Annotated in this window: 46 protein-coding genes (2 of these 46 running past the window's edge); 32 read left to right on the forward strand and 14 right to left on the reverse strand. The window is 44.8% G+C overall.

Annotated elements, in window-relative coordinates; all coding sequences use genetic code 11:
- The 6 genes from AC07NA_RS13140 to AC07NA_RS13165 all read left to right on the forward strand — a co-directional run.
- A protein-coding gene (locus AC07NA_RS13140) for a TonB-dependent receptor plug domain-containing protein (RefSeq protein ID WP_494898014.1) crosses the window boundary here: on the forward strand, window positions 1-221 show its end. 1786 nt of this gene lie to the left of the window's left edge; only the last 221 of its 2007 coding nucleotides appear in the window; its start codon lies beyond the left edge, outside the window; its stop codon occupies window positions 219-221.
- Window positions 222-250: 29 nt separating this feature from the next.
- Entirely contained in the window at window positions 251-1396 is a 1146-nt protein-coding gene (locus AC07NA_RS13145; protein WP_494898015.1) for a cytochrome-c peroxidase, read from the forward strand.
- Between the two features lie 13 nt (window positions 1397-1409).
- On the forward strand, window positions 1410-1910 hold the full coding sequence (locus AC07NA_RS13150; protein ID WP_494898016.1) for a molybdopterin-dependent oxidoreductase: 501 nt from the start codon (window positions 1410-1412) through the stop codon (window positions 1908-1910).
- 180 nt (window positions 1911-2090) lie between these two features.
- Entirely contained in the window at window positions 2091-2867 is a 777-nt protein-coding gene (locus AC07NA_RS13155) for a hypothetical protein (RefSeq protein ID WP_494898017.1), read from the forward strand.
- A 326-nt stretch (window positions 2868-3193) separates the two neighbouring features.
- Window positions 3194-3784 carry an RNA polymerase sigma factor gene (locus AC07NA_RS13160; RefSeq protein WP_494898018.1) on the forward strand — a complete coding sequence of 197 codons (591 nt, stop codon included), beginning with the start codon at window positions 3194-3196 and terminating at the stop codon, window positions 3782-3784.
- Window positions 3781-5355 carry a porin family protein gene (locus tag AC07NA_RS13165; protein WP_494898019.1) on the forward strand — a complete coding sequence of 525 codons (1575 nt, stop codon included), beginning with the start codon at window positions 3781-3783 and terminating at the stop codon, window positions 5353-5355. The genes AC07NA_RS13160 and AC07NA_RS13165 overlap by 4 nt, the downstream gene beginning before the upstream one ends.
- 130 nt (window positions 5356-5485) lie before the next feature.
- Here AC07NA_RS13165 and AC07NA_RS13170 read toward each other — a convergent pair whose 3' ends face one another.
- A complete protein-coding gene (locus AC07NA_RS13170; protein ID WP_494898020.1) occupies window positions 5486-5962 on the reverse strand; it encodes a GyrI-like domain-containing protein in 477 nt (158 codons plus the stop codon).
- Between the two features lie 144 nt (window positions 5963-6106).
- Between AC07NA_RS13170 and AC07NA_RS13175 the strand changes: the two genes are divergently transcribed.
- The 11 genes from AC07NA_RS13175 (at window position 6107) to AC07NA_RS13225 (ending at window position 18815) form a co-directional block, all read left to right on the forward strand.
- Window positions 6107-6640, forward strand: a complete 534-nt coding sequence (locus tag AC07NA_RS13175) for a hypothetical protein (protein ID WP_494898021.1) — start codon at window positions 6107-6109, stop codon at window positions 6638-6640.
- A 318-nt stretch (window positions 6641-6958) separates the two neighbouring features.
- Window positions 6959-7855 carry a TIM barrel protein gene (locus AC07NA_RS13180; protein WP_494898022.1) on the forward strand — a complete coding sequence of 299 codons (897 nt, stop codon included), beginning with the start codon at window positions 6959-6961 and terminating at the stop codon, window positions 7853-7855.
- Window positions 7856-7912: 57 nt separating this feature from the next.
- Window positions 7913-11293: a ThuA domain-containing protein gene (locus AC07NA_RS13185; protein ID WP_494898023.1), complete on the forward strand. Its 3381-nt coding sequence runs from the start codon at window positions 7913-7915 to the stop codon at window positions 11291-11293.
- A 401-nt stretch (window positions 11294-11694) separates the two neighbouring features.
- Window positions 11695-12612, forward strand: a complete 918-nt coding sequence (locus AC07NA_RS13190; protein WP_345211535.1) for an AraC family transcriptional regulator — start codon at window positions 11695-11697, stop codon at window positions 12610-12612.
- 240 nt (window positions 12613-12852) lie between these two features.
- Complete coding sequence (locus AC07NA_RS13195; protein WP_494898024.1) at window positions 12853-13302, forward strand: SRPBCC family protein; 450 nt, start codon at window positions 12853-12855, stop codon at window positions 13300-13302.
- A gap of 50 nt (window positions 13303-13352) precedes the next feature.
- Window positions 13353-13895: an SRPBCC family protein gene (locus AC07NA_RS13200; protein WP_494898025.1), complete on the forward strand. Its 543-nt coding sequence runs from the start codon at window positions 13353-13355 to the stop codon at window positions 13893-13895.
- A gap of 27 nt (window positions 13896-13922) precedes the next feature.
- On the forward strand, window positions 13923-14351 hold the full coding sequence (locus AC07NA_RS13205) for a VOC family protein (RefSeq protein ID WP_494898026.1): 429 nt from the start codon (window positions 13923-13925) through the stop codon (window positions 14349-14351).
- A gap of 64 nt (window positions 14352-14415) precedes the next feature.
- Window positions 14416-14799, forward strand: a complete 384-nt coding sequence (locus AC07NA_RS13210) for a DoxX family protein (protein WP_494898027.1) — start codon at window positions 14416-14418, stop codon at window positions 14797-14799.
- Window positions 14800-15159: 360 nt separating this feature from the next.
- Window positions 15160-15699: an MCP four helix bundle domain-containing protein gene (locus AC07NA_RS13215; RefSeq protein ID WP_494898028.1), complete on the forward strand. Its 540-nt coding sequence runs from the start codon at window positions 15160-15162 to the stop codon at window positions 15697-15699.
- Entirely contained in the window at window positions 15700-16911 is a 1212-nt protein-coding gene (locus AC07NA_RS13220) for a HAMP domain-containing sensor histidine kinase (RefSeq protein WP_494898029.1), read from the forward strand.
- Window positions 16912-17504: 593 nt separating this feature from the next.
- Window positions 17505-18815: an ammonium transporter gene (locus AC07NA_RS13225; protein WP_345211543.1), complete on the forward strand. Its 1311-nt coding sequence runs from the start codon at window positions 17505-17507 to the stop codon at window positions 18813-18815.
- A 227-nt stretch (window positions 18816-19042) separates the two neighbouring features.
- Here the strand turns inward: AC07NA_RS13225 and nagB are convergent, their stop codons facing one another.
- Both nagB and AC07NA_RS13235 read right to left on the reverse strand, forming a co-directional pair.
- Window positions 19043-20962 carry a glucosamine-6-phosphate deaminase gene (gene nagB, locus AC07NA_RS13230; RefSeq protein WP_345211542.1) on the reverse strand — a complete coding sequence of 640 codons (1920 nt, stop codon included), beginning with the start codon at window positions 20960-20962 and terminating at the stop codon, window positions 19043-19045.
- Between the two features lie 199 nt (window positions 20963-21161).
- The gene (locus tag AC07NA_RS13235; RefSeq protein WP_494898030.1) at window positions 21162-22364 is read right to left on the reverse strand and encodes an ROK family protein; all 1203 of its coding nucleotides are present in this window, start codon (window positions 22362-22364) and stop codon (window positions 21162-21164) included.
- 151 nt (window positions 22365-22515) lie between these two features.
- On the opposite strand from AC07NA_RS13235, the gene AC07NA_RS13240 reads away from it, so the two are divergent.
- Complete coding sequence (locus tag AC07NA_RS13240; protein WP_494898031.1) at window positions 22516-25104, forward strand: family 20 glycosylhydrolase; 2589 nt, start codon at window positions 22516-22518, stop codon at window positions 25102-25104.
- Between the two features lie 152 nt (window positions 25105-25256).
- On the opposite strand, the gene AC07NA_RS13245 is transcribed toward AC07NA_RS13240, so the two are convergent.
- Window positions 25257-26591 (reverse strand): sigma-54-dependent transcriptional regulator, encoded by a 1335-nt coding sequence (locus AC07NA_RS13245; protein WP_494898158.1) that lies wholly within the window; start codon window positions 26589-26591, stop codon window positions 25257-25259.
- A gap of 135 nt (window positions 26592-26726) precedes the next feature.
- Here AC07NA_RS13245 and AC07NA_RS13250 point away from each other — a divergent pair, with 135 nt between their 5' ends.
- The 4 genes from AC07NA_RS13250 (at window position 26727) to AC07NA_RS13265 (ending at window position 30521) form a co-directional block, all read left to right on the forward strand.
- A complete protein-coding gene (locus AC07NA_RS13250; protein WP_494898032.1) occupies window positions 26727-27410 on the forward strand; it encodes an HAD family hydrolase in 684 nt (227 codons plus the stop codon).
- A 269-nt stretch (window positions 27411-27679) separates the two neighbouring features.
- Entirely contained in the window at window positions 27680-29242 is a 1563-nt protein-coding gene (locus AC07NA_RS13255; RefSeq protein WP_494898033.1) for an MFS transporter, read from the forward strand.
- 450 nt (window positions 29243-29692) lie between these two features.
- A complete protein-coding gene (locus AC07NA_RS13260; RefSeq protein WP_494898034.1) occupies window positions 29693-30010 on the forward strand; it encodes a hypothetical protein in 318 nt (105 codons plus the stop codon).
- A gap of 73 nt (window positions 30011-30083) precedes the next feature.
- Window positions 30084-30521 (forward strand): tail fiber domain-containing protein, encoded by a 438-nt coding sequence (locus tag AC07NA_RS13265; RefSeq protein WP_494898035.1) that lies wholly within the window; start codon window positions 30084-30086, stop codon window positions 30519-30521.
- Between the two features lie 313 nt (window positions 30522-30834).
- Here the strand turns inward: AC07NA_RS13265 and AC07NA_RS13270 are convergent, their stop codons facing one another.
- The 7 genes from AC07NA_RS13270 to susR form a co-directional block, all read right to left on the reverse strand.
- Window positions 30835-32730, reverse strand: coding sequence for an alpha-amylase family glycosyl hydrolase (locus tag AC07NA_RS13270; protein ID WP_494898036.1), 1896 nt, complete (start codon window positions 32728-32730; stop codon window positions 30835-30837).
- A gap of 12 nt (window positions 32731-32742) precedes the next feature.
- Window positions 32743-35205 carry a glycoside hydrolase family 31 protein gene (locus AC07NA_RS13275; RefSeq protein ID WP_494898037.1) on the reverse strand — a complete coding sequence of 821 codons (2463 nt, stop codon included), beginning with the start codon at window positions 35203-35205 and terminating at the stop codon, window positions 32743-32745.
- Window positions 35206-35270: 65 nt separating this feature from the next.
- The gene (locus AC07NA_RS13280) at window positions 35271-36311 is read right to left on the reverse strand and encodes a SusE domain-containing protein (RefSeq protein ID WP_494898038.1); all 1041 of its coding nucleotides are present in this window, start codon (window positions 36309-36311) and stop codon (window positions 35271-35273) included.
- A gap of 24 nt (window positions 36312-36335) precedes the next feature.
- The gene (locus AC07NA_RS13285; RefSeq protein ID WP_494898039.1) at window positions 36336-37970 is read right to left on the reverse strand and encodes a RagB/SusD family nutrient uptake outer membrane protein; all 1635 of its coding nucleotides are present in this window, start codon (window positions 37968-37970) and stop codon (window positions 36336-36338) included.
- Between the two features lie 20 nt (window positions 37971-37990).
- Entirely contained in the window at window positions 37991-41011 is a 3021-nt protein-coding gene (locus AC07NA_RS13290) for a SusC/RagA family TonB-linked outer membrane protein (protein ID WP_494898040.1), read from the reverse strand.
- 164 nt (window positions 41012-41175) lie between these two features.
- Window positions 41176-43044: a glycoside hydrolase family 13 protein gene (locus tag AC07NA_RS13295; protein ID WP_494898041.1), complete on the reverse strand. Its 1869-nt coding sequence runs from the start codon at window positions 43042-43044 to the stop codon at window positions 41176-41178.
- 328 nt (window positions 43045-43372) lie between these two features.
- Entirely contained in the window at window positions 43373-45010 is a 1638-nt protein-coding gene (susR, locus tag AC07NA_RS13300; protein WP_494898042.1) for a SusR family glycan utilization regulator, read from the reverse strand.
- A gap of 479 nt (window positions 45011-45489) precedes the next feature.
- On the opposite strand from susR, the gene AC07NA_RS13305 reads away from it, so the two are divergent.
- The 6 genes from AC07NA_RS13305 to AC07NA_RS13330 all read left to right on the forward strand — a co-directional run bounded on the left by AC07NA_RS13305 (window position 45490) and on the right by AC07NA_RS13330 (window position 50338).
- Complete coding sequence (locus tag AC07NA_RS13305; RefSeq protein ID WP_494898043.1) at window positions 45490-46206, forward strand: HAD family hydrolase; 717 nt, start codon at window positions 45490-45492, stop codon at window positions 46204-46206.
- Complete coding sequence (locus AC07NA_RS13310) at window positions 46181-47014, forward strand: phosphoribosyltransferase family protein (RefSeq protein ID WP_494898045.1); 834 nt, start codon at window positions 46181-46183, stop codon at window positions 47012-47014. The genes AC07NA_RS13305 and AC07NA_RS13310 overlap by 26 nt, the downstream gene beginning before the upstream one ends.
- A 1-nt stretch (window position 47015) precedes the next feature.
- Window positions 47016-47570, forward strand: coding sequence for a TerD family protein (locus tag AC07NA_RS13315; RefSeq protein WP_494898046.1), 555 nt, complete (start codon window positions 47016-47018; stop codon window positions 47568-47570).
- A 3-nt stretch (window positions 47571-47573) separates the two neighbouring features.
- On the forward strand, window positions 47574-48185 hold the full coding sequence (locus AC07NA_RS13320) for a TerD family protein (RefSeq protein ID WP_345211564.1): 612 nt from the start codon (window positions 47574-47576) through the stop codon (window positions 48183-48185).
- 67 nt (window positions 48186-48252) lie between these two features.
- Window positions 48253-49371, forward strand: coding sequence for a toxic anion resistance protein (locus AC07NA_RS13325; RefSeq protein WP_494898047.1), 1119 nt, complete (start codon window positions 48253-48255; stop codon window positions 49369-49371).
- Window positions 49372-49381: 10 nt separating this feature from the next.
- Window positions 49382-50338, forward strand: coding sequence for a hypothetical protein (locus AC07NA_RS13330; RefSeq protein WP_494898048.1), 957 nt, complete (start codon window positions 49382-49384; stop codon window positions 50336-50338).
- Between the two features lie 369 nt (window positions 50339-50707).
- On the opposite strand, the gene AC07NA_RS13335 is transcribed toward AC07NA_RS13330, so the two are convergent.
- Entirely contained in the window at window positions 50708-50944 is a 237-nt protein-coding gene (locus AC07NA_RS13335) for a hypothetical protein (protein WP_494898049.1), read from the reverse strand.
- A 165-nt stretch (window positions 50945-51109) separates the two neighbouring features.
- On the opposite strand from AC07NA_RS13335, the gene AC07NA_RS13340 reads away from it, so the two are divergent.
- On the forward strand, window positions 51110-51937 hold the full coding sequence (locus AC07NA_RS13340) for a TerC family protein (RefSeq protein WP_494898050.1): 828 nt from the start codon (window positions 51110-51112) through the stop codon (window positions 51935-51937).
- Between the two features lie 10 nt (window positions 51938-51947).
- Window positions 51948-52400, forward strand: a complete 453-nt coding sequence (locus AC07NA_RS13345; RefSeq protein WP_494898051.1) for a phosphatidylglycerophosphatase A family protein — start codon at window positions 51948-51950, stop codon at window positions 52398-52400.
- A gap of 2 nt (window positions 52401-52402) precedes the next feature.
- Here AC07NA_RS13345 and AC07NA_RS13350 read toward each other — a convergent pair whose 3' ends face one another.
- Window positions 52403-54622, reverse strand: coding sequence for an ATP-binding protein (locus tag AC07NA_RS13350; RefSeq protein ID WP_494898052.1), 2220 nt, complete (start codon window positions 54620-54622; stop codon window positions 52403-52405).
- A gap of 205 nt (window positions 54623-54827) precedes the next feature.
- Between AC07NA_RS13350 and AC07NA_RS13355 the strand changes: the two genes are divergently transcribed.
- Complete coding sequence (locus AC07NA_RS13355; RefSeq protein WP_494898053.1) at window positions 54828-55964, forward strand: PQQ-dependent sugar dehydrogenase; 1137 nt, start codon at window positions 54828-54830, stop codon at window positions 55962-55964.
- A 326-nt stretch (window positions 55965-56290) separates the two neighbouring features.
- On the opposite strand, the gene gldB is transcribed toward AC07NA_RS13355, so the two are convergent.
- Window positions 56291-57334: a gliding motility lipoprotein GldB gene (gene gldB / locus AC07NA_RS13360; protein WP_494898054.1), complete on the reverse strand. Its 1044-nt coding sequence runs from the start codon at window positions 57332-57334 to the stop codon at window positions 56291-56293.
- A 30-nt stretch (window positions 57335-57364) separates the two neighbouring features.
- Between gldB and AC07NA_RS13365 the strand changes: the two genes are divergently transcribed.
- Window positions 57365-57671 carry the 5' end (the start) of an NAD+ synthase gene (locus AC07NA_RS13365; RefSeq protein WP_345211573.1) on the forward strand. 1343 nt of this gene lie beyond the right edge of the window, so only the first 307 of its 1650 coding nucleotides appear in the window; the start codon lies at window positions 57365-57367; its stop codon lies off the right edge, out of view.

Below are 57671 nucleotides of genomic sequence, written 5' to 3' on the forward strand. Positions count from 1 at the left end.
TACTGGCATCTGAAGAGTACAATTCAAAAAGATACAGCACCAGCTATGGCACACCGTCGGGCGCGTTTTACCTAACAAATGTAAAGGCGCATGTAACCTTGCTTAAAGGCTTCGCGGTGGAGGGTGGTGTTAATAACCTGTTCGATCGTAATTATACCCTTACCGAAGGCTACCCTGAGCAGGGCAGAAACTACTTTGCCAACATCATCTATAATTATTAAATTTAGTTGACCGGTATTTGAATTTTAAATTGAAAAAGGAACAGCGCAAACCATCCATCAAACTGCACGTGGCATATGTGCGCAAGGCGGGTATTGTGCTGTTCCTTTTTGTGGTAAGCGTTGCCCTTTCGGCCGGGGCTTATTACCGGGAAGAAATACCTATTGGCCCTTACTCGCTTAATTACCCGGCTAACTTTGGTAACCGCATTAATACCCCGGCCAATGAGCCTGTTACCCGGCAGGCTGTGTATCTGGGGCGGATGTTGTTTTACGAAACCCGTTTATCGGCCAATAACAAATTATCGTGCGGCAGCTGCCACGAACAAGCCCGGGCGTTTACCGATGGCAAAGCTTTGAGCGCGGGGGTAGATAATGTATTATCTACCCGTAATTCCATGTCGTTGGTTAACCTGCTTTGGGCACGCAAATTCTTTTGGGATGGCCGGGCTGCAAGTCTGGAAGACCAGGCTATTGTACCCATGACTAACCCACACGAGATGGGGCAGTCGCTAATATTATCGGCACAAAAACTAAGCAAAACCAAAAACTACCCCGGTATTTTTAAAATTGTTTATGGCGATACCGCTATAACCGGCGATCGTATTGTAAAGGCTATAGCACAGTTTGAGCGTACGCTTATTTCGGCCAATTCGCGGTATGATGATTATTTACGGAACGCTTATCAACCCACTCCCTTAGAATTACAGGGCATGGTGCTGTTTAACCAGGCACCCCAACCCGAAAAAGGCATCCGTGGCGCTAATTGTACCCATTGCCACGGGGGCGTTAAAAATTATATGGAGCTTTTTCATAACAATGGGCTCGATAGTATTTATAAAGATGCCGGGATAGAAGACCTTACCGGCTTAGCTGCCGATAGGGGGCGGTTTAAAGTGCCAACCCTACGTAACATCGCGTTAACGGCACCTTATATGCACGACGGTCGCTTTAAAACACTGGAGGAGGTGATAGATCATTATAGTGAGCATATCAAACAATCGGCCTCGCTGAGTGCTTTTTTGCAAGGCGAATCAAACATAACCGGCGGCACATCGTTAAAACTGCTGCCGCAGGAAAAGAAAGCGCTCATAGCGTTTTTGAATATGCTTACCGATACCGCTTTTGTAACCGATCCTCTATTTTCAAACCCACATTTAACAGTTAACAGGAAATAAAAACATTAACCTCATGAAAAAAATAGCATTACTCATTGCCTTCGCTTTTTTAAACCTGGCGCCGCTGCTAAGCATCGCGCAAGCCGAAAAACAGGCCATTGTTAAAGTAAGTGGCGAGGTAACCACCCCTTTAAATATCAGCGCGGCAGAACTCCAAAAATTTACGCAAATTACCGTTACCCGTAAAGACAGGGATGGTAAAGATCACGCCTATTCGGGTGTGGTACTGGCTGATATTTTGCAAAAAGCAGGTGTAACCATGGGGGCCGAACTAAAAGGTGAAAACCTTGCTAAGTATTTATTGGTAGAAGCCAGCGACGGCTACCAGGTGAGCTTCGCTTTGGCCGAACTGGATAAGAGCTTTACCGACCGGCTGATCATACTGGCAGATAAGGTTGACGGAAACCCATTGCCTGCCGCTGATGGCCCTTTCCGCATTATTGTGCAGGACGAAAAGAAACCCGCCCGTTGCGTTAAACAGGTTACTTCATTAAAGATCGCCTTCGCTAAGTAAGCAGTACCGGTAAAGAATTTGCGCAAAGCCTTCGGATCGTTATCCGGAGGCTTTGTTGTTTTAAACGTGTATTTGTTGTACAGCAAGTATTTATCCGATTTTTTAAATTAACAGCAACCCAACGTTTATCATTTTTTATACGATGATGCATTAAAAACACGTCATTTAAATTACAACAAAATGAAAAAGTTAACCTACAACCTCATTGTGGCAATTATTGCCCTACTCATTACACAAAGCTGCAAAAAGTTAGACCAAAGTACTGTCGGGTATGAGCTGGTGGCCAGTAAAACCATAGTCAAAATTCAGGAACCAGATTCTCTGCTGGTGCTGGGTGCTTCTGCCAACGATTCCATTAACTGGGTAGTTGCGCCATCGGGTTTCAGCAGTATTATTAAACGCGGTAATGCGGCTTTGGCAATATTCAGCAAGGCCGGTAATTATACGGTTACGGCAACTGTAAATGGTAGCAGCCCGGTAAGTACAACCATCACCGTTACCGATTCTGTTTATCATCCCGCTGAACCACAGCCAACACATATACCCTTAACCGGCGACCAAATTGTATTACACGCTAATTTTTATGAGCATGCCGAAACCGATTCTGCCTACCTGTACTTTACCGCTGTAACTACCAAGCACTATACCTGCGGCAACAGCATAATCAATTACACCAAATCGCTTGATGCGGCAAACCATTTCGGATTATCATTCATAGACGTAACCAAACCTGCCGATCCTGCCTGCTTACCCGGCGGAGGCGCGATCTCGTCAGATATTATCGATTTCAGGCAGCACACCGCTACACCTTATTTAACCGATGGCACCTATCCGCTTACCGTTACTTTAAATGGTACTACTTATACAGGAAGCATTACAGTTACCGCAACAAGTATTAATTTTAGCTGGCCGTATACCGAAGGGGTAACGATAACGCCTTTGCATATAAACAGGTAGTGGTTTTGAATGATCTGTTCGGTGAAAAGATGTTAATTTAACTCACCCCGACTACGCTGCGCTGGTCGACCCTCTCTACAAAGTAGAGAGGGTTAGAAAATTATGATCCTTCTTTGCGCAGCAGAGAAGGTGGTCGGGCGAAGCGAAGACCGGATGAGTAAAATTATAACGGATGCCTTAACTTAGGAACATCCGTTTGCCGAACGGATAAAGCAGACAAAATGCAATAAATTAAAAAAACTTTAAAAAATGCAGATTGCACCCAACGTTTAGTAGGGTTTGTTCGAAGTGTGTTTAAGAGAAGCTTCGAAAATTTAATTTCTTGAATGGATCTTTCTAAAAAGCAGGTAGGTAAGCTGGTAAAAGGGTGTATAAATAATGAGCGCACGGCACAGGAAGCCCTGTACAAGTTATTTCATGCCGATATGCTGCGCGTTTGCTATAGTTATATACAGGATAAAGACAAAGCGAAGGAAGCTTTCAACGCCGGGTTCCTGAAGGTTTTCCAGTCGATAAAGAACTTTGATGCCGATAAGGGCGAGCTTGGCGGCTGGATCAGGAAGATCATGATCTATACCGCTATCGACCTTTGCCGCAAAGAACTGAAATTTAATACTGCCGACATCAGCGATGAGCAAATTGCCGACGACCGGTTTATTTCGCCGGAAATATTGGAGAAACTGTATTTTGAGGATATCCTGCGTAACATACGCACACTGCCTTACGCCACACAAACGGTTTTTAACCTATCGGTACTGGATGGCTTTAGCCATAAAGAGATTGGCGAGCAGTTAAACATAAGCGAGGGTACATCGCGCTGGCACCTGGCCGAGGCCAAACGGAAATTAAGAACATTGCTGCAACCGGATACCGAAAGCAATGAACAGCTAAAGGAAAGGAGGGCAGCAGGAAAATGAAACAAGCGTTAAAATATCTTGAGCTTTGGCAACAAAAAAGAGCCGGGCTGCCAATAAACGACGACGCTAATGCCGATTGGATGGATATGCAGGCCATGCTCGACGTGCAACTGCCCGGCGGAAGCACGGGTGGTGGCAGCATTACGCAATATATGCAGGCGTTTAGGTATAAGCTGCTATCATATATCGTAGTGGCGGTATCGGTTACTACCGTACTTTACTTCGCGCTCCACAAAAAACAGGCGGAGGATAAAGACGATAAAAAGCATCCGTTAAAAACCATTGTCGCGAAAAAGAATACAGACTCAACTATTAACCATGATGCTGTAATTGATGCCGACGATAATAGCAGCGAAGCAGCAAAGGATAGCTCAATATCAGCGGATAGCAGTTTGAACAAAACGGGAATAGGTAATAACCGGGATTCGGTAAGTAAAGCTCATGTCGATACAGAAAACAAGAAGAATGGATCATCTCCCGGAGATGCAAAAGATGCGCAACATGGAACAGATATAAATGCGGATAAAACTAAACGGGGAGGTTCTGCGGTAGACGATAATACTACGATCAATCCTAATAAAAAACCATCGCAGGGCGCGCCAACTAAACATGGTAAAAACGGGGCCCGGTTTGTTCCGCAGAATGCGCCTGCCATAAACCATAATAATAGAAGTAGTAATAATGACAAGCTGATAGCCGGCGCTGGCGACAGGATACAAAACTATCTTTCGGTATTGCCGCCTGCACAGCAAACCTTTGTGTTTTACAGTAACAGCCCTGCTACACCAAATTTTGCTGCAAGCGGATACAATGTTAATTCCATATCTGTTAAATCGGGGTCTGCTAAGGAACAACCAAATGCAGGAAAAGCTAAGCAGGATAAGAGCAAGCAGGATAGTAAGAAGAAAGATAAAAAGCAGAAGGCATCATCGCCCTTAAATATTGATTACGGTATTTTGATTGGCGTAAATGCCCCGGGTAGTTTTACCCCCAAGAGTGAGAACAGTAATTTTTATGGCAGTTCACCGGTTGATGCCTTTGCAGGCGCTTTTGTAACCTATCATTTAAATAACAGGTTGGGTATTAATTTTGAGCCAAGCGGCCTCAATCCACAAAAAATAAGCGGCACCTATTCTGCAAAAGTTGTCAGCCTGATAGATTCGGGCCAGTTTTTAACCATCAGCGATTCAAGGAAATTATACAACCTAAACCTTCCTTTGCATATAGTATACAAGTTAAACAACTACGTGAGCCTGAAGGCGGGGCCCATAGTTAGTATTCCGCTTAAAACTACGGCAGGTAAAACCCCTTACGTAGCCAGCGGTAATCGCAAAGACTCGCTTTACTACGTACGGATGACGGACACCTTAAAGAACATCACCTTTCAAAAGCGGATAGATTACGGTATTTCGGGCGGGGTAAGCTTTAATGTAAAGCGCTTTACTTTTGATATTAACTACGTTCATTTTTTAAGAGGGCAACAGGTAAGCTCTCCGCTGGGTACTTATACAAGCAAGAACGGCACCCTGCAATTTAAGCTTGGCTTTAAATTGGGAAAGGCTAAAGATTAACAACTCACCCCGACTACGCTACGCTGGTCGACCCTCTCTGCTTCGCAAAGATGGTAAAATAAGAAACCCTTCTTTGCAAAGCAGAGAAGGTGGTCGGGCGAAGCTAAGACCGGATGAGTTAAATAGCCTTCTAATTCCTGGCTTTTATGGGGATCCAAACTTCTTCTTCCGAGTCGGGATGGTTGTTCTTATACTTTTCGCCGAGTATTTCAAAATGCGGACGGTTATCCAAGTCGTAGCCGGAATTAGGCAACCACTCATTGAAGATATAACTGAAGGATGGTGCAAAATCGCTTGCTGCACCACGGTAAATAAACACCGCGTACAGTCCGCCTGGTAAGGTATAGGTTTCCATACCTTCGGGAATGTTTTCAAAATCGGAAACCTCGGTCACGGCCCATTTTTCAAATGTGGTATCGGGGGTAAAAATCACGTTATCTTCGTAGACCTGCATACAGAGCACATCATTACTCAACGTATTAGTGATCTGTCTGCGCCTTGGCATAAAGCCTTGCCAAAGCTGCAGGGTTTTATCGTTATTGAAAGACATGGTCACTTTATGGCCAACCAGCTTTTTAGCGGCGATGGTTTCAATCCGGTTTTGCATAAGTATACGGTTACAGCGGCAAATATAGCAGCGTGCCATTATTTGCGAAATATATATCTGCGGGTTAAACCACTTGCTGTAAAAACAATCAAAACAAACAGATATGCCCGCTTGTGGCATGTGGTAATATTAGCGCATCAACCCATGAAAATACCTGCATTCACCCTATTGCTGTCCTTGTTTGCCATTGCCGCACAGGCGCAAAATAAAGGCATTGTATCGCGCCATAACAAGAACGCTGTAATACAGGCATTGGGCCTTACGGATAGTGTTGCTAATAAAACAAGCATTATCGTATCGCCGCGAGGCAGGCATACGGTAGTAGCAAAAAATGGCAACGTAAGCACGATAGTTAATCCCGATGGCACACACGCGGTCGCGGTAAAGAACGGCAATGTATCTACCGTTGTAAATTCAAACGGAAGCCATTCCACGGTGATAGATAACGGCGCGACTTCCACCATTGTTAACCCCGACGGTACTCATTCGGTACTGATCAACAACGGCACGGTATCAACCCTCGTTAATGCCAACGGCACCCACTCAACCATTATTGATAACGGCGCTACGGCCACCATCGTCAATCCCGACGGCACACATTCTACCGCCATAAAAACCGGCTCAACCTCCATTATCGTTAATCCCGACGGTACGCATACGGTGGTGGTTAATCCATAAAAGGGGGGTAAACAGGTATTCCTGAAAATTAAATTATTGTTGTTTTTACACTTAAGGAGAGCCCGTGTGTAACAAACTGATGACAAGCACGATGGCGCAATGGTATTAATATGTAAATTGTACATATTTTTTTACCAATTGTGCATTTTGTTGATGCTGTTTCATTATAATTACTATGTTTACTAAAAAATAACCGATAGTTTATTGCGGCCTGTTGCGGGTAAGTGTGAGAGATTTAGCGACGTGTTGTGCCCAAAACTTTGCAGGGATATTGAACCAATTAATCAAGAATACCACCTTTTTGTACTTAAATATTTTATGGCAGAGAACAGTAAAAACACGTCACGTCGCAGTATGATCAAAAAAGTTGCCGCCGGTACCGCAGCAGCAGTAATTGGCGAAAGTTTATTTAACCGCGTATCAGCAGCCGAAGCCCTGCTGGATAGCAGCCTTAAAGGCCGTATCAATCATTCCGTATGCCGCTGGTGCTACGGCTCGGTATCATTAGATGACCTGTGCAAGGCAGCTAAAGATATGGGCATGACCTCGATCGATCTGGTTGGTCCGGATGAGTGGCCAACGCTTAAAAAATACGGCCTCATGTCGGCCTTAACCCAGGGTGCCGGTAAAGGCATTGGCGAGGGTTTTAACAACCCGGCTTTTCATGATGAACTGGTAAAAAGCTATACCGAAGTAATACCTAAAGTAGCCGAAGCCGGTTTCAGCCAGATCATCTGTTTCTCGGGTAACCGTAACGGATTGGATGATGAGCAGGGGATAAAAAACTGCGCCATCGGCCTTAAAAGATTAATGCCTATTGCCGAAAAATATAAGGTGACCATGGTGATGGAATTGCTGAACAGCAAGGTTGACCACCACGATTACCAGTGCGACCACACCAAATGGGGCGCCGCTTTATGCGATGCTGTAGGGTCTGACAGGTTTAAACTGCTGTACGACATATACCACATGCAAATTATGGAGGGCGACGTTATCGCTACTATTAATAAATACAACAAATACATATCGCATTACCACACCGGTGGAGTACCGGGCCGTGCCGAAATTGACGAAACGCAGGAACTATATTACCCGGCCATTATGAAAGCCATTATTGCTACAGGTTATAAAGGCCACGTTGCACAGGAGTTTATTCCGCGCCGCCCCGATAAAATAGCCTCGCTTAAACAAGGCGTTCAAATTTGCGACGTATAATTTATTGCATCAAAATATTATTCTATTGAGCAGCCCCGGCTGCATAACCCCCTGATTATGATTAAAGCTAAATACTTTAAAATTTATGCTGCTGTATTGTCGGCCGTTTGTGTGTCGGCGCTGTTTTACGCCTGTAAAACGGTAGCTACCAAAGCCACATCCGCCGCCCCGGCAAAACCGGCACGTGTACTTGTGTTCTCTAAAACCAAAGGCTACTACCATGGCTCAATACCCGCGGGTATGGCTGCCATACAAAAGCTGGGTAAAGAGAATAACTTTATTGTTGATACTACTAAAAACTCAGCCTATTTTGTTGAGGATAGCCTGAAACACTACAGCGCTGTAATATTTTTAAGCACCACCATGAATGTGCTTAACGCCGATGAACAGGTAGCCTTTGAGCGCTACATTGAAGCAGGCGGTGGTTACATGGGCGTACATGCCGCGGCCGATACCGAGTATGATTGGCCATGGTATAACAAACTGGTTGGCGCTTATTTTAAAAACCACCCCGGTAACCCTAACGTACGCAAAGCTACTGTTGATGTTATTGATACTACCTTTATAGCTACCAAAGGGCTACCCGCCCGCTGGGAGCGTACCGACGAATGGTACAACTACAAAAGCATTCAGGAGGATATTAAGGTAGTGGCCAAGCTCGACGAAAACACTTACGAAGGCGGCGAGAACGGCGATAACCACCCAATTGCCTGGTACCATGGGTTTGATGGCGGTCGCGCGTTTTATACCGGTGGCGGCCATACCGACGAGAGCTATGCCGAACCATTGTTTTTAAAACACCTGCTGGGCGGTATCAAATACGCTATAGGCAACAACATTCAGCTTGATTTTTCAAAATCGTATGCGGTTAGAAAACCGGAGGATAATCGTTTCACAAAAAACATCCTGTCGAACGATTTGAATGAGCCCATGGAACTTTCGGTAACGCCGGATGGCCGCGTGTTCTTTATTGAACGTGCCGGTAATTTCTATGTATATACCCCAACTGATGGTAAAACCAAACTGGTTTACACATTCCCGGTTAAAGCGGTTGATAAATACCTGAACGGTTTGCTGGGTATGACTATTGACCCTGATTTTGAAACCAATAACTTTATTTACTTCTTTAATACTGCCGAAGCCGGTGGCAAAACCAAGCAGCATATTTCGCGCTTTACCATTGGTAAAGATAATGTGCTTAACCTGGCATCAGAGAAGGTGATCATCGAGATCCCTATCGACCTGGAGGTAAGTGCCCACACAGGCGGTTCACTGGCCTGGGATAAAAACAAGAACCTGTTCATCTCTACCGGTGATAACACAGTTCCGTTTGAGTCTGATGGTTTTGCACCTATCGATCAGCGCCCTAACCGCTTAACTTTTGATGCCGAGCGTTCTGCCGGTAACACCAATGATTTGCGTGGTAAGATCTTAAGGATCCACCCCGAAGCCGATGGTTCATACACCGTGCCCGAAGGTAACCTGTTCCCGAAAGGAACACCTGATACCCGCCCTGAGATTTATGTGATGGGTTGCCGTAACCCTTACCGTATGTCGGTTGATCCTGAAACCTCTTTTGTATACTGGGGTGAGGTGGGTCCGGATTCGGGTACCGATGGCGCGCAAGGCCCGCGTGGTTACGATGAGTTTAACCAGGCAAAACAAGCCGGTAACTTTGGCTGGCCGTATTTTGTGGGCGATAACAAACCATATAAAGAGTACGATTTTGCAACCAAGGCCATAGGCAAGTATTTTGATGTAAATGGCCCCGAAAATAAATCGCCATACAGCACCGGCGCTAAAAAACTGCCGCCGCCGCAAAAGCCTATGGTGTGGTATCCTTACGGTCGTTCTGCCGAGTTCCCGCAATTAGGGCAGGGTGGTCGTTGCGCTATGGGTGGCCCGGTATATCATTATGATGCGGCGTTGAAATCAGACACCAAATTCCCTGAATATTACGACAAGGCCCTGTTTATGTACGATTGGATGCGTAACTGGGTATTCGCCATCCGTTTTGATGAAAATCATAACTACAAACGTATGGAGCCATTTATGGAAACCAATGGCGATTTCAGAAGACCTATAGATATTGAGGTTGGTCCGGAAGGTTCATTCTACATGCTGGAGTACGGTTCTGTTTATGGTATCGATAACGTTGATGCCCGCCTGGTACGTATAGATTACAACGGCGGTAACCGTGCACCTATTGCTAAAATTGAAACCCAGGATACTATTGGCCTTGCGCCATATAAAGTGGCCTTCAATTCAAAAAGCTTTGATAATGACGACGACGATAAACTAACTTACGAGTGGAACTTTGACGGCACCAAAACATCAAACGAGATAAACCCTACTTATACTTTTGAAAAGAACGGTATTTATAAAACCACCCTTAAAGTAACCGATGCCGGTGGTAAGGTTGCAATTGATACCGTGGAAATTAAAGTGGGTAACACCTTGCCGCAGGTAGCCATCAACACGCCAAATAACCGTACTTTCTTTTTCCCAGCCGCGTCAACCTTTACTTATAAGGTAGATGTAAAGGATAATGAAGATAAAACCATCGACCCTAAAAAGGTGAAGGTTGCGCTTGATTTCATTGCTAAGGTAGAAAGCAACAAAGCCCTCAAAGGTCACCAGGAAATTACGCCTACTTACAGCTACGGTAAAGACCTGATAGCGAAAAGCGATTGTAAGGCTTGTCACCAAATAAACGATAAATCGGTTGGCCCGGCATTTATGCTGGTAGCTAAACGCTACGCAGGCGATAAAGGCGCGGTAGCCCGTTTGGCCAAGAAGATCATTGTAGGTGGTGGCGGTGTTTGGGGCGAGCATGCCATGAGCGCGCACCCGCAACTATCAAATGACGATGCATCTGAAATTGTGAAATACATCCTGTCGCTTAACTCGCAAAAAGCGGTGGTAGCCCTGCCACAGCAAGGTTCGGTAGCTTTAAAAGAGCATACCGCGCAGCAAGATCAGGCCAGGTATATCTTCTCTGCTTCGTATACCGATAAAGGCGGCGCTATCACTCCGCTTACTAAAAAGGAAAACATCATACTGCGCCCTGCGAAAGTACAGGCCGAAGATTTGGATGTGCTTTTCAACATCAAGATACAGGAGAAGATCATCGGCAGTATCCACAACAAATCGTTCGCGGTATTGAAAAATGTTGATCTGAAGGATATCACCAAGTTAACCTATATGTACGCCTCTGCTAACCGCAGCGGAACAATAGAAGTTCACCTTGATTCGCCGAAAGGTGAGGTGGTAAGCACTATCGGCTTTACACCAACCGGTAACTGGGATACTTACAAAACATTGAGCGCGCCGGTAAAAGATCCGGGTGGTATACATAACCTGTTCTTCGTATTTGTTAAACCCGATAAACCAAACAATGACCTGATCAGTATTGATTGGATCAATTTTGAAAAGTAAGCACATCGGCTCACCCCGACATTGCTCCGCTTATCAACCCCTCTCTCCGTAAACGGAAAGAGGGATTTGTTTTTTTACTGTTTCTTTTTCCAACCCTCTTTGCGAAGCAGAGAGGGTGGTCAAGCGAAGCGTAGACCGGGTGAGTTAACTATGCACTAATACCCTCAAAGCCTGTTCGTTGCAAAGCGAACAGGCTTTGTTGTTAATAGGCTATTAAACAGCTTGTTGGGCATACGCTTGATGGACTATTATACTGTGACATTGCAGGATTGTAAACAATATTTGCATTTTATTATCTGATTTTATCCAATACGTTGGCGCCCTTTTTTTTGCAGTTTTTAATACTTATAATCGCATTGTTATAACTGTTGTGCAGACAGGAAACCAATTGTAACCATTAAATGACCAACGTTTTATTTAAAAGAAGAGATGGCTTTGAGGGACAGAAACTGATCAATGTTCCGGAAAAGGTATGGGATGATGTGTTTAAGAAAGATGCTTCTTTTTTTCAGTTGTACATTACCCAGATAGGTTATTTCCCTAAGGCGCGTTTCCATTACCGCGAACGCCGCAAAGGCTGCGAGGATAACATTTTGATTTACTGCGTGCAGGGCAAGGGGCATTATGTTTTGGATGGACAATACCATACTGTGGTAGCCAACCAGTTTATTATACTGCCTGCAACCGATAAGCCTATGCGTTACTGGGCCGATATTGACGACCCATGGACTATTTACTGGGTGCATTTTACCGGCAGCAATATCAACGGCTTCAACATCTTTTTAAATATCGACGAGACACAGGGCCCTGTGCAAATATCGTTCAACGCCAAGGCGATTGATATATGGCACAGCATGTTTCAAAGTTTGGAGGAAGGTTACACGATAGAAAACCTGTGCGATGCCAACTTTTGCCTGTACAGCTTTATCGCTACGTTCCTGTTCCCAACAAGGCATGTTGCCCAGCCTAAGCCCGAAAGTACCGATATAGTAACCGAAACCATCAACCACATGCGCGCCAACCTCGATAAAAGGTTTACCGTAGAGGATATGGCCAAAAAGCACAACTTTTCGCGCTCTTATTTTTCCAACATATTCCGCAAGGCAACAGGTATGCCGCCGGTTGATTACTTTATCCACCTTAAAATGCAGAAGGCCTGCCAGCTGCTGTACGAAGGTGAAACCAAAATTAAAACTATCGCGCTTGATGTAGGATATGATGATCCGTTCTATTTCTCGCGCATCTTCAAAAAATACATGGGCATATCGCCCGAACAATATCGCCTTTCAACCCAATACGGGGTGTTAAAAACAGGCTAAAGGTTCTTCTTTTGTTATAATTCAGTAGTAAATTGCCCTGTGTACGCGGGGCTTTTTGCTTTTAAGGGGATTGTGCAGGCCGGTGAAATACTTGTCGTAATCAACCCCTGTAATTGCCGTATTTGCACCCCACAATATTATAAAACTCCGCTTACATTTGTAATGTAAACCACTAACAAATAAAAGTTATAAACGGGAATGGGTAGCGTAAAGCGCTGCCTATCAAAAAACAATACAGTTATGGAAAGCACAAAAGTTGAAAAAACGATCACCGTTAACGCCACCCCCGAAAAGGTATGGCAGGTTTTGCTGAACGACGAGTATACAAGGCAATGGTTTGCCGAGTTTTCGCCGGGCACGTATGCCATCAGCGACTGGAAATTAGGCAGCGAAGTTATTTACCAGGACGGCAACGGCATGGGTATGGCAGCAAAAATTACCGCTATTGAGCCTTATACTTATTTCGCGGTAGAATTTACCGGCGTAATAAAAGATGGCGTGGCCGATTATGACAGCGACGATGCCAAAAAGTTTACCGACGGCAGCGGCGAAAGGTATCGCATTGTTCCGGTAAGTGACGGCGTTACCCGGTTAGATGTAAGCACCAATAGTCCGGATGAATATCTTGAGATGATGACCCAAATGTGGGATAAAGCGCTGGAGAAATTCAAACATCTGGCCGAAGCCTGATCTCAAACTAAAATAACCATATCCACTCAAACTAAAAACCTCACCCAATCATGAAAATTTTAAAAAAGGTATTGCTGGTTATCGTAATCATTATAGCGGTAGTACTAATTGTGGCTGCGTTTACCAAAAGCGAATACTCAGTTAAGCGCAATATTGTGATCAATAAGCCCAAAACCGAAGTGTTCGACTATATTAAATATGTTAAAAACCAGGAGCAGTACAGCAAATGGGAAAAGATGGACCCGGCTATGAAAAAAACCTATAGCGGTACCGATGGCACTGTGGGCTTTACCTCGGCCTGGGATAGTAAGGTAGACAGCGTAGGGCAGGGAGAGCAAACCATAGCCAAAATAAACGAAGGTGAAAAGCTGGACCTGAAGATCCATTTTATAAAACCCTTTGAAGGCAAGGCCGATGCTTATTTGGCAACGGAAGTAGTAACACCAACCGAAACCAAGGTAACCTGGGGGCTGAAAAGTAAAATGCCTTACCCTATGAATATTTTCCTGCTATGCATGGATATGGATAAGATGATTGGCGACGACCTGCAAACCGGCCTCAATAATTTAAAAACCGTACTCGAAACAAAATAATTTCACCCAATAAAACCACCAACCAAAATGGCAACTATTAATCCGTATTTAAACTTTAACGGTAATACCGAAGAAGTTTTCAATTTTTACAAATCAGTATTCGGCGGCGAATTTGCTATGCTGATGCGCTTTAAGGATACGCAGGATTGCAGCGGCATGGCCGAAGCCGAGCAAAACCTGATTATGCACGTGGCATTGCCAATTGGCCCCTCCACCATATTAATGGCATCTGACGTGCCGCCGTCTATGCCCGCTTCAACTACCGGTACTAACTTCTCTATCTCCATAAGTGTTGATAGCAAAGAAGAAGGCGACCGCATATTTGCCGGCCTTTCAGAGGGCGGCCAGGTTACCCTGCCAATGCAAACCATGTTTTGGGGCGCATACTTCGGTATGCTGATTGATAAATTTGGCATCAACTGGATGGTAAATTACGACGAGAAATACACTCAATAATAAACCGAATAATACAGCAATGCCTGAAAAGGGCATTGCTATATACTTTAACCCCCTCCCGATCATGAAAAAAACTAAAATTATTTACTGGGTTGTTACTGCCATACTGTGCGGGTTTTTCATTTTTAGCTCGTACTCTAATATTGTAAGCGCACCTGAAGCCATAGAAGTATTCAAACATCTTGGTTATCCGGTTTACCTGCTGCCGTTTTTAGGCATTGCCAAAACGCTCGGCTCAATTACCATACTCATACCTGCCATGCCGCCACGTTTAAAAGAATGGGCTTATGCGGGTTTGTTTTTTGATATGACAGGCGCAGCTTACTCCGGCATTTCCGTTGGCGATCCTTTACAGCTTTGGATCACCATGTTGGTGATCGTTTACGCCTTTCTGTTCGGGTCATATTATTTGCACCACAAGTTGCTTAAGGAAAAGGCATTAGCTTAATGTGTTCTATAGTCCTCTTATCATTTCGATCAAAGAAAGAGAGAGGTCTTCCCCTGAATGCTTACAAGCTAAACAGACAAAAAAGATTTCTCTCTAAGTAAACATACAGCACTTCGAAAAATTTAACAGTGAAATGAACAGATAACTGTCATTCCTATCACTGAGCGGATTTTATCCTGAATACGCTTATTCCCCGTTTGCAGGAATGCGCAATTTGCGACAGGCACAGAATACGGGCATTGCAAAACTTCTTCCAGTCCGATAAAAATTTGCAGCTTCGCAAACTGGTTTTGAAGAGGGACGCACCAGCCAGCTATTACGTAAAATAGCCGAAACAGAAACTGATTTAGTAATACTATCATGAAGATAAAAACCAAAATACGCCTCGGCTTCGGATTCCTGTTCGTGGTGGTACTCTTTTTTGGGGGCTTGTCGCTTTTTTATATCAACGAGATCTCCAAAAGCGCCAAAGTAATATTGAAAGATAATTACGAATCGTTACGCTATGCCCGCGATATGCGCGAGGTGCTCGATGAAAACACTTTGCCCCTGCCCGCAACCGCCATAAAACGTTTTGATGCCGATCTTAAAAAAGAACAGCGCAACATTACCGAACGCGGCGAAAAAGAAGAGGTGGATTACCTTGTACAGGCCTATACCCAACTGATACAAAGCGGACAAACAACCGCTAACGGCGCCTTATACGAACGCACCATCCGCCAGCACCTCCGCAAAATTGAGGATATCAACATGCAGGCCATCGTGCGCAAGCATAATAACGCGCAGGCATCGGTTAAAAACGCTATCATGCTGCTGGGGTTGGTAGGTTCTATTACTTTTCTCATCCTGTTTTCGTTCATTATTAACTTCCCGGGTTTTGTGGCTAATCCGTTACGGTAAGTGCTGGATGGCATCCGCGAGATTGGTAAACGCAATTACAAACAACGACTGGAGTTTAAAACCAACGACGAGTTTGCCGAACTTGCCCGCGCCTTTAACCAAATGGCATCGCGCCTTAACGATTGGGAAAACAGCAACCTGGCCAATGTAATGTCGGAAAAGCTGCGGATCGAAACCATCATAGCCCAAATGCAGGATGCAATCATAGGGGTGAACGAAAAGGAAGAGATCCTGTTTATTAACGAGGTGGCCGAAAATATCCTCAACGTAAGGTCGGACCAGGTAACGGGCAAAAACGCCGGTGAACTGATTGGCAAGAACGACCTCTTTAAACACATCCTGAAGAACGAAGCGAAAGAGAAAACCCTGAAGATATACGCCAACGGTAAGGAATCGTACTTTCAGTTAGAGAAAAGGGAGATCATCACCCCTAATTACGATCAGCAAAAAGAAGAAGCCATCCTCACTACCGGTAAATCGGCAGGGATGGTGTATATACTTAAAAACATTACCCAGTTTAAGGAGCTGGACGAGGCCAAAACCAACTTCATCGCCACCGTATCGCATGAATTGAAAACACCTATTTCATCCATAAAAATGAGTTTGAAGCTTTTGGCCGATGAACGTGTGGGCGCTTTAAATGCCGAACAAAAGGGGTTGATACAACACATCAGCGACGACAGCGGCCGCCTGTTGAAGATCACCGGCGAACTGCTCGACCTGTCGCAGGTTGAAACAGGCAACATACAACTCAACTTTGTACCTGCCGACCCGAACGATATTATCAATTATGCCGTTAACGCGGTAAAGTTTCAGGCCGAACAAAAAGAGATCCAGCTGGACGTGATCAGCGGCAACTCGCTGCCCAAGGTAAATGCCGATATTGAAAAAACAGCCTGGGTGCTGATCAACTTCCTGTCGAACGCATTACGCTACAGCCCGGAGAAAACGAGGATTGTGATACAGGCTGTGCAGAGCAACGGCAGTATCGAATTTTCGGTAAAAGATTTTGGTAAGGGGATAGATGAGCAATACAAATTAAGATTGTTCGATCGCTACTTTCGTGTACCTACCGATGGCAAGAACAAATCGGGCTCGGGCCTGGGTTTAGCCATCTCTAAAGATTTTATAGAAGCACAAAGCGGAAATATTGGTGTGGAAAGCGCTATTGGCGAAGGCAGCCGCTTTTATTTCAGGTTGCCGGTAATATAAATCAGCATTTATTTCACCAAAAAGCATAAAAAAAGGGCAGAACTTTCGTTCCGCCCTTTTTATGTTATAAAAATCACAATATTTATTCTTTCAAACAGATCAAATTTACTTTTTTAAACGCATCAATTTGCAATTGTGGAAAAATATAAATGATTATCCACCGATATTTTCATCCCACTTTCATATCTGCCAAAAACGCGAACCCAACTTCGCCCTCAAACTTCTTATTTTTAACAAACAAGTAGCTTTAGCTTGTTCAAATAATTAATTTATATCACTAATAATATAAATTATTCAAATTTTTTAAGCTAAAAATGGATTTTTTATAATTTATTTTACAAAAAGCTTGAATTATTAAAATTTAATTTTGAAATTAGTTAAAAATAACCGCTAAATAATTGCAAAAACATCTTTTTAGCGACGAAAATAAAACCTCATAACATTTATTGTAAAAATTGCCGGCTTTTGGCAATAGCATAACGCTATTGTTGTAAAAAACCGCACGAATTTGTTATGTTCTTTAACTTTTAATGTATTAAACCGATCGATCAATATTAAGCAACGCAATTAACCCTAACTAAAAACTATAAACAATGAAAAAAATCCTACCCTTCTTATTACTTGTCGTAGTAGTGATCCTGGCGCTGGTTTATCCATCGGTAGATGTAACTACTGTAAAAGACAGCCAGATCGACAGCGGCGACACCGCGTGGCTGCTGGTAAGTACCGCCCTTGTACTCATCATGACCCCGGGCCTGGCCTTCTTCTACGGCGGTATGGTGAGCAAAAAGAACGTACTCTCTACCATGATGCAAAGCTTTGTATGTATGGGCGTGATCACCATCCTGTGGGTGATCTTCGGTTTCAGCCTTGCCTTCGGTGATGATATCGGCGGCGGCTTTATCGGTAACCCCGGCACTTTCTTCATGATGAAAGGCATGCTGGGTAATGCTACCTGGTCTTTAGCCCCTACTATCCCATTGGTACTGTTCGCTATGTTCCAGTTAAAGTTCGCGGTAATTACCCCGGCTTTGATCACCGGCGCGTTTGCCGAGCGTATCCGCTTTAACTCTTATGTGATCTTCCTTTGCTTATTCATGATATTCATCTATGCGCCTTTAGCTCACGCTACCTGGCACCCGGATGGTTTCTTCTTTAAATTAGGCGTGCTTGACTTTGCAGGTGGTACCGTGGTGCACATGTCTGCAGGCTGGGCTGCTTTGGCTTCTGCTATTTACTTGAAACAACGTACTGATAAGGCGCATTCACCTGCACGTATCAGCTATGTACTGCTGGGTACAGGCTTACTATGGTTCGGCTGGTTCGGTTTCAACGCGGGTTCTGCTTTGGGCGCCAACGCGCTTGCTGCAACTGCTTTGGGTACTACTACGACCGCTTCTGCCGCTGCTGCCATCGCCTGGATCTTCTTTGATATGCTGCGCGGTAAAAAACCTTCAGTGGTTGGTGCCTGTATAGGTGCGGTGGTTGGTTTGGTGGCTATTACCCCGGCTGCGGGTTTTGTTACTATCCCTCACTCACTCATCATTGGTATAGTTGCCGCTGTGGTAAGTAACCTGGTAGTGATCTGGAGAAGCAAAACGTCTATCGATGATACTTTGGATGTATTCCCTTGCCATGGTGTAGGCGGTATGGTAGGTATGCTGTTAACCGGTGTTTTCGCCCATCAGAATGTGAATGGCGCTAATACTACCGGTAATGGTTTGTTCTACGGTGATACACATTTGTTCCTGATCCACCTGGCTGCTTTGGCAGGCGTATCGGTATTCGCTTTCGTTGGTTCTTTCATCTTGTTAAAAGTAACTGATATGATCAGCAAACTGCGTGTTACCCCGGAAGAGGAACTGGTTGGTTTGGATATCTCTCAACACGACGAAGAATTGTAGTTATTTGTCATTGCGAGGCACGAAGCAATCCCGTCGTAATCAGAGCCGCTCTGTATAGTTCGCGATTGCTTCGTACCTCGCAATGACAAGTTTTTCAGACAAGCTCCTAACAGCAGCTTCTAACAAACTCCACAAGTACTTAACTAACTGACTTTATAAAACAAGAAGCCCCGCGATTAATAACCGCGGGGCTTTCTTGTAATCAAATCAACTCTTTTCCAATATAATTAAAACTTAAATCGGACAAATGCTTCCATCGCTTCGTACTCGGCTAAGCCAAGCAGATCGTACAGGCGGGCTGTATCCCGGTTGCGGTCTTCGGCACGTACCCAAAACTCACGTGCGTCATCCCCCGGAAACACCGGCGTGTCTTTTTGCGACTGGTGTTTAAATATGGCGTTACGCTTGCGGATCACCTCCTGCGGCGATAGCGGCACGGCCATTTCAATTTCGTGCGTAGCAAACTCGTGCCATGCACCGCGGTACATCCATAACCAGCAATCTTTAACCCATTCTTCGGTTTCTTTAAGCCTGTTTAACGCGGCAACAATAATGTTAAAGCAAACAATGTGCGTACCATGCGGATCGGCAAAGTCACCTGCGGCGAATATTTGCTGCGGTTTTACTTTCTGTAACAAATCAATGGTCAGCTGGATATCAGCCTCACCCACCGTATTCTTTTTGGTTTTGCCTGTTTCGTAGAACGGCAAGGCCATAAAGTGGATATGATCATCCTGCAAGCCGGCATAGCGCGCGCCCGATATTGCTTCGGTTTTGCGGATAAAGCCTTTTACATTACGAATCTCCTGGGTATCTATCTGGTTAGGTAATTTACTGTCGATAAACTTGCGCATCTCCTCGTACAAGCCTTGCAGCTTGGCGGTATCTTCACCTATGCTATGATTGAAGTCGATAGCGAACTCAACATAACGCAGCACATCATCATCCCAAACGGCCGTATTACCCGATGTTTGGTAAGCCACGTGCACATCATGCCCCTGGTCAACCAAGCGTATAAAGGTACCACCCATTGAGATCACATCATCATCAGGATGCGGAGAGAACACGATAGAGCGCTTACGTGCCGGGTTAGCGCGCTCGGGACGCTGCGAATCATCGGCATTTGGCTTACCACCCGGCCAGCCGGTAATGGTATGTTGTATCTGGTTAAAAATATCAATGTTTATGTTGTACGCCGGGCCTTGCTCAACAGCAAGCTGCGCCATACCATGCGTATTGTAATCCTCTTCGGTAAGTTTTAAAATTGGTTTGCCCAGTTCTAAAGCCAGCCATATAACCGCTTTCTTTTTCAGCTGATTATCCCACACACAATCTTTAACCAGCCATGGGGTATCAAAACGGGTAAGTTCTGATGCCGCGTCTTCATCTAAAATAAACTCAACATGGTCAGATAGTTGCAGGTAAGTAGCAGGCACCTCGCCTGATATTTCGCCCTCAACAGCCTTTTTAATAATAGGAGCCTTCTTTTGGTTCCAGGCCATCAGTATAATTTCGCGGGCCTTGAAAATGGTACCTATACCCATGGTGATGGCTTTGGTAGGCACATTCTCTTTACCACCAAAATCGCGCGAAGCATCGCTGCGGGTAAGGTCATCCAGGGTAACCAAACGCGTACCCGAGTTTGGCGCCGAACCCGGCTCGTTAAACCCGATGTGACCGGTACGGCCTATCCCTAAAATTTGCAGGTCGAGCCCGCCCAGTTCTTCAATTTGCTTTTCATAATTCAAACAAAACGCGGCCACCGCGTCAACATCAAGCGTACCATCCGGAATATGCACATTGGCCTTATCAATATCGATATGGTCAAAAAGATTTTCGTTCATGAAGGTAACGTAGCTTTGAACCGCATCTGGCTTCATTGGATAGTACTCATCCAGGTTAAAGGTGATCACATTTTTAAAGCTAAGGCCTTCATCGCGGTGCAGGCGCACCAGTTCGGCATAAACTTTAATGGGCGTAACGCCGGTGGCGAGGCCTAAAACAGCGTTCTCGTTTTGTTGCTGTTTGCTTTTGATAAGTGTCGCTATGCGCCGTGCAACCTCAACTGAGGCAATTTGCTGATCGGGATAAACGGTAACCGGCAGTTTTTCGTACCGGGTTTCTTCCAAAAGATTTAAACGTGGCATAATTATTAAATTAATTGACAGATATATACATAGGTATAAAAAATCCCCGAAACAGGCGGACCTTTTAATGTTAACAAATTATTTACTCCTTATATACTATAGCCCAACCATTATCAATCAACACTTTAACCCTACTCTCCGGCCGAACCGCTCTTTATTTTCAGTATCGCTGCTTCAATTATTTTAAAGCAGTATTTCATCAATGCGTTACCGCTTCCTGTATAATTTTCGATTCATCGTTCAAGTTTTCCATGGCCAGTACCGCGGCGCCTATCAGTTCGCCATCAAAGCCTAAATCTGATATAAGCACCTCGGTATTAGCGGCTAAGCGGGGTATACAATATTTTATCAATGCCTGCTGTATAGGAGCCAGCAAAATTTTGCCAACCAGGGCACCCCTGCCACTCAATATTATACATTCGGGGTTCATGATATGGATCAGTATAGATAGCGCTTTACCAATTTTATAACCCGCTTCGGTAAGCAGCTCAATGGCATACTGGTCGCCTTTGTTGGCGGCGGCCATCAGCGCGTCGCCTATCAGTTTTGATTTATCTTTGCTGTTCAGGGTTTGCTGCAATATAGATACACGGCCGTTACGGATCCCCTCTACCGCCTTTTGCGCTACTACCAGCATGGAGGCTTCGGCCTCTAAACAGCCCTGCTTTCCGCAGCTGCACAAAGCGCCATCTTCCGATAATGGGATATGGCTTAGCTCACCCGCGAAACCGTTATGGCCGCGAAACAACTCGCCGCCAATGATCATGCCCAGGCCAATTCCCCAGCCAAGGTTAATCACCATTGCATCCCTTTTTGACCTGGCAATGCCAAAGCGAAGTTCAGACAAGGCAACCAAACTGGAATCGTTATCAAGGTGTACGGTTAACTCGGTAGCTCTTTCGAGGTATTGCACCAGGCTTTCGCCTTCGGTTTGCAGATAGGAGTAGTTAATACCCTCGTTAACGTTGATAAAACCGGGCATACCAATACCTACAGCCAATATTTTTGATTTGGGGATGCCGCTATCGGCAATATAAGAATTGATCAGCTCGGCCAGCTTATCCAGCGCTTCGCTATTATCGGGCAGGTAAAGCTCAACCATGCGGGTTTCGGCAACGTGGTTGTTTTGCATATCAACCATACCAATACGGGTAGAGAGCTGATCCATAGCCACGGTAAGCAGGTACATTTCGTTTGCCTTAAGGCTATACATTACCGGCCTGCGGCCACCGCTCGATGGTGCAAGCCCCTGCTCAACCACCACGCCGTCAGCTATTAACTCATTTACAGCCTTTGAAATAACCGGAACACTTTTTTTAAAATACAAGCTCATTTCGTTACAAGATTGCTCCTTATCGAAATAAAGCTTTTTGATAATGTTGGTTTTTAGCGAGACTTTCAAGTAGTTATAAATTTATCTACATGCTATCTTAGTACCCATGTTAAAACAAACTTAACCAATAAAAAATTAAAAAACCAATACTTCCTTAATTTTTTTAAGAAGTATTGCATACATTTATAATTACTAATTTATCCAAATTATATATGCCCTTATGAAAAAAGCCACCACAATGTTTTTAAAATGTTTTAGCAAAGCGATAATTGTTTTGCTCCTTTTCCAAAATCCATTGTCAGCCCAAACCGTTCCGGCCGACGTAACGGCCAATTCCATGAATTTCACCTGGCAAATTGGTCAAAACCTGTATGAAAAAAAGTCGCAGTCAATTTCTTACCTGACCCTGAAAACAGGACCTGATTTTGCCTTGCCCGCCAAAGGCTGGAAATTTTATTTCAACATGTCGCGCCGTATGAGCGGTACCATAACACCGGGGCTGGCCATCAAAACTGTAAAAGGGCATTTTTATAGCATTGAGCCGCAGCCCGGTTTTAAAGGAGTGGCTAAAAACGATTCGTTAAGGATACAGATCATTACTTTGGATTGGGTGGTAAATATTACCGACGCGCCGGGCGGCTTATTTTTAGCCTGGGATAATGCCCCACAACAAACCTATCCGTTCAGCATTACCTCCATACCATCTACCCAGCCGCAGCAATACATGCGCACCTCGGCCGATAAGGTGGCTTTTACCACACCGGCGGATATTTACAAACAGAACCAGTTTGTAAGGAGCATCCCTGCGGATAGTCTTGTTAAAATATTCCCTGCCCCATACAGCTACAAAACCACTACCGAACAGTTTAAACTCAATAAAGATGTTATTGTAAATGCCGACCCGGCTTTCGGTAAACAGGCAACATTTTTAAAGCTTACGCTTAACAAAGTACTGAAGCAAAACCTGAGCAGAACCATCTCAATTGTTAAAAACAACATCAACCTGGTAAAAAAAGAAGGTTTAGCTGCTGAAGAATACGAGCTTACCGTTAACACGCACAACATCACGATAGCGGCGTCTACCGAGGCCGGGATTTTTTATGGCTTACAATCGTTCAAGATGCTGTTACCGGTAACTCCGCCTACGCAAAATATAAGCCCGATAAGTATACAAGGCGTGGAAGTGAAAGATAAGCCCCGTTTTGAACACCGCGCGGTGATGCTTGATGTGGCGCGTAATTTTCAAACCAAGCAGCAGGTATTGAAACTGATAGACCTGATGGCTTTATACAAAATGAATAAGCTGCGCATGCACGTAACCGATGATGAAGGCTGGCGACTGGAAATACCTGCCCTGCCGGAGCTTACTACTTATGGTGCCCGCCGTGGCTTTACTACTACTGATCAGTTTTTGCCGCCTGCTTATGGTTCGGGCGCTGATGCTAACAATCCTTCGGGCAGCGGGTATTATACCCGTGCTGAATATATTACCATATTGAAATACGCGACCGATAGAAATATCGAAGTAATTACCGAGATAGAAAGTCCCGGTCATGCGCGTGCCGCTGTTAAGGCGATGGACTTTAGATACGACAGGCTGATGAAAGCCGGGCAAAAAGCCGAAGCCGAAAAGTATTTACTGCACGACCGTAACGACCAATCAACCTATAACTCTGTACAGGGCTTTAACGATAACGTGATCGACGCGTCGATGCCATCAGCTTATACTTTTCTTAGTACCGTTACTGATGAAATAGTAAGCATGTACCGCGAAGCCAACGCGCCGCTTAAAACCATCCACATGGGTGGCGATGAAGTGCCCGCGGGCGCATGGGAAAAATCACCTTCGGTATTGGCATTATTGAAAAAAGACCCAACGTTACCAAATGTTGATGCCCTTTGGACTTATTACTATGCCAAAGTGAACGATATTTTAAAACAGCGCAACCTGTACTTAACCGCCTGGGAAGAAGTTGGCACACAAAAGAAACTGCAAAACGGCGCCATGGTAAGCGGCCTTAACGATGCCATGCTGAACAAAGATGTGCACCTTGAGGTATGGAACAATGTTACCGGCTGGGGTGCCGAAGACCTGGCTTACAAGCTGGCCAACAGCGGTTATAAAGTGATCCTGTCGTGTGTTACCAATATGTATTTTGATATGGCCTATCATAAAGATTTTTACGAGCCGGGCTATTACTGGGGTGGTTATATCGATGTGGATCAGCCTTACAGCTTTATCCCCTTAGATTATCTGAAGAACATGTACATCGACCGCCTTGGCTTGCCCGTTAACCAGGCCGCCATGCGCACCAAAGAAAAACCCACCGAAACCGGCAAAGCCAATATTGTGGGCATACAAGGCGCTTTATGGGCCGAAACCATTAAAGGCCCCAAAATGATGGAATACCTGCTGCTGCCCAAAATGATGGGACTGGCAGAACGCGCCTGGGCACAAGACCCGGCATGGGCACTTGAAGCCGATAGCGCCAGAAGCGCCGCCTTGTATAACATCGCGTTCAACACTTTCCTTAACCAATTGGGCAAACGTGAACTGCCCCGTTTAGACAGCTATGCAGGCGGTTTCGGTTACCGCATACCGCAACCCGGTGCTATTATTGTTGATGGCAAAGTGGTAGCCAACAGCAAATACCCTGGCTTTACTATCAGATATACTACCGATGGCAGTGTGCCAACTTCAAACAGCGCTGTTTACAGCGGCCCAATAGCTGCAAGGGGTACTATAACGTTGTGTTTGTTTAATGTTGCTGGCAGAGCGGGGCGGAGTGTTAGTGTGATTAATAACTAAAATCACGCATCTCATTTTTGCGAAAAGAAACGACGAAGTAATCCCTACTTACAGAGTGACGCTGTATAGTTTAGAGATTGCTTCGTGCTTCGTAATTGACAATTGTTCGCAATTGCCGATTATAAAAAAGGGGGCTTGTTCCACTTTCAACATTACCCTTCAATCCCATACTCGTCCAACTTTCTGTATAAGGTAGTTAACCCTATACCCAGCAGTCGTGCTGTTTCGGTTTTGTTGCCTCGGGTATGGTGCAGTACTTTTTGTATGTGGTGTTTCTCTACCGATTGCAGGTCGAAGGCATTGCTGTTTGTTGGTTCTGTATGAAACTCGTAGGGGAGCAGCGATGCGGAGATGATGTTATTATCGGCCATGATCACTACACGCTCTATCACGTTCTTTAGTTCACGGATATTGCCCTTCCAGTTATGTTTTTTAAGCAGATCGATAAAGTGATCGTCGGTTTTAAAGCGGGGTTTGTTCACCTTTTTGGCAAACTCGTTAAGGTAATGCCCGGCCAATAGTTCAATATCCGTTTTGCGTTGCGATAGCGATGGCAGGCTGATAGAAAATACCGACAAGCGGTAAAACAGATCGAGCCGGAACTTGCCCTCGTCGGCCTCCTTTTGCAGGTCGCGATTGGTGGCGGCTATAATGCGTACGTTTACCTTGCTGGTGTGGGTATCGCCCACTTTTATAAAGGTTTGGTTTTCCAGTACACGTAACAGCTTGGCTTGCAGGTCGAGGTTCATTTCGCCAATTTCATCTAAAAATAGCGTACCGCCGCTGGCTTCTTCCAGTAAGCCCTTTTTATCCTTTACCGCGCCGGTGAACGCGCCCGATTTATAACCGAACAGTTCGCTCTCCAACAATTCCGGACTAAAACCGCTGCAATTCAATGCCACAAAAGGGTTCAGCTTACGCGGACTTTCATAATGTATAGCCTGCGCGAAAACCTCTTTCCCGGTACCGGTTTCGCCCAGCAGCAAAACGGTGGTATCGGTTACGGCCACCTTACGGGCAAGGTCAATGGCCTCCTTAATCGCTTTGGATGTGCCCAGTATCGAATCAAAATTGTATTGGCGGTTTATCTTATTCTCCAGTTCATACACCCGGCGTTGCAGCTTGGCCTTGTCGGCAGCCTTGCTTAGCAGCGGGATGATCTTGTCGTTATCATCACCCTTAATAATATAATCAAAGGCACCATTTTTAATGGCCGTAACCCCATCGGGTATATTGCCGAAAGCGGTAAGGTTGATCACCTCGGCATAAGGTTTCTTTTCTTTAATAAGCTTAACCAGCTCAACGCCGCTAATGTCGGGCAGCTTTACATCGCTGATCACTACATCGGCATCTTCTTGTGATAGTATTTTCAATGCCTCTTTGCCGGTGTAGGCCTGCAATACGTTGTATCCCTCAAGCCCTATAATGCGGCTGAGCAGGCCGTTAAGCTTCTTTTCGTCATCAACAATAAGTACGGTAGTTTGCAGTGGCATTTGTGCGCGATAAATAGTGCGGTAAATATAAGGGTATTAAACATGGCTTTGTCAAGCGCCTTTTATAAATAGCTTGTGTATAAAATGTTTAGTATAATTGCAGCCTAAAACAAGCCGTTTAGCAACGTTATGAGTATAAAAGTAATAGCCTTTGATGCCGATGATACCCTTTGGGTGAACGAACCTTATTTCAGGCGTACCGAAGAAGCTTTTTATGAAATAATGAGCGACTACCTTCAGCAGCATTCGCTTGAGCGCGAATTGTTGAAGATAGAGCTGGATAACCTGCCGCTGTACGGTTACGGTGTAAAGGGTTTTATACTAAGCATGATTGAAACGGCCATGCGCGTATCTGACAAAACCATCAGTATTGATGTTATTGAGCGCATTATCGAGCTGGGAAAACTACTGCTTGACGAACCTATTGAGATACTTGATGGCGTGGAAGAAGTGCTTACCTCACTGAAAGGTAAATACCGCCTGGTGGTTGCTACCAAGGGCGACTTGTTAGACCAGGAACGGAAACTCCGCAAATCGGGCCTGGGGCATTACTTTCACCATATCGAGATCATGTCGGAAAAAGATGATGCCAACTACCTGAAGCTGATCAAACACCTCGATATACAACCCGAAGAACTGCTGATGATAGGAAACTCGCTAAAATCAGATGTATTGCCTGTACTGCGAATTGGCGGACATGCTATTCACATACCATACCACATTACCTGGGCACATGAGGTGATTGACCATACTATTGAAAGCGATAAATTTAAAAGCTTTGTGGCCATAACCGAAGTTTTGGCCGATTTGTAATATGCTACCATTCCCTTCTTTTTTCACTGCCAATTTGTAATTGACAATTAATTGTAGTAAATATGCAATCGATTGCATTGTTGGCGCGTATTTGTTTCGCCGGGCAGTTGTTTATACCAATTATACAATAATACAGGCACTTATACAGGTTGTTAAACAGGCGATAGCTGTGTTTGTGCATTACTATAAAGAATACCAGGGCGGGCGTTATAAGTTTGTCTGAATAAACCTGAAAAACCAAAAACTAAATCCAAAAGGAACCTAAAACTATGAAACCAACTACCCAAACAATCCCCGCGGAGCAGGGGCAAAACAAGATGCTGTTTCTGGCCTGCTTTGTAGCTATTGTAACCACCTCGTTCGGCTTTATTTTGCGCGCGCTTACCCTGCCGCAATGGGGCGCGGCTTTTAATTTGAGTAAAACGCAAATAGGCGAAATTGCAGGCGTTGGGCTTTGGCCGTTCGCTATCAGTATTGTGCTGTTCAGCCTGATAATTGATAAAGTTGGCTATAAAAACTCCATGATATTTGCCTTTGTATGCCACATCTCATCGGCGGTGATCACTTGGTTTGCCGATGGTTATACCATGCTGTACGTAGGTACTTTCATTATGGCTTTGGGTAATGGTACGGTTGAAGCCGTTACCAATCCTGCGGTTGCCAGTATGTTCCCGAAAGAGAAAACCAAATGGCTCAATTTTTTACATGCGGGCTGGCCTACCGGTTTAATTTTAGGTGGCGTAATAGCCCTGCTGATGGGCCCCGAAACCAACTGGAAATTAAAGATAATGCTGGTACTTGCCCCAGCCATACTGTATGGCATACTGATGTTCGGGCGTAAATTCCCGCTTAACGAGCGCGTTAAGGCGGGGGTTTCTTACCTGGATATGCTGAAAGAAGTAGGTGTTGGCGGCGCGCTGATCATTGTGGGGTTGATCGTTTTCCAGATAGGCTCTGTTTTCGGTTGGACGAGCACCGTTAACATCATCGTTACTTTAGCCATTGTGGGCTTGTTCGGTTTGTATGTGCGCAGTTTCGGGCAGCCATTATTTGTGCTGATGTTGCTGATCATGCTGCCGCTGGCTATTACCGAACTGGGTACCGATAGTTGGATCTCCGACCTGATGGGTCCAGAGATGGCTAAAATTGGCTTGCAGGGTGGCTGGCTGCTCATTTACACATCTACTATTATGGTGATACTGCGTTTTAGCGCCGGGAGCATCATCCACCGTATTTCTCCTTTAGGTTTGCTGGCTGTATGTTCGGCTGTTGCGGCATTGGGCTTGTTCCTGTTGTCGTCGGCAAGCGGCGTTACCATATTAGTTGCCGCCACGGTGTTTGGTTTGGGCAAAAGCTTCTTTTGGCCTACCATGCTTGGTGTGGTTGCCGAACGTTTTCCTAAAGGCGGGGCGCTTACGCTTAACATTGCCGGTGGTGTGGGCATGATTGGCGCAGGCGTTATAGGCGCGGTAATTTTAGGTTTTGTGCAGGATAAAAGCATTGATACCAGCCTCCGTACTTACGATCAAAAGAACAACACCGCGCTGCACAGTACTTACGCTACCGACCAGCGTACCAGTATGTTCGGCAAATACCAGGCAATTGACGTAACCAAACTGGCACAAGCCGCCCCTACCGACCGTGAAACAGTGACCACCGTACAGGAAACCGCCAAAAAAGGCGCGCTTAAAACGGTAGCGCTATTCCCAATAATTATGCTGGTTAGTTATTTACTGCTGATGCTGTACTTTAAAACAAAGGGAGGCTACAAAGCGGTTGTACTGCATGCCGACGATGACGCAGTTGCCACCCCGGGACCAACACCGGCGTAATATATTCTTGTTTAACTATTGCTGAATATTGCGCTGATCTGCGATCAGTGCTTAATATGGGTGGGCATTTGTAATGCCCTGTGGCGATGCAATCGCCGGCCCAGGTTAAGCGCTCGTTGCAAACGAGCGCAATGGGAATTAGTGTTTAACATTATTTTAAAAATTTGTCATTTCGACGAGGTACGAGGAGAAGTCTTCTTCACGATGCAGGTAACAAACTGGTATAGCGAAGAAGATCTCTCACTGCGTTTCGAGATGGCATTTTTGTTTTGTTAAACTATAGCTTTATACAGCCGCAATTATCTCATTAATAATTACTTTTAATTATTTTATGTTATTCAAAATCGTCATTTGTTAAAAATAAAAGTCAAATATTGTTGCGCTAATCATATTTGTTGATATAAAAATTACTATGTTTGCATAGTAATTTCATTTGTAATGAGGCTTGGTTTGCTAAGATATCTGCTGGTTATGTTGTTCGCTTTTTCGGTAATGGAAAAGCCAATAACAAGCGTTGCCATGATGCTTGCCGCCCATGATACCTGTGTTACCGATTGCCCGGCCGACGATGAAGAAAGCGAGGCAGCCAATCGTAACGAGGCCAAAGAAAGCCCTGCGAAGGAGTTTCTACCGGTTTATAGTTACACCGGCCAGACCCCGGTTTTAATTGATTGCGAACTGCTTAAATACGCAGGCGAAGAGAACCACGATCATTTAGCCTATTTCCCGGCGGTACCAACCCCGCCTCCCGACGTTGTATTTAGTTAATCTGTTTACTTTTTAATTGTGCGCCCGTCATTTAAAATGCCGGATGCCATCTATTTAACTAAAATTACAAGTCATGAAAATCAGCCAAAAAATAAAATATACCGCTTTAGTTCTTTTAACAACCGTTTTTATCGCCGGCACTGCCAAAGCCCAGCAGCTTAGCGATGATGTACTGAAGAAAAATCAGCAGCCCATCAGCAATTCGTTGAGCTATATAACCCAATTGGAACCACTTACTTTTGAGTTCGACCAAAGCCGTTCAAAACAACTCGGGTTGCCCGCAGGTAAGCAATTTGGCTTTAATGCCGATGCCTTTAAAAAGGTATTGCCCGGCATGGTAAGCAACAGCAATAAATGGTATACCGCAGGCAAGGGCAACCAGCGCGCGCTCACCGTAAACCAGGTAGAGCTTGAAAAACTGGTACCCCTATTGGTAAGTGCCATCAAAGAGCAGCAAGCCCAGATAGATCAGCTGCGAAGCGAGCTGCAACAGCTCAACAAAGCGAGATAATACAATAGTTTTTAGTTTAGTTAGTTAACTACGCGGCCATTAGCAATAGTGGTCGCGTTTTTTGTGTTGAATGGGCCGGGCTGTCATTCTGAACGTAGTGAAGAATCTATTATGCGACTTTCTTATCAAGCGTTCATTAGATGCTTCGTTCCTCAGCATGACAGTAGAGGGAACGACAATATACAACTCCCTCAAAATCTCTGTGTAACTCCGCGTAAACCTCCGCGCCCTCTGCGGTAAAATCTCCCAACATTTAATCCCACAAAAAAGCCCCCGGCATTTACCGGAGGCTTTAACCAAAACCAACAATCACCTATTGCAACTTCGCCGAACTCCATATATGGTATTCGCCGGGGTTGAGGGTTACTGTATACGGTGTGGCGGGTACGGTAAGGGTTGCGCCCGTTACGTAATCGTACCATGTGCCTGCTTTCGCGAATTTTATGCTGGCGCTTTGCGCGGTTACATCATAATTTCCTACTATCTCCACATCAATGCCGCTGCCGTTAAGCGTTACATCTTTTACCGCGCCGGTAAGGGTGTAGCTCATGTTAGCAGTAGTAAAAACGGGGTTGTTCAGTTTCATTTTAATGTATTTGGCATAAGCGTTATATAAAGCTTTACGCTCCGGGACGCTGTAGTAATTCCACAAAATAGGTTTATTGCCGGTGCGACCGTTTTGGTCAATGCTGATGTCGTAACCCAGTTCGCCAAACTGCAAAAGCATTTTTGGCCCGGGGGCTGTCATCAAGAAGGCGGTGCTCATTTCGGCACGTTTAAGCGCGGTGGCTAATGGCCTTGCGTTATAGCCGCCGGTGTTACCGTAGGTAATGCTTTTAAATATGATGCGCTCTTCATCGTGGCTTTCCATGTAGCTCACCAGGCCATCGGGCTGGGTAAAGGTATGGTTGCCAAATGCCAGTCGTGACAGGTCAGATGTACCTATCCAGCCCATATCAGCTTCGTTAAAGGCGTAGTTAACATTGTTCCAAAGCATCATGCCATCGGCGGCCAATTCTTTCTCTTCCTCATTGCTGCCCAAATGTTCAAGTATGACATACGCGTTAGGGTCTACCGACTTAATGTAGGCATTGTAGTCCTTCCAGATCGCTACACGACTGGCATCATAAGCCGACCATGCATCCACATTATCCGGATTGTTCTTTTGCGTGAAGCCTTTCGAAAGGTCAAAACGGTAGCCGTCTATCTTATACTCCTTCAGCCAAAAGCCCATCACATTTTTCGAGAAGTATTTGGTAGCCGCGCTTTCGTGGTTAAAATCGTAGCCCACATTAAAAGGGTGCGTGGGGTTAACGTTAAACCACGGACTGCTTGCCGTTGGCTTACTCGAAGATTGATCGAAATACATCCTCACCATTGGCGATGAGCCGAAGGAATGGTTAAGTACCATATCTAAAATAACGGCTATGCCTTTTTGGTGGCAGGCATCGATAAAGGCTTTCAGATCATTCTTGGTGCCATAATATTTATCGGGCGCGAAATAGAACGATGGGTTGTATCCCCATGATTCATTGCCTTCAAACTCATTAACCGGCATCAGTTCAATAGCGTTAATACCCAAACGGGTAAAGTAATCTAACGAGTCGATAACGGTTTGGTAGCTGTGGGTGGCCACAAAATCGCGCACCAATAGTTCGTATATCACGAGGTTGTTTTTTGCCGGGCGGGTGAAGTTGTTCACCTTCCAGGTATATGCAGGCTGATTGGCCTGCATCACACCTACAATACTGTTGGTTTTTCCGGTTGGATAAGCCTTCAGGTTAGGGTATACCGTGCCGGGGATATATTTATCATTATCCGGATCGAGGATTTTTTCGGTATATGGGTCGGCAACACGAAGATCGCCATCAACAAGGTACTGATAAGCATATTCGGTGTTGGCATCCAAGTTATCAACCTGTACCCACCAGCGGTTGCCATCGGTGGTTTTCTTCATCGGTGTAGCGGTGGTACTCCAGTTATTAAAATCACCAATTACCGATACCTTGGCTTTGCCGGGCGCGTACAAGTTAAATATAGCCGATTTACCATCGTTAATGAAAGTAACCCCGTCTTTAGCGCCTGCGGGCAGGTCTACAGAAGTTACCGGTGGATCGGGTGTTTTATTAACATCGCTGCTTGCTTTTTTACAGGCAACAACATTGCCTGCCAGCACCAGTAATAACAATAATTTATATGCGTTTTTCATGTTTTAAGATGCTTAATAGGTTATAGTGAACTGGCCGCTGCCATTAGGCAATACCAATGCCTTTACATTACTGCCCTCAACCGGGTTGGCAGTACCTTCCGGGTCGAACCTGGAGATAGGTGCGATGAACGATACAAAGCTTGCCTTTGCTGCTGCTTGTTTACCATCGGCCTTAACCGCGGCATTGGTTTCAAAACCGTGCAATAGTACCCGCACATATTTGAATTTGGAAGTTACCGAACCTTCGGCTTTACCAAAAGTGACGGTTTTGCTGCTTGCGTTATAGCTGATAGTGCGTTTATAGAATGCGCCGTTTTCGTAATCGTAGCTTTCGCCGTCGTCTTCATAATACACAAAGCTGTTGTTTACATCGCCTTTGTATATGTGTACATCAAGCGTATCGGTTGGTTTTTCGGTAGTGTTTTGTATGAGCGATTGCATCGGGATAATGCTGCTCTCTTTAACATATACCGGTAATTTATGCTTCGCCAGTTTAATAATGGTTTCTTTATTGCCCGTGCTCAACTCATCCGAATACAGATCGTACCATTTGCCTTTTGGCAGATACACCGTACCATACACATCAGTTGAAGCGAATGGCGCTATTAAAAATGCATTGCCAAACTGGTACTCGTTCTGGTAAGTGAATATCTTAGGGTCGTGCGTGTAATTGATAGCCAACGAGCGTACCACCGGCTGCCCGTTTTGTGTAGCCTCGTAAAAGGTAGAATACAAATAAGGCAGCAGTTTATAACGCAGGTTGATGTAGTTACGCGCTATTTCCAGCGCTTCCTCACCAAAAGCCCATGGCTCGGCCGATTTGGTATTTACGCCCGTATGGTTACGGAAGTAAGGGTTAAAGGCGCCGATCTGGATCCAGCGGGTATACAAACCTACACTGGCATTGCCGGTAAAGCCGCCGATATCCATACCACTGAAAGCCACACCGCTTAAGCCAAGGCTGCTTAGCAGGCGTACGCCCAGTAACATGTGGTCATCTTCGGCGCGATTATCGCCTGTCCATATCGCCGAGTAGCGTTGCAAACCTGCATAGCCCGAACGGGTAAGGATAAACGGGCGTTTGTTGTTTAACGCTTTGCGATACCCCTCATAACTTGCCCTGATCATGTTGAGGCCATACACATTACGCGCTTCCAGGTGTGAGGCTTTTCGTCCTTCAAAGTCGAAAATGACGTTATCCGGCATTTTCTGCCCCCATGTGGCAATCTCGTTCATGTCGTTCCAAATGCCGCTTACACCTTCGGCAGCGTACTGCTTCAATTCGGTTTCCCACCAGTTACGGCCTTTAGCGCCAGTAAAATCGGGGAAATGGCACCAGCCCGGCCATACCTCGCCGGTGTAGTTGGTATTGTCCTGGTATTTTATAAAAATATCATCTTTTAAACCACGGTCGTAAACGCCGTATCCGGGCTCGGCCTTTACGCCCGGATCCACGATCAGCGTGGTTTTAAAACCCATCTCCTTCAACCGGCCGGTCATTTTAGCCGGATCAGGAAAACGTTGTTTATCCCAGGTAAATACCTTGTACTTGTCCATGTAATGGATGTCGAGTGTAATACCATCAGCGGGGATCTTTTTTTCGCGCAGGGTTTGCGCTATGCGGTAAACTTCTGTATCGGGATAATAGCTGTAGCGGTTTTGCTGATAGCCTAAACTCCAAAGCGGCGGCAGATGCATACGGCCGGTAAGGGCAGTGTATGAGGTAATGATATCCGCAAGGTGTTTGTGGTAAATAAAGTAATAGTTCATTTCGCCGCCATGCGCGCCGAACGATGAGAAACGGTTATTGCTGGCGCCAAAGTTAAAGTCGCTTTGGTAGGTGTTATCCATAAATATACCATAGCTTACATTGTGGTGTATCCCTATGTAGAATGGTATGGTTGAATAGATAGGGTCCTGTCCGTCGCGGTAGCCAAAGGTATCGCTATTCCAGTTGGTAAAGCCCGCGCCTTTCCTATCCAGCGGACCGGTTTTTTCGCCCAGGCCCACAAAGTGTTCATCGGGCTGCATCTTTTTATAAGTGGTAACGGCATCGTTAACCCAAGAGGTGGCCAGGCCTGTTTCATCCTGGTTAATCACCTCGCCGGCAGGGGTATAAAAAGTAACCGCGAAGGGCTTTTTAGTAATGGTAAGCTTCAGCGAATCGGTAACTATGCTGATCTCGTTATCGTTTTGGGTGATGTTTGCCTTTGTTTGCTGTGGTTTAGCAATAACCGCGTACGAAAAATCTGCTGGCAGCTCATGCTTATCAATCCGCACCCGTATTACCGATGGCGTGTATACCGTAACCTCGGCCCGCGCGTTTTGCGTAGTGATCTTTACCTGCCCGCCATCAACCACCGCGTTGGTAACATTGCCCATGCTTTTTACCGGGCTGCCCTGGCCAAAAGCCGTTGCTGAAAGGGCAAAGCATAGCCACAAGGCACCAAATGCCCTAAATTTTATCCTCATCATGTTATTGCTTATTTAAACAAATACAATAGTAAAACCCCGGCACAAGGCCGGGGCTTACAGGTCAGTTATTGTTTGTTAATTTCGTAATAGTAGTTACCGGCAATGCTTGTGCTCAGCACAATTTCGTAGCTGCCGGCCGCGTCAATGGCAATATCTGTACCGCCCGCGGTTAAGAAAGTAGTAACAGGTGTTTTATCGCCCAGTGTAGTGGCGGCGGTAGCGGCATGGTTAGCGCGGAATTTGAATGTCCCGGCGGCCAGCGTCATAACAGCGCGCCATGTTTTGGTAGCGCTATTGTAAGTAAGGTCTTTATCGGCATTGCCCGACGCGGTTCCGTTAACGCTGAAAGCATCAATTTTTGTTGCCGACCAGGTAAGTCCGTTAATATCGGCCTTTAACATATAAACACCGCCGGTTGCTACTGATAAGTTGCCGCCGCTTGTGCTCAGGGTGTTTGATGTACCACCATAGTTGGTATGGTTCCAATCCGGGGCAATGTTTATTTTAAATTCAGAGGCGCTTGTGCCAAAATCAATATAACCCTCGTAAGTGTTATCGTTTTTAACCGATGCCAGTGTTGGCGCAGGGGCACCCGGATTCCAGCCCTGGTAAGCACCCGGTACGTAAAGCGAAGGGTAGGTAACAAAAGCACGGTATGGTGCAAACTTCAATACAACCACGTTTGAGTATGCAGGCGCTGATGTTGAGTTTAACGATGCTTTAACCCTTACCTCAACTTCGGTAGTTTTGCCTGGTGCAAGACCTGCCTGTATGGCCAGCGCGTTAACGTTACCCACTGTAAAAGTTTTTGACGAGTCGGGCGCTATGGTTTCACTTGCGGCACCGGCAAAGTTGGTACCCTTGGCTGCAAATTGCAGTTCGTAGCTTACCACGGCGCTAAAGCCAAAGTTTGATGATGTCCAGGTGAAGGCGGTCGCGTTTTCATCGGCGGTAGCTTCAGTTAAGGTAAATTCTGTTTTGCTAACAGTTAATTTAGATGCAGTACCGGCGCTGGCCACTACCGGCGTGCCATCCTTTTTGCAAGATGATAATATCAGCAATACCACACAGGTAAATGCCAATGTTTTGTTAAATATCCTTTTCATATATGAGTAATATATTATGATTGATTAATAACCAGGGTTTTGAACTAAGTTAGGGTTAACCGTAATATCGGCAGACGGGATAGGGTAAAGCGCCCTTGTTGCGTTAACAGCACGGCCTGCTTTTGAACCGCCTTTCCAGGTCCATAAATAATTGGCCGATGTAAAGCTTTCGAACCGGATCAAATCTGTACGGCGCTGGCATTCCCAGTATAATTCTCTCGCCCTTTCCTGCAAAATGAAGTTGAGGGTAAGCTGACCAGCTACAATATTACCTGATGTATTGCCATAAGCCCTTTCTCTTAATTTGTTAATATATTCTACGGCTGTACCTGTATTGCTGCCTGCCCTCACCGCGGCTTCGGCATAAATCAAATACATTTCGGCTAAACGGAATACCGGGAAATCGGCATCAGAATGACCGAAATCTTTACCAACGGCATCGTTCTTTTTAAGGTTTCTGAATTTAAGTACGCCCACACCATCGGTAAAGGTGGTTAATGAAGGCACCGTAGGGTTAAATCCGTTGAACCAAAATTGAGCACGTTTGTCAACAGCACTTGTATTATTGGTAAAGTTTTTAGGATAGCTGGCATAATCAGTTTTGCCATCATCAGGAAAAAGGTCGGTAAGATCTTTAGATGTACGGATACCACCCCATTTACCATCAACACCCAAAGTTTGTGCTCCCGGCATAGGGTCGCCTAATGAAGCATGGGTCATGAAGGTCATGCCACCAAAGCCTTTGGTTAATAAACCATCGTAATTAATGGTGAAAATTGCTTCATTGTTATTCTGATCGTTATCGGCAAGTAACAGCTCCCTGTAGTTACTGTTCAAGGCATAGCCAGCCGCAATTACTTTCGACGCATTGGTCATCGCATCGGCGCTTCTATCAGTACCGGTGTAAACTTTCGCGTTTAGGTACATACGTGCCAGCAGCGCCCAGGCAGCAGCTTTATCGGCACGGCCATATTCGTTTTGGCGCGCGTCAACCAGTGTGCCTTGAATTTCTGTAAGTTCTGTTTCAATGTATTTGAACAGATCGGCGCGTTTAATTTGTTTCGGCAATACCGAACCCAAAGCATCAGCTTCGGTAACAAACGGTGGGTTGCCGTAAAGGTCCATTAAACCCCAGTAAGCAAAGGCGCGTAAAAAACGGGCTTCAGAACGATACTGACGGATCCTATCGGCATCGGTACCAGTAATTCCTCTTGAACTCAGTTTATCATCGGTTGATTGTCTCAGGAAATCGTTCACCAACGTTACCTCATACATCAACCTGTAATACTGACCCACAATGGCCGGGTTATCGCTCGACCAGTTCATGTTCTTGAAATCCTGTAAACCGGGGTCGCCCCAGGCAATCATGGCTTCGTCGGTAGGTAACTCTTGCAGGTACCATGCAGTACGCAGGTAACCGGCGTAGTTTCCCTCATCGGGCACACCCTGTAAATCATTATTACCTGCCGGGCCTTCGTTACCTGATAGTGCTAAACTACCATATACTTTTGCCATGGCCTGTGTATAACCCAGTGGGGTGCTGTACACCTGGTCGGCAGTGATATCATTTTTTGGCGACTGGTTAAGGTCTTTGGTACATGATGCCAGCGTACCTGTTAAACCAGCTATTATCAATAGTTTTATTATATTCTTTTTCATTGTTGATCTCTTTAATTGGTTTACAAATCAAGATTTAAACCTAATACAAACGTTCTTGGGCGAGGATAGAAGTTATTATCAACACCGCTGCTCACTTCCGGGTCTAAGCCTTTGTATTTAGTAATAGTAAATACGTTTTGCACATTAGCGCTAACACGCAGGTTGCCTCTTGATTTAAACAGTTTACCAAAGTTGTAACCCAGGTTAACGTTATCCATACGCAGGAACGAAGCGTTTTGAACATAATAATCAGACAGGAAATAGTTGTTGCCGCTACCGCTGAAACCTGTTTCAAGCACATTGGTTGAAGCATTGTTCAGGTAACCGATAGGGTTAAAAATGTTACGTTGTGTACCGGTGCTCGAAAATACGTTGTTGTATACGTAATTACCCAAACTGCCTCTTAACACAGTACCAGCGCTCCAGTTTTTGTAGCTAACAGAGGTACTGAAACCGAAGAATGCTTTAGGGTCGATACCTTTGTAACGGTACAGATCTTTTTCGTTGATGATACCATCGCTGTTGCGGTCTACAAATACGTTATCAAGCGGTTTGCCTTGCGCGTCGTAAACCTGTTGGTATACATAGAACGAGTTTCTTTGGTAACCTTCAGAATTGATCAGGATGGTATTACCTGTACCGCCTGAGATAGTGTAGCTGCGGTTACCCTGAAAAGTAGGATCGGGCGCTATGCTCAGGTTGGTAATTTTATTGGTATTGTAAGTGATGTTGGCCGATACATTCCAGGTAAGGTCTTTTGTTTTTACCGGGATGGCATTTACCGAAAACTCAACCCCTTTGTTTTCCATATTACCAATGTTGGCAACAATCTGGTTAGAGAAGTTGGTACCGGCTGGCTGGTTCACCAGGCTTAGCAGGTCTTTTGTTTTCTTGTAGTAAAACTCAATGGTACCTGTTAATCTTTCATTCAGGAAACCATAATCGATAGCGATGTTGGTGGTAGCGGTTGATTCCCATTTACGGTTATCATAGTAACCACCCGGGCGGTACATGTTATAATAGTTATCGCCCATTTGGTATTGCGCGGTGTTGGTGCTCAGGTTATAGAACGATCTGTAATCGTACAGTCCGATACCTTCCTGCTGACCTGTTACACCATAACCACCTCTGAATTTTAATGACGATACTACATCGGCATCCTTAATAAATGATTCTTCTTTCACGTTCCAGGCCAATGCAGCTGACGGGAATACCGACCACCTGTTCTCCGGCTTAAATCTTGATGAACCATCGGTACGTAAAGTTCCTGTAAGTATGTAGCGACCTTTATAGGTGTAATTTAAACGGCCGTAGTATGATATCAGCACGTTTTGAAATACGTTATCAGGGTATAACCTGGTTTGCACCACTGTACCGTCAGATGTTTGATCGGGGAAACCATAGCTTTGGCTGCCGTTAGGTGCGTCTTCATTCCTGAAGATCTGGTAAGCATAACCCGCAACCACATCAAAGCGGCTTTCTATCGATTTTACGTCTTTGTTATAGCTCAGGTAAAACTCACCTAAACGGTTTTGTTGTTTTTGGCTGTATTGATTGTTAACACCGCTGTGTAAAACATTGCCTGCATCTTTAAAACGCTCAAAGCTTTGCGCGGCGTAATCAGGTACTACGATGGTACCTTCACCTGATGAATAATCGTAACCTAAATTCAGGTTAGCGTGTAATTCAGGTAAAAAGTGGAACGAGTAATCAAACTGCGCGTTACCTATACTTCTCTTTACAGTACTGTTATCAAATTTCTGATTTAGCAAGGCAACAGGGTTACGTGGTGCCAGGTTTTCAAGCTTGCCGCTTGTAGTGGTTTCGTAATAACCGCCGAAAGCATCATTGCCCGACATTACAGGGTAAGTTGGGTTCATGCTAACCGCAGCGCCAATTGCGCCCTGGTTTGCAAAACGGCTTTTGCTGATAGCGCCCTTTATATTAAAGTTAACCTTTAAATGGTTATCAAAAAACTTAGGGTTCAGGTTGATCGATCCTGATGTACGCTCAAGGTTATCCGTTTTCAGGATACCGTCCTGGTTTAAATAACCAACTGAAACACGGTACGGCAAATTTTTGTAAGTGCCCGATACGCTTAAGTTATTATCAGTAGCAATGGCTGTTTGATAAATTTGTTTTTGCCAGTCGGTACTTGCGTCGCCAAGTTTGGCTACCTGTTCGGCAGTGCCGTTAGCGGCAATATAATCGCGGTATTCGCTTGCGGAAAACACATCGATGGTTTTGGCAACCTTAGCGGCAGATATGTTGCTGCTGAAGTTGATCTTCGGCGCGCCGCTTTGTCCTTTTTTAGTAGTGATCAAAATTACACCGTTTGATGCCCTTGAACCGTAAATGGCGGTTGCCGATGCATCCTTAAGTACGGTAAAGGTTTCGATATCGTTAGGGTTGATCAAGCTCAACGGGTTTGGAGAACCTGAAATACCGTTGTTGCTTAAAGATACCCCGTCAACAATGATCAGCGGATCGTTAGTAGCGCTAAGTGAAGCACCACCGCGAATCCTGATCTGGCTGCCCGCGCCCGGCTGCCCGCCGTTTGAGGTAATGGCCACACCGGCTACCTTACCGGCAATTAATTGCTCGGGAGTAGTAACCGATCCTTTTTGAAAATCTTTGCTGCTTACCGTAGCTACCGAACCGGTAACGTCTTTACGGGTAGCGGTACCGTAACCTATAACCACCACCTCGTTAAGTGACTGGGTTTGGGCCGACATTTGAATTTCAACTACCGCGTTTTGGCCCGATGCTACTGTTACTGCTTTTTGCAGGGTAACATAACCGATGTACTTAACGGTAAGCGTATGCGCGCCGGCGGCAACGCCGTTTATTTTAAACGCGCCGTTCACATCGGTAGCGGTGCCCAGGGTAGTGCCGTCAACACTTACGGTTACGCCCGGCAGGGTTTCCCTTTTAGTATCAAGCACGGTACCGCTAATACTGCCTGTTTGCGCGAATGCGAAGCCTGATACAAGCAGCATGGCAAACAAGAGCACATAATTTTTTAAATAATGTTTTCTCATATAATTTAAAATTTGTCGCTTCTGGGGGGAGAAGCCTTTTCTTTAATTGGTATTGGTTAATAAACTTTGGTGTGTGTGTTCGGCCGGGTAACACGTTACGTGGCCTTGCTTCTTATTTAGCTTGGGTAGCGAATAATGAGTAGATATTTATCCATATTAATGAGTTAATTAAGTTCTAATATGTATTGGTTGCGGGCCGGTACTGTTACCGTTTTGGCAATGCTTATTTGCTTGCCGGTAATTACATCCTTGCCGTCGGTGTGCTTGCCGGTAACATCAGTAAAGCGGTCCATATCCAGCGTTTGGTCTTTGCCTGATCCGTTGAGCATTACCAGTACGGTTTTACCATCTTTTATGCGGGCATATACATACACGTTCGAGTTATCGGGCGCGTAGTGTATCAGCTTGCCATCAATAACCGGGGCGCTGGTTTTACGCCATTGCAGCAGTTTTTGCAGGTAATTGAATGCTTCGTTCTGCATATCGGTACGGCCTGCGGCAGTAAAGGCATCTTTCTTATCGCCTTCCCATCCGCCCGGAAAATCCTTGCGGATCTGCCCGTCGCCTTCGTTTTTGGTGCCGGTCATTAAAATTTCGGTACCGTAATAAATTTGCGGGATACCGCGTGTGGTTAGTAAAAAGGCGAAAGCTTGTTTGTAGCGATCAAGATCTTTGTCCTCCACACGATTAAAGCGACCGAGATCATGGTTATCTAAAAATGTCAAGATGTTTTTAGGATCGGCATACAGGTAATCCTGCGCCAGTACTTCGAAGATCTGGTACAGGCCTGACGACTCGCCGCCGTTCTCGTTATTCTCTTTGTTAAAACCTTTGTCGGCAGTAAATGTCAGCGGGAAATCCATCACAGTTTTCAGCTGGGTATTGGTTTTGTTCAATACCGAATTGCGCTGCCACCAGGCTGTTTCGCTACTTTTGCCATACCACGATTCGCCTACTATATTGAAGTTAGGATACTCGGCTTGTACCTCTTTGCACCAGCGTGCCATAAAAGCGTAATCAGGGTAAGGATAAGTATCCTGACGGATGCCGTCTATACGGGCATATTCTATCCACCAGATGCTGTTTTGAATGAGGTAAGTAGCCAAATGCCTGTTGCGTTGGTTCAAATCGGGCATATCAGGCACAAACCAGCCGTTCAGCAATACATCGGCCTCTTTCTTGGCCGCATGCGGATCCATCGCGGTTAGTTTGGCGTGGTTGGTTTGCGCATATTTTGTGGGGTTATTGATCCAGTCGGCAGCCGGTTTGTCGGTCATCCATGGGTGGGCCAAACCGCAATGGTTAAATATCATGTCCATCACCACTTTCATGCCCTTGTTGTGCATCGTTTTGGTAAGGTCGCGGAAGGCCTCGTTGCTGCCGTAGCGTTGATCTATCTTATAAAAATCGGTAATGGCGTAGCCGTGGTACGAGCCATTGGGCATCTTGTTTTCCTGTACAGGATTAAACCATACGGTAGTAACGCCGAGGTCTTTGATGTAATCGAGGTGTTTAGCCACACCTTCCAAATCGCCGCCATGGCGCAGATCGGGGTTGTTGCGGTCAATGTTCACACCATCCCAGTTATCGTTAGCCGCGTTACCATTAGCGAAACGATCAGGGGTTAACAGGTACAATACATCTGAAGTGTTAAAGCCTAAAGCGCCGCTTTTATCGGTACGGGCCTTTAGCTCATAGCTGAAATTTTTAACATCGGCACCCTCTGCGAATTTTATGTTGAATTTGCCCGGCTTAGTATTAGCGGCAATGTTGACGTAAATGAAAAGATAGTTGGGGTTATCGGTACGGGCAACCTCCTTTACGGTAACTCCCGGATAAGCGATGGTCGGTTTTGATTTGCCAATGTTGTAACCATGCACCATTAACTGAAGCTCGTGGTTCTTCATGCCTACCCACCAGTAAGCGGGGGCAACCTCTGTTACAGCGATGGCCTTGGCGTAAAAAACATCAAAGCTCAGCAAAGCCGTAAGTACAAAGAATACGAATTTTTTAGTATAAATATTTTTATACATATAGTTTATAAAAAGAAGGTTTTGAAAAACTTGGCTAATTGGTTTTAACTATTCGTCAAAAATTTTAACGAAACACGGGCTGTAAAAGTTATATGCATTTCATTCATTTAATTGACTAACACAAATCTCGCAAGGCTGCAAGCTATTTGCTATTTGTTTAGTTAAAATTTAAAGAAATATTGCGTTTATAAAAATCAAGTGTTTGATTTTTAGATTAATACAAAATGAGTGCTGCGGAAAAATTTAAAAGAATTAAGGCTTTTTTTAAGCTTAATATTGATTTTTATCTGCTTTAAAGGCTTAAAAAGCAGGTGAATGGGCAGGGTAATTATTGGTTAACGGCGGCTTTGCGCTTGCTTACAATATCAACGGCTTTGATATCCATTATGCGCTGGTCGAATTCTTCGGCAGGGAAGAGGGATTTTGCCTTGAGGCGCATCTTGTAAACGTAAATGGTTTTCTCAGAATATTCGAGGATCTTGGAGATGGTTTCGGTATCGGTAACACCTAAACGGATAAGCGCGAAGATACGCAGATCGGTAGTGAGCACCTCGTCGTTCTTAGGCCATATTTGGTCTTCCTTTTTAAACAGGTTGTTAAAGGATACCACAAAGTTGGGGAATATCTTAATGAAGATATGATCGAAGGTATGGAACAGCGCGTCGCGTTCTTTTTTGATCTGAATGTTATCAACTATCAACTGGATATGGTCGTAACGCTTTTGAGCCAGCTTGGTATCTACCGATCGCTTTAGCTTTTCGAGTTTAAGGATATAGCCCGATATCACGTTAAAGAAATAGCCTATGTACTCTTCCTTAATATGGGTATCCTCAACCAGTTTGTTATTGATAATCTCCAGTTCGGCATTGGTTTCCTCAATGATCTTCTCCTTAGCCTTCAGGTTTTTCAATTGCTTAAACAGCATTACCGATATTACAATAACCAGCAACACCAATACAATCAGCGACACCAGGAAAATAAGGAAACGGGTTTTCTCTTTTTCAATATAGTTCAGCTTTTCGGCAGCCACCATGGGCAGTATCGAACTGATCTGTACGCGGCGCTGGCGGGCACCGTAAAAGTCGGCATCGGCCATAGCCTGCTGTATGTAGTTGTAGGCGTTTTTGATATCGCCGTTTTTGTAATAGATCTCGGCCAGCCAAAATATAGCCAGGGTTTCTTTGGTTGACGATTGTATATCGCTGATAACGGCTTGTATCAGCAACTCAATACCCTTATCGCGCAGCTGCTTATCCTTCAGGTAAATATTGCCTAAAGTTGAACTTACTATAGCGTTTTGGTGGGTGGTGAGCTTGTAATTATTCAGCAGTTTCTGAAAATCGGCCGTGGCCCCTTTGGGATTGTTGTTCTTTATTTTTTTGTAACCGTTGAGGTACAGGTTATTGTACGAGCCGGGGGCACTAATGGCAATGGCCGAATCGATGTATTTATTAGCCTGCGCTATGTAAATAGGTGAGTACTGGTTGTCGTTATCATAATTGGCCAGGTCGAAGTTGGCGCGCATCATCAGGGCGTAGTATTCCAGCTTAATGCTATCATCAAGCAAGGCGGTATTTATGCCTTTCAAACTGTCGAAAGTTTCCTTGAACATTCCCGACGACAGCAGTATAAAACCAACCTTTACCCTGCTGTAATACTCCTTGCTGATATCTTTTAAGCCCAGGCTTAATTTGGAGAGCTTATTGGCATATACGTAGGCCGAATCATATTGATAGGCTTTGTATTCGTCGTACAATTTACTACAAAGGTCAAACTGGTGCGTGAGGCTGCCCGGCGAACGGTGCAATGCCATTTTTAAACTGGCTATGCGGGCCTCTTTTTGCGCGTCGTATTCACTCTTTCGGCTTAATTCGGTGTTGAGTTTGTCCAGCAGTTCGTCGCTTTTTGAAGAAGCCCGAACAGTGCCGAATAATAACAGCAGAAGCAGGAGAGGAATAGATCTCATAGATTGGTTAACGCTGCAAATTAAATAATAAATATCGGCATTTGCCCATGCCTTGCCTTACTCCAACGGTAATTATAACAAAGAAGTTTAACTGTAAGGCATTTTTTACCTGTGGTTAACGTATTGTATACGGTAAATTGATCTGTTCAGGATAACTCACCCCGCCGACGCTTCGCTGGGCGACCCTCTCTCCACTTTGTTGAAAGAGGGTTAAGATTTGATTTACGAGATGTTTTTTCTTTTAGCCCTCTTTGCGCAGCAGAGAGGGAAGTCCAGCGAAGCGTAGACAGGGTGAGTCAAATTACCCCTGTTTAAAATTATTGTAACCAATTTGATATTTTGAAGTCTAAATTTCGGGTAGTGAAAAATATCCTTTACATTAACAAAATTAAATAGTTCTTTAATGCTTTAATTTTCGGGTTTTTGAAGGTGATAAGCATATAGTTTTTACTAAAAAGCGCATTTAATAAAATTGACCCATGCCTGAATATCAACACTATTCCTTCGACCTTTGGCTCACGCTCATTCGCTCTAACCCGGCGTTTAAGCCTGCACGAACGGCTTTCTTTCAGCATAACTTTAATTATAAAAATAAGCCGCTGGAGGAAGTCGCCCGCATTTTCAGGCAGGTCGACCTGATGGTGAACGCCATTAACGAAAAAACCGGAAAGAACATCGATGCCGATGAAATGTACCTGATGGTGATCAGCCTGATGAATGACGGCGACATTGCCATAGGCGACATTGATATGCCCGCGCTCATGACAGAAATGGAACGTATGCTTTTTGCTAATCTGCCATTAGTGTATTCCGCCGAAACCATTGAAGTTTTAGCACACCTTAAAAACAATACCCCGGCAACCATCAACATACTAAGCAATACCGGTTTTATCAGCGGAAAGAGCCTGCGTAAAGTACTTGCGGAGATCGGCCTTGCGCAATATTTCGACTTTCAGTTGTACTCTGACGAAACCCGTATGTCCAAGCCCTCGGCAGCATTCTTCGGGCTGATGCTGGAGCACGTGCAGCAATTGCACGGCGCGGTAAATTACGAAAGTATTATACATATAGGCGATAACCCGGTGGCCGACGTACAGGGGGCAACCGCGGCCGGCATTAAAAGTATGCTGGTAAATTCAAACAATGTATCTATCAAAAACCTTATCAAACATGCCAACAACATACTCACTACATAAAATAAGCAATGCCGATAACTTCGGCTTTAGTCCGGGAGATTACAGCCGTTTTAAATATGGTGATGATGCCGTGGCCTATAACTATGGTACCGCGTTGGCCGATGGCTTTATCGCGCAGCATTTAGTTCGTGGCGATATTAACCAACAAATAGTGGTGATATCAAGCCCTTACTCATTCATCCCTACGGCTACCTTTACCTTAAAGAACCATTTTGTAGCCCGGCTCAACCGCTGGCTGGCCGCGCATGGCCAACCCGTAGTACAGGAAACCAAGGTACACCGCACCATTACCTATAAAGAAGATTACGGCGAACTGAATGCCGAAGAGCGCCTGCGCCTGATAGGTAACGATTCGTTTCATATCGACAAGGCCTTTTTGACTAACAAAACCTTGGTTTTTTTAGATGATATTAAAATAACCGGCAGCCACGAGCGCATGATCATGAAGATGGTGGGCGAATATAATTTGCAAAATGAAATATATATGCTCTACTTTGCCGAGCTGGTGAGTGGCAGCATTCACCCCAAAATTGAAAACTTTTTGAACTATTACAGTGTTGAAACTATTTTTGATTTGGATACCATAATTAAAAGCGGCAGGTTTTGCATTAATACGCGTATAGTAAAGTTTATACTTAACTATAAGCACGATAGCTTTTGCATATTTTTACAAGGCCAAACCGATGAGTTTATTAACAATTTATATGATATGGCCCTGGGTAACGGCTACCATACCATGGAGTGTTACCAGCCAAACCTAAACCATATACGCAACCTATTATTTACATACAACAAAAACTTAGTATAAAATGGCAATTAATTTGCAAAAAGGACAGCGCGAAGCTATTAACGCGCCCAAATTTACAGTAGGCTTAGGTTGGGATACCAACAGTTCATCAACAGGTACCAGCTTTGATTTGGATGCATCCATCTTTATCTTAGGCGAAAACAAAAAATTATTGAGCGACGAGCACTTCGTTTTTTATAACAACCTTAAATCGCCGGATGAGGCGGTGGAACATACGGGCGATAACCTTACCGGCGATGGCGATGGCGATGACGAGCAAATCAAGGTTGATCTGTCGAAAATTGCGGCACAGGCATCAGAGATCTGTATTGTGGTAACCATACACGATGCTGATAACCGCCGCCAAAACTTTGGCCAGGTGCGTAACTCGTTCATCCGTATTTTTGATAGTGTAACCAATGTTGATATTTTGAAATACGAGCTGGAGGAAGATTTTTCTATTGAAACAGCGGTTGAGTTTGGCCGTATTTACAAACGTAATAACGAGTGGAAGTTTGAGGCGGTTGGCGCGGGTATGAAAGGCGGCCTGCAAGATTATTTAAATAAATATAATTAACACATGGCAATCAATCTTGAAAAAGGGCAACGCATCAGCCTCGAAAAAAGCAACGGCAGCAAACTGCAAAATATATGCGTAGGTATTAACTGGGGCGCTATAGAAAAAAAAGGCCTCTTCGGTTTTGGCAGCAGTAAAGAAGCGGTTGACCTTGATGCCAGCTGCGCCATTTACGACGATCAAAAGCAACTGATAGAGGTAGTATACTTCGGCAACCTTAAATCAAAGAACGGCGCTGTAAAACATAGCGGCGATGATTTAACAGGTGATATGGGCGGAGATGACGGACTGGATAATGAAGTTATCTCGGTTGACCTTGGTGGCCTGGGCGCTAACGTTACCTATGTGGCATTTGTACTGAACAGTTTCCGCGGGCAAGATTTCGGCAGCATTCCGTTTGCTTCTATTCGTGTGTATGAAGGCACACCAAAAAGGGTGACCGAAGAGTTTGCTAAATACAACATTAGCGGCGGTGGTTTCGCGGGCCACGTATCAATGGTACTGGGCGTATTTTACAAACGCAACGGCGAGTGGAAATTTAATGCCATTGGCGAACCAACCAAAGACAGAAAGCTACAGGAAACGGTACAAACCGTAACCCAAAAGTATTTATAGTAACTATTTAAGCCTTTATCAATCTAAACCATAAATGATAAAGGCTTAAAATATTAAACACTACAATATGGAACCAAACCTGAACAGCCCTGAGCAAAGCGTACCCGCGCCATCATCGGCTCCTGTTAAATTGATTGATAAAGAAGGTAATGTTGATTTAACGCTGGCAAGCCCGGCCGATATCAGCAAATATTCGCAATTAAGTAAAGATCTTAGTCCGGCTGATGCCAACTCTATATTGAACTACGGCACCGAGGTGCAGGCATCAATGGAGAAGTACAGTAACCAGTTCCTGGCATCGGTACGTACCTATAACTCGGGCGAAGTAGGCACTTTAATTAACGACCTGCTTACCGAACTCAACTATATTGATGTTGATGAGCTTGAAAAAAGCGGTGTAACATCGTTCCTGTCTAAAATACCGTTCCTGAAAAAACTGGTGTTCGATGCCAAAAAGTTGTTTCAAAAGTACGACCTGGTAATTACCAATGTGGATAAGATCACCAATAAGGTAAAGACCGGCCGTTTGAACGCTATTAAGGATAACAGCTCGCTGCAAACCATGTTTGACAGCAATGTGGAGTACATCAAACAGATGGAAGACCTTATTATATCGGGCCAGATCAAGTACAAGGAACTGATGGAAAAGCTGGCAGAAATGGAAGCTAATCCATCAGCCTATAACGATTATGAAATTGCCGATTTGCGCGAGTTCTGCGGTCGTTTGGATAAGCGTTTGGCCGATATGAAGATCGTCCGTTTTATTATGATGCAATCGCTGGCGCAAATACGTGTGGTGCAAAACAACAATACTTCCATTGCCGAAAAAGCGCAGTCGATAGTATCAACCACTATACCGGTTTGGAAAAACCAGCTTACCATAGCTGTAGCACTGCAAAGGCAAAAGGCCAATGTGGAAATGCAGAAGAAAATATCAGACACTACCAACACCATTTTGCAGAAAAACGCGGATATGCTGAAACAAAACAGTATTGATGTAGCGAGGGAAAATGAAAAAACGGTAGTATCTTTGGATACGCTTAAGCGCACAACGCAATCCCTCATTGAAACACTGAACGAGGTGAAGCAGATACACGAACAAGGCACGCAAAACCGCAAAGTGCTGAATACCGAACTGCAAACCCTTGAAACTGAACTGAGGAAGAACGTAACAAACGTTAGCTGATGGATAAAGAATGGATGATAACCCAATAATACGTGAATCAAACAAAATATTAAGTAAACTGCAATTACTCTCTACCTTTTTTGAGGATGAGATAGTTTATAAGATATATTTACGTACACAGGTTATCCACAAACTTTACGAAACCAACCCCGAGCTTGATGTAAATAAGCTGGAACTTTTCCATGTTCAGTTCACGCAGCCTGCTATCGACCTGTTAAGGAAGATCAAAAAGATCAATGAAAATAATGTAAGCCTGCTGTTCAACGAAATTCAGTTGAACAGCGAGCTTATCAAAAGCATTAAGGAGTCGGACTTTACCGAGAACGATTTCAATATCGATAAACAACGGCAGGCACTGCGCATCAACAACTCCTTGCGCAAGCTATACCAGCTACTGTCGGATAATAAACAGGACTATCCCTTCGCCAAAAATATCAACGCCTTTAGCGCGCGTTATTCCGAAGATTTCTTTTACACCATATCGCCCGAGTTACTGGCCGAGCTAACCGATTACGACCCTGCTACCATGTACAGCAACGCCAACGCTACCATACAGCGTAAGCTGATGGGGCGATTGTGCAAGTTTGATTTTCGTACCGAGTTTTATTGCGGCTTAAAAACCGGGAACCTCATCATTGAGGTATATAAGTTTATTGACGATGACGAGCACTTCCTGTTCTATCCATCGCGCAATATGTTTTTGTTTGCAGATGTGAGCAAGCTAAAAGGTATTGATCTTACTACCGACCTCACCCGTAACGAACGCATTATACAGGAACTGCAAGACAAGAATGACCAACTGCAAAGCCGTGCCAACATCACCAAAATAAACATACCGCAGGAGGTGCGTTCCTTACTGGCCGATAACTACAAGAAGATCTCGGATATTAACTTTCTGCAAAATATTGCCAGCTTTGATACCCAGGCCAATATCCTGAAAACGATGCTGAATACGGATATGCTTTAACAGGCTGCGTGTACACAAATCAGCGCTTTTATAATGCTCCGTAGGAGCTACCGATTTGTAGCACCATATTATATATCTTTTTGCCCCGTTAGGTGGCTACACATTCGCAAAGGGTAACCCCTAACGGGCAATGTCATTAAGTTAAGCATTCGGCGATTTCAACTCACCCGGTCTTAGCTTCGCTCGACCACCCTCTCTATGCTACGCATAAAGAGGGGACTCAAATTTTCACCATCTTTGCGTAGCAGAGAGGGTCGACCAGCGTAGCGTAGTCGGGGTGAGTTGACTAAACGCGCGATTGGTTTAAATATGTACTTCCTTAACTTAATGAACTTGCCCTAAAGGGGTAAAACATACATAGTATATGCTTTAACAGGCTGCGTCTTCTGTATATTCTTCAACTGCCGATTTGTCCAGCTGATTATAATACAGGAAATAACCTATCACCGGCAGAAAGGTAACCAAAGCCAACCACCCTAAATGTCTTAACAGCGGCTTGGTATCATGATATTTATAGCTTAACGCGATAAACCGGGCTATTAGGTAGCAATGTACCAGGGGCAGTGCAATAAGCACAATAGATAGCAGCGCGTACAGTAATCCCATAGTTATAGTGCGTGTTATATTAAAACGAATGCCGTACTGTAATTATTGCCGGGTTGATAATCAGCCAAATAAATATAATACCACCCTAATATCGATAATATTTAGCAAATTGTAACACTCAAAACAATCTCCTGTCTAAACAACAAAAAAGAATAATACAAAAAAATGGATCTTTTACACACCCTTTTAGGCGACGATATTAAAGCAGGCTTGCTCATCATTCTTAACCTGATCGTAATTGAAAGTCTTTTATCGGTAGATAACGCCGCGGTGCTGGCCACCATGGTGCTCGATCTGCCTAAAGAACAACGTAACAAAGCTTTGCGCTACGGTATCATCGGCGCGTACGTGTTTCGTGGTATATGCCTGTTTTTGGCCGCGTGGCTGGTTAAAATATGGTGGTTAAAACCACTGGGCGGGTTCTATTTGCTGTATTTGGCCATCAACTATTTTATAGAAAAAGCAGCCAAGAAAAAAGAAGCTGAAAGCGGCGAAGAAGAAGCTGTTAAGAAAGAAGAAAGCTGGATTTATAAATCAACCGTTGGTGTTATCGGTAGTTTTTGGGCTACGGTAGCGCTGGTTGAGGTGATGGACCTTGCCTTCTCTATAGATAACGTATTCGCGGCGGTAGCCTTTACCGACCACGTTTTTTTGATCTATACAGGGGTATTCATCGGTATACTGGCAATGCGTTTTGTGGCGCAGGCTTTTGTTAAGCTGATGGAGAAATTTACATTTTTGGAAACCATCGCTTTCATCGTGATCGGTGTATTGGGTGTTAAGCTGTCATCATCGCTGTTTACCCATTTCTATCCCGAAAGCCCAATATCGCATGCTATTGAAGGCGAAAAGACCGATCTGTTCGTGTCTATCTTCACGGTAGCTATATTCATTATCCCGGTAGTAACCTCGTTGCTGTTCAATTTCCCAAAAAGGCATACCATTGAACCCGAAGTAGCAGAAAGCGCCGAAAAAGTATTGGATAAAAGCTGATATTTGCCGCATGAATAAATTAATAGCCTCGTGGTTCGGCATCGGTTATTTTAAAGGTGGCGGTACTTACGCGAGTATCGTTACCTGTATCATCCTGTATTTTTTATGGCAGGTGCCGGCAGTATTAGCGCCTTTGCCCAATGTAGCAATTGCCCTGGTAATACTATTGGTGGGCATATATGTTGGCAACAAGGTTGAACCCGAATGGGGTAAAGACAGTTACCGCGTGGTAATTGATGAGGTTGCCGGTATGTGGATCACCATGTTGTTCATTCCCATTAATAACTGGAAACTGCTGCTGGCCGGTTTAATCCTTTTCCGCTTTTTTGATATGGTGAAGCCACTGTTTATCCGCAAGTTGGAAAAACTGCCCGGCGGCACCGGCGTAATGATGGACGATGTGCTGGCCGGTATTTACGCCAACATTGTGTTGCAGGTGATTGTGTACTTGAAATTACTGTAGGTTTAATTACTAAACTCCACGTGGAAGGTTGTACCTCTACCCAGTTCGCTATCTACCCAAATTTTGCCTTTGTGCTTTTCAATAATGCGCTTCACAATGGCCAGGCCCACACCCGAGCCTTCAATGTCCTGCACGTTATCCATGCGTTTAAACAGTTCAAATATTTGCGGTAGCTGTTTAATATCTATACCGAGGCCGTTATCGCTGATGCTGTAAATTATGCCGCCTTCAGTTTCCCGGCCTTCAATGCTCACAATTTGCGGATCGGACTGGCCCGAATACTTTACCGCATTGCTCAACAGGTTGGCAAACACCTGCGATATCATCAGCGGGTCGCCTTGTATATCGGGTGTTGCGCCGATGTTTAGCTGCAGCTTTTCGGTATCGTAAACTATACCCAGCTCCTTGGCAATATCGTTTATGATGGGGCCAACTTCAATTTTGGTAAACTCAATGTCTGACCGACCGATACGCGAATAATCGAGCACCTCATTTATCATGTAGTTCATACGGTCGGCACGGTTCACAATACGGTCGAGTACTTTTTGGGCCTCGGGTTTCAGCGTGGTATCGCGGGTTAATAACTGCGAGTAGCTTTTTATGGCCGAAAGCGGGTTTTTAAGATCGTGCGATATGGTGAAGCTAAAGGTATCCAACTCTTCATACGCCTGCTTTAACCGCTCGTTAAGCAAGCGTATGGCGCCGGCCTTTTGGTTAATGGCATACATGATCTCTTCCTTCAGCCTGATAACCGATTTTACCTCTTCATTAAGCCAGGGTGTTGATTTGTTTACCACCGTTTGCGACCATGCCTCGAACGAATGCCTCGGCGATATTTTGAAAGTGCCGTCGTTTTGTAATTCGGCCGGTTTATCGGGGTTGCCCGCCCAGGTAATGGTTTGCAACTGCTCGGGTTTAAACCATATTACGTACTCGCCCAGCTCGCGCGACAGGGTTGTTACCATTACACCGCTTGCAACGTGTTTAAACGCCTCCGCGGCCGGGTAAACAGCCGGAAGGTGATCGGTATAATATACTGGCTCGTTCACGTGCGTTGTAAGCCATGCCGTTAGTTCGCGAATCTGTTCATCAGCAGGTACCTTGCCCTGTTTTATAATATTGTTCTCGTATAGTAAAACCACGCCCTCGGCATTAACTGCCTCCAATATGGTGCTATCCTGCCCGGTAAGCGCGTCTTCAATGCTATTGGTTTTAAACATGTATTTCGATAGCTTATCTACCGTGCCAACGAAACGCTCGTGCAGCTGCTGGTTTTCCTCGTCCTGCCTGAACTCCAATGCCGACGAAAGGATCTGCCCGATCAGTTTGGACGATTCCCTTGTTTTAAAATCAATAAAACGCGGGGTATAGTTATGGCAGGCTATCAAACCCCATAATTCGCCTTTATAAAGCAACGAAATGCTAAAGCTTGAATCCACTCCCATATTTTTAAGGTACTGGATATGGATAGGCGATACAGCCCGTAATTGCGAATGGGTAAGATCGAGCGGTGTTGTGCCGAAATTGGCCGACGTAACAACTTTCGACGGCGTGGTATGCACGTTAGCAATCAGCCTTGTGAGGTTAACCTTATAAAGCTCACGGGCTTGCTTAGGTATGTCAGATGCCGGGTAATGCAGGCCAAGCCATGGTTCCAGGTCGTCATTCTTTGCTTCGGCAACCACTTCGCCATGCCCATCTTCGGCAAAGCGGTATATCATCACCCTATCATACCCAATTACCTGTTTTACCTGCCTTGCCGAATTATTGAGCAAGTGTTGCAGGTTCTTGTCGGCCAGCATCTCTGATATGGAACGGCCTATCATTTTTTGCAGGTCGAGGTTCATGTCCGAGGTAGCCGTTTCAAACTCCAGCACAAAATAATTGTCTGCTTTTGAAATAATGAGGTAAAAAGGCTTACCCTGTATATCAGTTTGAAAAGGATTGGTTTGATCAAAGCTTTTATTACCGCGACCAAAGTTGAGCAGCTGGTTAATAAAGTCGGGTGGTTCGTTTTTGCCTATAAGCGGCTCAATATCCTGTATATGCCTGCCTAACAAGTCGGTTGGGATGCTGGGCAGGAAATTAAAAACATTTTCACTGTAAAAACGGATGAAACAAGCGTCGTCGACAACAATAAAAAATCCGTGTGATTGTATTTGACCCGGTATATGAATGGGTTCCCTGTCACAGTTTGTTAAGTCGATCAGTTGTTCGCTCATGCGTTAGTTATAAGTAGAAATATTAAACAAATATGAAAAAATATCTGAGTTATAAAAGCTTTACAAGGTAAAATGTTTGCCACATTGCTTTTTATACGGCACTTTAAGTGTAACAAGTTAGCTGAAAAAGCGTGTTGGTAGCAAAACTTAATGTATAAATTGTAGTTTTATAGTACCAACTGATAGCTAACTTGTTATAATCATCATGAAAAAATATTGCCTATTATCGGTACTCGTATCCGGTTTTATATTCCTGTCGTGCCAATCGCCCGATGCAGGTGTAAATAATGTGGGCGGCGGCAGTGCCGATACCGCTAAAGTAACCCTTCAAAAAATTTACGGCGACCTGAACAATCCCTGGGGAATGGTATGGCTGCCCGACGGCCGGTTGCTTGTTACCGAGCGCGCCGGTGAAATACTGGTTTTTAAGGACGATAAATTTACCGGCCAAAAACTAAGCGGCGTACCTGCCGTTTTTAACCACGGACAAGGCGGTTTAATGGATATTAAATTACACCCCGACTATAAAAAGAACGGCTGGATCTACATCACCTTTTCAAAACCCGTAGGCGACGGATTAGCATCAACCGCTGTGATCCGTTTTAAACTGAAAGGCAATGAGATTGTTGACAAGGAAGATATTTTTGAAGCTAAACCTGCACTAAAGGCCGATTTTCACTTTGGCAGTCGTGTGGTTTTTGATAAGGATAAATACCTGTTCATCAGCGTAGGCGAAAGGGGCACGCAACCCAAGGTACAGGAACTGGATAACGATCATGGTAAAATCCACCGTGTATTTGACGATGGCAAAATCCCTGAAGATAACCCTTTTGTTAGCCAGGCAGGCGCGCATGGCTCTATTTGGACGTATGGCCACCGTAACCCGCAGGGGATGGTTTATGATGCCGTTAACAACCGTATTTGGGAAGACGAGCATGGCCCAAAGGGCGGCGATGAGCTGAACCTGATTGAAAAGGGCAAAAACTATGGCTGGCCAAAAACATCGTACGGTATTAACTACGATGGTACCATACTAACACCTAACAAGGAGCTGCCGGGCATTGAAAACCCTAAACATTACTGGGTACCATCAATAGCCACCTGCGGTTTAAGCATAGTTACCTCTGATAAATACCCGGGCTGGAAAGGCAATCTGCTGCTGGGCGCATTGGCAGCCATGCACCTTAACCGTATCTCGCTTAACGGAACCGAATTTAAATCAGAAGACAGGATGTTCCAGGGACAAGGCCGTTTCAGATACGCCGCCGAAAGTCCGGATGGATATATTTATGCCGTTACCGAAGGGCCCGGTACTTTGGTGAAATTGATACCGAAGAAGTAAGTATTTGTGAGGTTTGACAACTTTTTAAAAGTTGTCAAACCTCACAAATACTATACGCAGTCGCTACGGCTCCAGCCGAGTGACGACTATTACGCGGCGTCCCGCCGCTGTAATTTAGATATTTTAGGCCTCACCCAACCCTCTCCAAGGGAGAGGGCTTTAGGAGTTTTATTTTTTTGGATGTCATATCCATTGTTGTCAGCAAATTTCTTTGGGCTCAAGCCGACACAAACAAGGACGCATAAAACGCGGCGAGGTTACTACACTACGTTCGCAATGACAATAAACGAAGAGCTCCTTGCAACTTACAACACACAACCTACAACTTATTTAGCCCTATACTTCGATTGATTCAGTACCTTTTGCGCGTTGGTTTCTTTCATTAGCTGCTGCAGCGTAACACCTGGGTTTTTATCCATGTATTGCTTTACAATTTGCCAGCCCGTCCATACGGCAAGTTTTGGGGCCGATTCATTTTTTTCGCCGAGGCCGGGGGTAAAGGGAGCTTCGGTAAGGTATTTCTGTATTTGCAGGTAGTCGGAATTGTAGAGCAGATTTTCTTCCAGGAAGAAAGCCCAAATGTTTTGCTTGAAATCGTTACACCATTGCAGTTGCTGGGTGGTATAACCAATTTTGGTAGAGTCGGGTAGGTCGGGCAGTATCTTATCCATAAAATACATGATCTTGCCGTTGTAAACCATCTTGGCCAACAGTGATTTATCCTTATCATCCTCCGGGAACATGTTTTCGCGGGCTATCCCTTCAATTACCCGCGGGGTAATATTATCGGGCGTAAAACGGCGCGATATATAATGTGGAAAGGTTTGCACCAATGCCGGGTAAAATTTTGAGTTGGTACCCAAAAACAGGTCAAGCCCTATGCCGAAATAATCATCGCCTATAGAAGTTTGCGCCTGGAAGCCCGAGAAATAAGCGTACACCTTCGGCAAGCGACTGTTGGGGTAATAATATTTGATGTGTTTGAACGCGTCAGTCAGTTCGGCTTCCTGCTTGTCAAGGTTGGGGTATATCGAATCAATCTCGTGTTTAAGATCGTTATACGCTTTGCCTGCAAATACAGTACGCAGGGTAGTATAATAAGCGGTATCCTGTATACTGCCGGCCTGTAAAATACGTTCAATAAAATCAGTGTAGAATGCGCCGTAGTTTTTTTGCAGATAAGCGGCCTGTTTTGGCATCGGTTTTACGTGCATCAGGTTAAAATCATGATCGAAACGATCTATCTTAACATCGAGTTTAATGTTACTCACATCAACACGCTTATCATTACTGCACGAGGTAATGAGCAGGCCGATCAAAAAAATTAAATAAATTTGACGTGTTTTGTTAACGATAGCAACTATATTCATCCTACACAAAAGTATAAATAACTCATTATAATGAAAATCGCCTTAGCTCAGCTTAACTATCACATAGGTAATTTTGAAGCCAATACCGGTAAAATAATTGACACCATTGGCAAAGCGAAGCAAAACGGTGCCGATTTGGTGGTATTTGCCGAACTATGTGTGAGCGGTTACCCTGCCCGCGATTTTTTGGAATTTAAAGAATTTATATCGCTTTGCGATGATGCCGCCAATAAAATAGCGGCAGCCAGCAGCGGTATTGCCTGTATCATTGGCCTGCCAACGGTAAATCATAAACCGGAGGGTAAAGATCTTAACAACTCCGCCTATTTTATAAATG

The sequence above is a fragment of the Mucilaginibacter sp. GW821-FHT07G05 genome (assembly GCF_059418565.1).

Bases quoted from the DNA above. Each gene is read 5' to 3' on its own strand.
- AC07NA_RS13150 (WP_494898016.1), top strand. From the start codon at position 1,410: ATGAAAAAAATAGCATTACTCATTGCCTTCGCTTTTTTAAACCTGGCG.
- AC07NA_RS13155 (WP_494898017.1), top strand. From the start codon at position 2,091: ATGAAAAAGTTAACCTACAACCTCATTGTGGCAATTATTGCCCTACTC.
- AC07NA_RS13160 (WP_494898018.1), top strand. From the start codon at position 3,194: ATGGATCTTTCTAAAAAGCAGGTAGGTAAGCTGGTAAAAGGGTGTATA.
- AC07NA_RS13165 (WP_494898019.1), top strand. From the start codon at position 3,781: ATGAAACAAGCGTTAAAATATCTTGAGCTTTGGCAACAAAAAAGAGCC.
- AC07NA_RS13170 (WP_494898020.1), bottom strand. From the start codon at position 5,962: ATGCAAAACCGGATTGAAACCATCGCCGCTAAAAAGCTGGTTGGCCAT.
- AC07NA_RS13175 (WP_494898021.1), top strand. From the start codon at position 6,107: ATGAAAATACCTGCATTCACCCTATTGCTGTCCTTGTTTGCCATTGCC.
- AC07NA_RS13180 (WP_494898022.1), top strand. From the start codon at position 6,959: ATGGCAGAGAACAGTAAAAACACGTCACGTCGCAGTATGATCAAAAAA.
- AC07NA_RS13185 (WP_494898023.1), top strand. From the start codon at position 7,913: ATGATTAAAGCTAAATACTTTAAAATTTATGCTGCTGTATTGTCGGCC.
- AC07NA_RS13190 (WP_345211535.1), top strand. From the start codon at position 11,695: ATGACCAACGTTTTATTTAAAAGAAGAGATGGCTTTGAGGGACAGAAA.
- AC07NA_RS13195 (WP_494898024.1), top strand. From the start codon at position 12,853: ATGGAAAGCACAAAAGTTGAAAAAACGATCACCGTTAACGCCACCCCC.
- AC07NA_RS13200 (WP_494898025.1), top strand. From the start codon at position 13,353: ATGAAAATTTTAAAAAAGGTATTGCTGGTTATCGTAATCATTATAGCG.
- AC07NA_RS13205 (WP_494898026.1), top strand. From the start codon at position 13,923: ATGGCAACTATTAATCCGTATTTAAACTTTAACGGTAATACCGAAGAA.
- AC07NA_RS13210 (WP_494898027.1), top strand. From the start codon at position 14,416: ATGAAAAAAACTAAAATTATTTACTGGGTTGTTACTGCCATACTGTGC.
- AC07NA_RS13215 (WP_494898028.1), top strand. From the start codon at position 15,160: ATGAAGATAAAAACCAAAATACGCCTCGGCTTCGGATTCCTGTTCGTG.
- AC07NA_RS13225 (WP_345211543.1), top strand. From the start codon at position 17,505: ATGAAAAAAATCCTACCCTTCTTATTACTTGTCGTAGTAGTGATCCTG.
- nagB (WP_345211542.1), bottom strand. From the start codon at position 20,962: ATGCCACGTTTAAATCTTTTGGAAGAAACCCGGTACGAAAAACTGCCG.
- AC07NA_RS13240 (WP_494898031.1), top strand. From the start codon at position 22,516: ATGAAAAAAGCCACCACAATGTTTTTAAAATGTTTTAGCAAAGCGATA.
- AC07NA_RS13250 (WP_494898032.1), top strand. From the start codon at position 26,727: ATGAGTATAAAAGTAATAGCCTTTGATGCCGATGATACCCTTTGGGTG.
- AC07NA_RS13255 (WP_494898033.1), top strand. From the start codon at position 27,680: ATGAAACCAACTACCCAAACAATCCCCGCGGAGCAGGGGCAAAACAAG.
- AC07NA_RS13265 (WP_494898035.1), top strand. From the start codon at position 30,084: ATGAAAATCAGCCAAAAAATAAAATATACCGCTTTAGTTCTTTTAACA.
- AC07NA_RS13270 (WP_494898036.1), bottom strand. From the start codon at position 32,730: ATGAAAAACGCATATAAATTATTGTTATTACTGGTGCTGGCAGGCAAT.
- AC07NA_RS13275 (WP_494898037.1), bottom strand. From the start codon at position 35,205: ATGATGAGGATAAAATTTAGGGCATTTGGTGCCTTGTGGCTATGCTTT.
- AC07NA_RS13280 (WP_494898038.1), bottom strand. From the start codon at position 36,311: ATGAAAAGGATATTTAACAAAACATTGGCATTTACCTGTGTGGTATTG.
- AC07NA_RS13285 (WP_494898039.1), bottom strand. From the start codon at position 37,970: ATGAAAAAGAATATAATAAAACTATTGATAATAGCTGGTTTAACAGGT.
- AC07NA_RS13290 (WP_494898040.1), bottom strand. From the start codon at position 41,011: ATGAGAAAACATTATTTAAAAAATTATGTGCTCTTGTTTGCCATGCTG.
- AC07NA_RS13295 (WP_494898041.1), bottom strand. From the start codon at position 43,044: ATGTATAAAAATATTTATACTAAAAAATTCGTATTCTTTGTACTTACG.
- susR (WP_494898042.1), bottom strand. From the start codon at position 45,010: ATGAGATCTATTCCTCTCCTGCTTCTGCTGTTATTATTCGGCACTGTT.
- AC07NA_RS13305 (WP_494898043.1), top strand. From the start codon at position 45,490: ATGCCTGAATATCAACACTATTCCTTCGACCTTTGGCTCACGCTCATT.
- AC07NA_RS13310 (WP_494898045.1), top strand. From the start codon at position 46,181: ATGCCAACAACATACTCACTACATAAAATAAGCAATGCCGATAACTTC.
- AC07NA_RS13315 (WP_494898046.1), top strand. From the start codon at position 47,016: ATGGCAATTAATTTGCAAAAAGGACAGCGCGAAGCTATTAACGCGCCC.
- AC07NA_RS13320 (WP_345211564.1), top strand. From the start codon at position 47,574: ATGGCAATCAATCTTGAAAAAGGGCAACGCATCAGCCTCGAAAAAAGC.
- AC07NA_RS13325 (WP_494898047.1), top strand. From the start codon at position 48,253: ATGGAACCAAACCTGAACAGCCCTGAGCAAAGCGTACCCGCGCCATCA.
- AC07NA_RS13330 (WP_494898048.1), top strand. From the start codon at position 49,382: ATGGATGATAACCCAATAATACGTGAATCAAACAAAATATTAAGTAAA.
- AC07NA_RS13335 (WP_494898049.1), bottom strand. From the start codon at position 50,944: ATGGGATTACTGTACGCGCTGCTATCTATTGTGCTTATTGCACTGCCC.
- AC07NA_RS13340 (WP_494898050.1), top strand. From the start codon at position 51,110: ATGGATCTTTTACACACCCTTTTAGGCGACGATATTAAAGCAGGCTTG.
- AC07NA_RS13345 (WP_494898051.1), top strand. From the start codon at position 51,948: ATGAATAAATTAATAGCCTCGTGGTTCGGCATCGGTTATTTTAAAGGT.
- AC07NA_RS13350 (WP_494898052.1), bottom strand. From the start codon at position 54,622: ATGAGCGAACAACTGATCGACTTAACAAACTGTGACAGGGAACCCATT.
- AC07NA_RS13355 (WP_494898053.1), top strand. From the start codon at position 54,828: ATGAAAAAATATTGCCTATTATCGGTACTCGTATCCGGTTTTATATTC.
- gldB (WP_494898054.1), bottom strand. From the start codon at position 57,334: ATGAATATAGTTGCTATCGTTAACAAAACACGTCAAATTTATTTAATT.